Origin of the sequence: Marinisporobacter balticus, from assembly GCF_004345705.1 — a bacterium.
In the GTDB taxonomy this organism is placed as follows: domain Bacteria; phylum Bacillota; class Clostridia; order Peptostreptococcales; family Thermotaleaceae; genus Marinisporobacter; species Marinisporobacter balticus.
On sequence record NZ_SLWV01000002.1, the window covers coordinates 57,672 to 115,342 of the forward strand.

Genomic DNA, 57,671 nt, shown 5'->3' on the forward strand with positions numbered 1-57,671 from the left:
CTCAATTCCTTCTGGCAGAAGGTTTATTTTAGTCCTTATCAAATCAGGAATTTGAAATGCTTCTTCTCTTTTCAGTATATTTACTTTTACATTCCTTTTGTTTTCAACTTCCTGATTCACCTTTTCTTCTATTTCTTTGATTAAATCCTTTTCTAAGTTTTCAAATTCAAAGTCCATTCTGCCTTGGAGTGGTTCCATGTTTCCTCCTGTTACCTGTGCTTTATAGTCTCTCCATACAATGCCACATAGAATATGCATTGCCGTATGAGTTCTCATAAGTTTATATCGATATTCCCAGTCAATCTGGCCTTTACATCTAGTATTTAATTTGGGTAATGATCCTTCAATGCAATGATAAATTTTTTCTCCATTTTTCTTTACTTTTTCAACTGTATAAGTTTCACCCTCTACTATAAGAACCCCTTTATCACAAAGTTGTCCTCCACCACCTGGGTAAAATGCTGTTCTATCAAGAACTACAGCATTTTCACCCTCATCAATTTCAACAATGTTACAATCAAACTCCTTTTCATAACTATCCTTTTGAAATATTAATTCGCTCATTGTCATTCCTCCTCTATATTATTTAAACTTTTTAAATTCTTTTTCTGTAAAACCAAAATATTCTTTTCGAATATTGTCTAGACAATATTCATACGCTTTTCTTTCAGCCTTCTCTAATTGCTCTGAATATAGATTTACCATTAAATCATGGGCAATATAATCTTCACTCATTTCCACAAAGCCAGTATCCTTCGTCCATGTGACTTGACTTTCTTTACCTCTTGAGATGATTCCCGATACTACATGAATCCCATCAATGATAATGGTCATATATCGCTCACTTTTTTCAGATAAGTACCTTTCTATTCTTCTATGGGTAATGATCTCTTTATAAGGATTGTTTTTCCCCAAGTATATACCTCTTAACGCAACACCTCTACTTATGGCATTATTTAACCCCTTTGAAATATCTTCTATTTCTTCTTCCCATATGGAAACGGCAATTCTTTTTTTTGCATCCGAAATCAATGTGTTTACAAACTCGATAATTTGAGTTCTTCCTTTAATGACAATCAATTTATTATCGATTTGTTGCTCCTCATAGACTTTCTTTGTATACGCATCCACATGATTTAATATACTTTCGAAACTATTCTTGAGTTTATTGATTAACAATTTGGGATCAAGTGGATAATAAAAGGTATTTTTCTCTTCTATTTGCTCAAATACAATCTGCTTGTTTTTCAAGCTATCTAGCACCTCATAGATTCTTGATCTTGGAATGCCTGAGTTTTTACTCAAAGCATACCCATTCACAGGATATGCTTCTAAAAGTTTTAAATATGCCTTCACTTCATATTCACTTAATCCTAATTTTTTCATATCCTCAATAATCAATAACTGATTGTGCATATTATTTCACCTCTGATTTTCAAATTATAGAACAAATCCATTTTTCATCAAAAGCATCGTAAAAGTTACAAGTATTGCGCCTAATACAGGTATTATTATGCCACCCTTGTACCATCCATAAAGCCAACCTTAAAACCATATTCCCTTTTACAATCTTTATTCATTTGCACACCTCCCTAGTTGTTTAATATCATTTGTACAATTAGTAACTACTTAAATAACCACTATTTTTAGTGATTATTATAGTAGTTACTATCTAAAAAGTCAATAGATTTTTATATTTCTAAAAAATAAACAATAAAAAAAACCACCACAATCCCATTATTGAATGTAGCGGTTTTAATTTGTTATTGTATAGTACTATATTCTAACAATTTATAGATGCACTTTCCTTCAAAATCACGCCTTGACACAACAGCTTTTATCTGATGACCCATACTAATTTCATCTGGATATTTTTTTATTTCTTCTTTTAATTTTACTGGCGTAGTGTCATAACCTAATAACTCTGTATATACTTCATAAAAATAAACTGAATATGTATCATCTTTATTATCATACATTTCAGAAACCACTGCCATGGGAAGTATCTCTCCATCCGCTAATTGAATAATATAATTATTGCCATCAAAACCATATTGCTCTGTTTTTTCATGTTTTACAGATAAGTCAAAATATTTTTTCACACTTTTCTCTACATGCGATTTATCTAAATATCCATTATACTCTTTTTCTTTTATCTCTAGCGCCTTCTCTTTATCAGAATCATTACACCCAAATAAAGAGAATACCATCAATCCTATTAGTAAAAAAACTAATATTTTTTTCATCATCTCTACATACCTAATTTCTATAACTTTTTTAGAACGATTCATAATGTAACCTATCTATTGTCTAATTTTTTATTTATTTCATGCATAGTTTTTTCTATTCTATCTATTTTTTGTTCTTTTTCTTTCATGTGCTTTGGTAACTTCACCAATAAATAAAATACAAAAAAGATAATCCCAATAATAAGTGCTGTATTCATAATTTGAAATGTTATTGTCCAGCTTAATTCTAACACACCTACTTGCATCCCAAGCCCTTCTTTCTTCTATTTATTTAATTGTAACATATATTTCCAATTAAAGATACAATTAACCTGCTTCTGAGGTACATACTATATATTGTTTTTCACTTCTCCATTCATTAAAAATTTCGTATTCCATTCCTTTGATAATGTATTTAAAATATTTATAATCTCTTCTTTTTCTTTTCCTTGAGCAGGCGTAGGTTGCCCATTTCTTATAAAAATAGGGGTTACACGCGTCTTCACAATTCCCCTTTTATTCATCTCTATATGAAAAATCATTGTTTGATTACTTCTTTTTCCTCTCGCATTAAAAACGAAATTGCCTAAACTATATATAATGGGCTTGTTTTTATAAAATTCCACCCCTTGCAGTACATGTGGATGATGTCCCATAATACAATCTGCGCCACCATCTACTAGCTTTTTCGCAAATTTTATATCTTTCTCTTCTGGATAATCTTCTAATTCTTTTCCCCAATGAACCGATACTATAAGAAAGTCCACATCTTTCTTTGTTTCTTCAATTAATTTTAAAACATTATCTGTATAATAATCATATGCACTCAAAACCCCTGCTCTTTTATCCGTTACATACCAGTTTATATCAGGAATCACTCTTGAAAATGCTAAAAATCCAATTTTCATATCTTCCTTTTCCCATATGACAGGTTTTTGTGCATCTTTAATATTTCTTCCTCCACCAGAATATGGAATTTCCATTTTTTCAAGATTTTTTAAAGTTTCAATAAATCCTTCCTGTCCATAATCTAAAATATGATTATTGGCAATGCCTACACCCCTTATCCCTGCATTTATGACTCCTTTTAATGTTTCTGGCTTAGATTGGAAAGTATACGTTTTACCAGCAATCGGCTTCCCTCCAACGCCAATAGATGTCTCTAGGTTTATAAATGCGAAATCACTTTTGGTAAGTATAGGTGATACATGTTCCCACGGGTGTTCCACACCATTGATTTCAATTAGCTTTCCTATACTTCTATCTAGTAAAACATCTCCCATTAAGGATATTACTGTATTTTGATCTATTCCTTTATCTATAGCTGCTTCTTTATCTATATCTATTTCTTTATCTAGGTCTTTATTTATTTCTTCTTTCCCTATATTTATATCTTTATCCTCTTCTAAAAAAGCATACCGACTTCCTATGGACATCATAACCACTATCCATATCAACAATAATATTTTCTTTCTCATATTCTCAATTCTCCTATTTTGGATATTCTTATTTGAAAATCATCAAAATCAAAAAACTTTGTCCTATAAGATCATTGTTTTTTAGCCGTAATCTTAAAAAAAAGAATGGCATAGACACCATTCTTTTTGTTATTTGTAAACTATTTTAATACTTCAACCATGTGTCCATTCTTAAGACCTGCAGCATTTCCTTCTTCAATGTCTACATGCATTTCAAGAGCATATGTCGGATGCACTCTCACTAATACATTTTCAAATATTAATCCTCTTTTTCCTTCAATTTTTACCTTTACAAGATCTTTATCTACTACACCAAATGTCTCTGCATCTGAAGTATGCATATGAATATGTCTCGCAGCAGCAATAATCCCTTCTTCAATGGTTACTTCGCCTTTTGGTCCAACAATTTTTGCTCCCGGACTACCTGCTAAATCTCCAGAATCTTTTACAGGTGGTTTTACCCCTAATACAAATCCATCTGCAAAAGAAATTTCAATTTGCGTTTTCCCTCTTGCTGGACCTAAAACTCTTACCCCTTTTAGGGTTCCTTTTGGTCCAACGATATCCACTTTTTCCTCACATGCGAATTGTCCAGGTTGTCCTAATTCCTTCATGTTTGTTAAAACATGTCCCTCTCCAAATAGAATCTCAATATGTTCTTGGCTTAAGTGAAGATGCTTATTGGATAAACCAACAGGTACTAAATTATTTGACATAAAAAACACTCCTTAATTTATATAGTTATGGTAATTTTAGAAAGTATATTATGTATACAAAATACCCATACTTTATTATGATATAACTAGATCCAAAAAAAATCAATAAAAAATTAAGATTTTCACAAAATTTCATTAAAAATTTGTTAATGCACCTGCCATTTTTAATGCTCTTTCAAGAATATCTACTCGATTGCCCACAAATAGTTTATCTGTATGATCTACGAGAAGGTTATAATTATATTGCGTATTTATGGCCTTAAAAAACAAATCCATCACTCGCGTAGCACCTATAAAATTATTTTCTTTTTGATCTCCCCCTGCGGTGCAAATAAACATTCCATTTCTCTTTTTATATCGATCAATAGAGGGCTTATTTAAAACATATTTACTAGACCAAAACATTTGACATCTATCAATCATCGTCTTTGTAATACTCGTTACGGAGTTGAAATATAGCGGTGATGCTACAACAACAATATCCGCTTGATCAAATTTTCCATACATTTTATACATATCATCATTCATAAAGCAACTACCTTCTTTAGAACAAACATTACAGGCAATACAATGCGCAATATTGGCTTTGCTAAGTTCAATTTTTTCAACTTCTACTTGATTTTGTTCTAATCCTTGAATCACACTATTTAAAAGAATATCTGTATTCATTTTTTCCCTAGGACTTCCTAAAATAGCTAATGCTTTCAATCAAATGCCCTCCTCTAAAAACAAATATTCGCTATTCGTATATATTATATGGAAAAAGTAATGATAAAACAATACCTATAGCATAATTTAAATGTTGTTTTATTGTGTCTTTTGAATTTATTTCCATGTTTTAAAATATATTCTATTTTTTACTATAAATTATGTATTTTTGGGCAATAATACTGTTAAGTTTGTTTATAGAGGAGGTTTAACAGTGAAAATCTGTAGTTTACCAAATCATACAAGAATAGAATTGCAAAAACATTTGAAAAAAAATATAAGAAAATATTATAAAGGATTAAAAAACGGTTCCCTAAAATACGATTTTTTTGTTGAAACAATTCTCTCAAAAGATCCCAAACCCAACTGGCTAAAAGAAAATCTTTCCCTAATGCATGACTCAGAATTTAAAAATCATTTGATTACATATATTCAAACTGAGATTGTAAGATACACTCAATTAGAACATAAAAATGGTTATCACACCTCTATAAATACGAGTATTTCATCTGAAAATATCCAAAATAAAACCCCTGATATAATTCCTATGACTATAAAAGAAAGACAATGCTTCAAGAAAATGTTAGCTACTCAAGGTTATTCTTTGTGCATTCCAGCTAAATTTTTGACTTGTACTGAATCAAATTATTTGAAAGCGTATATTTTAAATGGCACCCCAATTCCATTTGAATGGGAAAAAGTACTCAATTATATACAAAAAAGTACTTGTTAATTATACTTTTTATAATGAATGGAAAAGAACCACTTATTCATTTTAGTGGTTCTTTTCCGTCAACTTAAGCCATTGCTCTTTCTAGCTTATCTAGATGTTGAATTGGAAACATCCTTAATAATTCTTTAAATTGGTCAACACTTAATCCTTGCGTATTTGTATATATTTTTATTTGTTCATCAAGACTTGCATTTTTGAATCTTTGTTTAATTTCTTGAAAGTTTGCCATTTGTTCCATGCTATCACTCCTATATAATATGACTAGACTTCTATATTAGTATAGGGAGTAAATTTTTTTTTATTCTTTCATACACTTTATTTTTCATAAACCGCTCTTTTTAAAGTTGCTACATATGGTAAATTTCTATATTTCTCAGCGTAATCAATGCCGTACCCTATTATAAATTCATCAGGTATATCATATCCTTTATAATCTACTTTTAATTCAACTTTTCTTCTCTCAGGCTTATCTAATAAAGTACAGATTTTTAGACTTTTAGGGTTTCTAGATAATAAATTTTCGCACAAATAATGTAATGTAAGTCCTGTATCTATAATATCCTCTATAATAATTACATGTTTATCTTCTATGCTATTGTCTAAATCTTTTAAAATTTTTACAACCCCTGAACTAGTTGTAGATGAACCATAGCTTGATACTGCCATGAAATCAATTGTAATAGGCATATCTATTTTTCGCATTAAATCACTCATGAAAATATTTGCGCCCTTAAGCACACCTATTAATACCAATTCTTTTCCTTTATATTCTTTCGTAATTTGATTTCCTAATGCAATTACTTTTTCTTCTATTTCTTTTTCAGAAAATAAAATTCGTGCTACGTCTTGCTTCAATTCCTTCACCCTTTCTTTTTTGATAAAGTTATTATAACATAATTCTCATAACCATATATTTTTTTTGAAATTTATACATTATCGTTCGTGTTTATGTGTAATCATTTTAGTTTATTCATCATCCATTTTGTATTTTATATCTTCAATAATTTTATCTTCTTCAAAGACAACTTGATCTTTTTTTATATATCGATCTAGTTCATCTGATATTTTCGAAACGATATATAATATCAATACAGCATCGTCTATAAAACCAAACCCTAAAACAATTTCAGGAACAAGGTCAATAGGACTAATAAAATAGATCAGCCCACTAATTACCATTATTTTCTTATAAAAAGCAACATTGGGATCTTTGATTAGTTTATGTATAACACTTATTCTTTTAAACAACTTTATAATCGTTTTTAAAAAATTCATATTTCTATGTACATTTCTAACCACATCCTTCATCCTCCCTCAGTTTTAAAATATTCGTCATCCTAATATTTTTATTATACTATACTTTTTACCCAAAAGAAAAAGACAAAGAAAAATTCTTTGTCTATTTACCATTTGCAGGTTCTGCTTTTACTTTTTTTCCTTTAATTCTAACTTTACTCATTCGCTCTATCAATTTTTCAGCACTATCTATTGGCACTTCAACAAAAGTATATTTGTCAAACATATCAATCGTTCCTACACTACTACCTGGGATCTTCCCTTCATTGGCAATGGCACCTAATATGTCTCCTGTTTTTGCGCGATCTCTTTTTCCTATATTTAAGAAAAGTCTTGCCATTCCTGATTCTGAAGCACCTGTATTTTCAAGAGAATCTTTCGCTGTTTCTTCCATATCTATGCGGTTTCTTTCTGTCACTATTTTCGCTAAAGCCGCTGCAATATCAATCGAACTATATTCCTCTGTTAAATGTTCAACCATTGAGATATAAGGTGCTAAATGCCCTTCTTCAATCGCTGTGATAATTCGATTTGAAAATAGTTCTCTTTGTCTCTCTGCTAAATCATTTAAAGTAGGTACTTTTTTTCTTTTTATTTTTGCTTTTGTAAATCTTTCAATGGTCTTTAATAAACCCAATTGCTTTCCTGTCACAAAAGTATACGCTACTCCTGTTTTTCCAGCTCTTCCTGTTCTTCCTATACGATGTACATAATATTCTAGGTCCTCTGGAATATCATAATTGATAACCATTTCTATATTTTCAACATCTATTCCTCTAGCAGCAACATCTGTAGCAATCAGTATTTCTATTGTTCCTTCTCTAAACTTTTTCATTACGCGATCTCTTTGCGTCTGCTTTAAGTCTCCATGAATTCCTTCAGCAAAGTAGCCTCTGCTTTGAAGACTTTCTACCAATTCATCCACACCTTTTTTTGTTCTGCAAAATATTACAGACAATTCTTCTTTTTCCATATCTAGTAATCTGCATAATACTTCTGACTTTTCACGTGCTTTCACTTCAAAATAATATTGTTCGATAAGTGGCACTGTGAGTTTTTCATGAACTACTTTTACCTTTTTAGGGTTTTTCTGATAATTTTTCGCTAATTTTTCAATTTCTCTGGGCATAGTAGCTGAAAAAAGTACAGTTTGTCTCTCATTTGGCGTTTCTTGTAATATACTTTCTATATCTTCTAAAAATCCCATATCTAACATTTGATCTGCTTCATCTAGCACAACTGTTTGGATATTTTCTAATTTTATGGTTCTTCTTCTTATATGATCTAGTAACCTTCCTGGTGTACCTGCAATAATTTGAACTCCAGACTTTAATGCCTTAATCTGACGCTCAATAGGTTGCCCTCCATAAACTGCTAGCGTTTTTACCCCTGATATGTACTTTGAAAATTTTGTTATTTCATCAGCTACCTGAATAGCGAGTTCTCTAGTAGGGGCAATAATTAATGCTTGCGGAGCCTTGCTATCTACTTTTATATTATGAATAATCGGCATGCCAAAAGCAGCTGTTTTACCCGTTCCTGTTTGTGCCTGTCCAATAATATCTTCGCCTTTTAGCATCTGTGGAATTGCTGATTTTTGAATAGGTGTTGGTTCTTCAAATCCCAAATCATCTATCGCTTTTATAATTTCTTTTCTTAAATTTAACTCTTTAAAAGATATATTCTCCATTATTGTTTTCATCTCTCCCTATTTTTTCATTCTTTTTCATTATAAAGGTATATGCTATCTTTTGCAAATCTTTTTATTTTAATTTTTAATAAAATACGTTCCTGTGTCTATATTTTGCTTGATCCTCAAACATTTTATACTACTTTATTGTACAAGCAGTAATAATTAAAAAAATCATTCATATACTTATTCTAGGAGGTTTATAGTTTATGATTTATTCGTATATTAAAAAAAATACAAGAAAAACAGTGCCTATTTATAAGAAAATAAATCCAATCAAATTCATGCATTTAACAAAAGTGTTTGGTAAAATTTCTAGTTTCTCATATACATGTCAACTACTCACTAGAAATTCTGAAAACACGTGGATTTTTAAATACCAAGCAAATCATGATCTCTCTATCACTATTCATTTTTGTGATAAAAGCACAGATCCCTATGCTTATATTATGATTGATGTTTTTAGATTTCCTGAAAAATATAGCTATCAGAATTTAGATGATAAAATTCTTAGGGTGATCATCAATCATATACAATCTTTAGATTTTGAGATGCTCATCTTTCAGTTGAAAGAAACGATTCATGTTGATCTTTGCAAGAGAAACGGTTTTAAGGAAAGTAATATTCACCAAATGATTATGTCCATAAAGCCAAAATTTATTCAGTATTAAACATTTTTTAGTCCTGGCATAATTACTTTAAACAAATTTTTCTTTTCTATATTTAGAAATTTTACTTGCTTAACCCCTTCAAACATATTATTTATTTTTTCAAGTCCAATGCCAGTTCTTAAAACTTGATTCTGATCATCTAATAATAGAAGTCTATGATAAAGCCAATTATTCCTTCTTGAAGGATTATTTTCTCTCATAATTGTATGAATATTACTTCCTTTTGGCAATGTTCCAGGATTACTAATCTCTACCTTATTCTCTCCAATTAGTACGATAATGTCTCTAGATATATCTGTATAGTCTCTATGTACTATTGCATTTACAATACATTCAAATATTGCTTTCTTTGGATAGTTTATATTTTTCAAGTATGTATGAATAAAGGTGTTACATTTATTCAGCATTTCAAGAATATTTCCGCCAATCATATGGATCTTTTTTTTGCTTCCTTCAAAGGTAATCATTTTTATTGCACAGTAAGACAAATACTGCTGTGGCTTATCGCAAAACAGAAGTAGTCCTCCCACCGTAGGATAAAATTTATTTGTTTCATTATCAAAATAAACAATTCCAAAATTATTCCATATATCAATTGCTATTTTATCCGTTTCAAAGATACCCATCTTTTTTAAATATTGATTGACCAACGCCTTATTGAGCACATCTATATTTAAATGATATAGGGGGATTAGTTCGTTATGAATAAGACCAACTTCTTGGAACATACTTGCTATTTCATGGCGTCTAGCAATATCCGTTGTTGATCCTCTTCGAATATAAAATGCTCCTGTTTGTCTCATCTGATGTGGTCTTTGAGAACTTTTAAAAATTGTAATCACACCAATATATTTTTCATTGTATGCTACACACTCTGCTCTTATACTTACGGGTGGATCACACCTATGGCTAATAATCTGTTGGAATCTCTCCTCATGAAAATCTTTAGGATCAATGCCAACAATTTCTTTTTCTTTATCCTTTACCCCTATAATTAAATATCCTCTACCCCCTATACTATTGGTAATTGCTATAACATCCTTCGCAAATTCCTTTTTCTCTGAATCTGTATGCAGATGTAAACTTTCCTTAAAATCTAATTTCATGCCTTCTTTATTTTTAATTAATAATTTTAGTTTTTGCAAATTCATTTAACCATTCCTTTCACAGATGGTAAGTTCATAATACTATATCTATGCTTTATTTTCTTATTTTATTTAATTTCTACAAAAGTATTTAAATTCCTATAATGTCTAATAATTATTTGATAAATCTTTTATCAAATGATACTATATTTATAGGAATTTATTTTTGGGGGTGGCTATATGGACTTCAGACAACTTGAAACATTCGTTACAATTGCAAGATTGAAAAGTTTTTCAAAAGCAGCAGATTCTCTTTTTTTAACTCAACCAACAATTAGCAACCATATCCAAAATCTTGAAAATGAATTGCATACAATTTTACTCAATCGTTCCAATAAAAAAGTGACTTTAACAAAGGGTGGAGAAATTCTATTTCGTCATGCAATAGAAATATTAAATAGAAGAGAACAAGCACTCTTTTCTTTAGAATCTTTCAAAGACAAAATAGAAGGCACTTTAGAAATTGCTTGTAGCACCATTCCTGAGCAATATATTCTACCACCACTTTTGAGTGCATTTAATAAAACATATCCAAACGTTCAATATAACCTACTCCATTATGACTCTCAACAAGTAGTAGATGGTATTTTAAATGGTACAATTGATTTTGGTTTTGTAGGTGCAAAAGAGGATATAAAACAACTCAATTATATTGATGTTATGAAAGATCACCTTATATTCATTGCTCCTTTTACAGATCAATACAAAACAATCGAAAAAATTTCTGTAGATTTTTTACGGAAAGAAAAAATGATTATAAGAGAAAAGGGTTCAGGTACTAGAAAATTTTTTGAGCAAGTTCTTCATTTCTATAACCTATCTTTAGAACAGCTAAATATTGTTGCCGTCATTGAAAATACAGAAGCCATTAAGCAGTGTGTGAAACAAGGTTTAGGTACTACAATGATTTCTGAATTAGCAGTAAAAGAGGAGCTTCACTATGACATGGTTAAGAAAATTGAGCTTAAAAATATGAATCCTTCTAGAAAATTTTCTTTTGTATATCATGAATCTAGAATTTTATCGCCTTTAGCAGAAACTTTTAAAAACTTCATGTTAGAAAATCAAAAGCTTCTATAAAAAATTTGCGTGCTACTACCAGAGTTACGCATTTCGCTAACAACATTTCAAATAAATCTATAATTCTCTATATAAGTAAAATAACCGGGTTATATAACCCGATTATTCTATTTGCTACGGAAATATATTTTTTTATGCCTCTAAAAAAGCTTTATACCCTTTATATGCCATATATATATCTATCTTACTCGCTATTTCCATAGGCGCATGCATATTCAATAAAGGCACCCCACAATCCACCACTTCAGCCCCGTAATTGGCTAATATATACGCGATGGTACCGCCACCACCTTGATCTACCTTTCCTAATTCACCAATTTGCCATAAGATATCATTTTCATTAAATATTTTTCGGATTTGAGCTAGATATTCAGCATTGGCATCATTTGAACCTGACTTTCCTCGGGAACCTGTATATTTTGATACCAATATCCCTTTACCTATGTACGCTGCATTTCTTTTATCTAAAACATCCGGAAAATTAGGATCAAACCCAGCCCCAACATCTGCTGATAAAACCTTTGAATTGGCTAGAGCTCTTCTAACTTTTAAGAAATTTAAATCTTCACTTTGCAGTGCCACCAATTCTGCTACTACATTTTCAAAAAATCTTGATTGCATACCTGTATTCCCCATACTCCCGATTTCCTCTTTATCAACCAATAATGCAACAGCTGTTTTTTTAGGTTTATCAATTTCAAATATAGCTTTCATAGCAGTATAAGAACATACACGATCATCTTGACCATAAGACCCTATCAAACTCTTATCAAAACCAACATCCTTCGCTTTTCCAGCAGGTACAATTTCAATTTCAGCTGTTAAAAAATCTTGTTCTTCTATTCCATATTTATCATTTAATAATTTTAGAATATTGTATTTTACCCTTTCTTTTGTTTCTTTATCTTCATAAGGCATACTGCCCACTAAAACATTTAATCCCTCTCCGGTAATCCCTTCACTCATCTTCTTTTCATTTTGATTTTTGGATAAATGTGGCAATAAATCGGTTATAAAAAATACTGGATCTGTATCCTCTTCTCCTACAACAATATTTATTTTTTCTCCATTTTTATTGATTAAAATGCCATGTATGGCAAGCGGTATCGCAGTCCACTGATACTTTTTGATCCCTCCATAATAATGGGTTTTTAAAAGGGCTAATCCGCCATCTTCGTATAAAGGATAGGGTTTTAAATCTAATCGAGGTGAATCTATATGTGCACCAATAATATGCATCCCTTGCTCTATTGGTTCTTCTCCTATGATAAACAATGCAACCCCTTTTCCTTTATTGTTTACATAGATTTTATCGCCCTCTTTTAACACTTCTTTGCCATTGATAAAATCTTCCATATCCTTATATCCGTTTGCCTGCGCTTGTATGATTATTTCTTTAACACAGGCTCTTTCTGTTTTCCCATTATTCAAAAAACACTTATAGCCTTCATTGAATTGAAATACTTCTTTGTTTTCCAATTCATTGATTTTTTCCCATCCATTCTTAAATTCAAAACCAAGTTCGTCATTTGACCTTTTTTCTTCTATTTTCCCAGACAAGTTTATCCCTCCTAATTTATTTATTATTCCTCCTATCCATTACAAGTATGCTATACATATGTTAAGCATTCCCATTATATCTTTTTAATATTGTGTTTATATGCATAAATTGCCGCTCGTGTTCTATCGTTTACATCAATCTTTTTGAATATATTTGAAACATGATTTTTCACTGTTTTTTCACTAATAAACAAAGTTTCACCAATTTCTCTATTATTTTTCCCCTCTGCAATCAACCCCAATACTTCATATTCTCTTCTTGTCAACTTTTCTTTTTTATATACATCCTCCAGTTTTCCTTTTTCAGGGTACTCTTTAACCAAAATACAAGCAAGAGAAGGATGTATATAAGAACGTCCCGCATATACATCTCGGATAGCTTTTATAAGACTCGCTGATTCTGCATCCTTTAAAACATATCCCGATGCACCAATATTAATCGTCTCAAAGAGATACTCTTGATCATCATGAATCGTTAACATAATAATCTTAGCATCCACATTCCTATCTTTTAATCTTCTTAATGCTTGTATTCCATTCATATTTGGCATGTTTATATCTAATAATATGACATCTGGCTTGAATGTCTGTGATTGCTTTATAGCATCTTCCCCATCCACAGCCAGTGCCACTACTTCGATATCCTCTTCTAACTCTATTATTTGCTTTAGTCCTTGTCTCATTAAAGCATGGTCATCCGCAATTACTACTTTGATTTTATATTCCATATCCTATTCTTCCTCCTTATTATTTAAAGGAATAGTAGCCCTAATTCTTGTTCCCATTCCTACATCACTTTGAATGTCAATCTTTCCTTTTAGTAATTCTACTCTTTCTTTCATAATAAACAACCCAAACCCATTTTCTTTGTTATTTGCACCTAATTTGCATTGCACATCAAACCCAACCCCATCATCAATAATTAATAGATTTATACGTTTATCAATCACCTCTAATTTTACCATTACCTTTGATGTCTTGGCATATTTTCTAATATTATTGAGTGCCTCTTGAACAATTCGAAATAGTGATAATTGAATAATTGCATCTCCAATCTCACTGTTTATATTCACTGAAAAATTCACACTTATTTTCGTTTCATCTTCAAAATTAATGAAAAGTCTTTGTAGCGTAGGTACTAAACCCAAATCATCTAATGACATGGGTCTTAGGTTATATATAATTCTTCTTACATCTTTTAGTGATCCCCGAACAATATTTTTTAGAAGCGTTAACTCATATTTTGCTTTTTCCATATCTCTATCGAACAATTTTTCACATATTTCTGCTTTAATCACCACATTTGCCATAGACTGGGCAGGTCCATCATGAATTTCTCTTGCAACTCTCTGACGTTCTTCCTCTTGGGCTTTAATAATCTCAATACCTACCATTTCTTTTTGCTGTATACCTTCTAATTGCTGAAACACCTCTTTTAAATCTCCACTAAGATACCCCATAGCAATTCCTACTTGCGAAACTAATTTTTCAGCTTTTTCCACAACCTCACAGGCAGCTTTTAATCGTTTTTCTAAATCAGATCTCTGTTTAATTAAATCCTTCTCCTCTTTTCTTTTTAATAGTATTTTAACTTTCAATATATTGGCTTCTTCATAAGCATCTCGAATATCCATTTCTGTAAACCGCTTAAAATCCTTACTTACAATAGCAAGTTTTTGCCTGCTTTTTTTTTCAATAATTTCAAGGGCATCTACTTCATCAATAATACAAATTGCTTTGCTTTTTATACTTTCTAATTCATCTTGGAGGTTTTTACACTCTTTTCTGGTTTGTTCAGCAATTTCAAATATATCATTTTGACCTTTTTGTATTGCATCAATTGTATTTTCAATAATTTCGTTCATTTTTTGCGCACTTAATACCGGTTTATCCATATTGCACCTCTAGTTCTTTGATTCTTTTTTGATCATACTTTGCTCTATCAGAATTAATTCTTCATAAATACGTATAATCCTTCTAATATTATTTAAAATCGACAAAAATAGTCATTTAATGCTGTTTCTACAGACTTTCAATATGTTCGCAAGTTATTTTTTCTTTATCCCTAAAAAAACAAACTATCTATTTTTATAGATAGTCATTCACAAATCGTATAATCGGCAATTTTCCATTGATTATTTTCTTCTTTTAAGACGACCCTATAATCAATTTCTTCCTCATATTTAGCTGTAAGTCCTTGCATAGTCCAACAAATCTTTGTTGTAGCTTCCATTACATTCCCATTATAGATTATATTCTCTATATCTATAATTTTTAAATCTAATACTTTATCCATATCTGTAGGATATTCACAAGCTTCTTCAAAGGCTTCAATATCAAAAGATAACAATGGCTCTCTAACAATATTTTTTAGTTGCTCCATCCATTGATCTTTTTCCATATTTTTATTATAAAGATTATTCCATAATTTTGATCGTTGCTTAAACAACACTTCTATCATTACTTTTTCTTTTTCTAATTTTACTTCTTCTACAATAGCTGGATTTGCATCTACAAAACTCCCTTTTCCATGTATGCAGATTGCAATCAAAATTAGAAAAAACAGCAAATTTTTTTTCATTTGTACCCCCCCTAGATATTGTGTATTTCGAATTAATTATACACTAGGTGTGGTTTGAAATTTGGCTTTTGCTGTTGTCAAACAGAAGTTTTTTATCTACATATATTTCTAATCTTTTATTTTTTCACTATAAATGTTCTAAAATAAAATTTATTGCTCATAATTATTCCTATTTTTGTCAGTAAACCTCCTTATTATGATATTTGTTGTATTTTCTCTTTTTCATCATCTGTAAGAATATATTCCAAATCTAATAATAAAACAATTCTATCTTCTAGCTTTCCAACCCCTGTAATATATTTTTTATCCACACCAGCAACAAGTTCTGGTGCGGGTTCAATATTTTCCTCACTTATTCTAAGGACTTGAGATGCTTCATCCACAATAAATCCAACTTGTCGATTTTTTATAGTAATCACAATCACTCTCGTATCAAAATTTATAGTTATATCTTTTAGATTGAATCGCTTTCTTAAGTTAATAATAGGTATAATATCCCCTCTAAGATTGATAATTCCATCTACAAATTTAGGCGTATTTGGCACCTTCACACTTTCTTTATGCTCCGTAATTTCTTTCACATTCATTATATCTACACCATATGCTTCATTCTCTAGTTTAAATATGACATACTGCCTTTCAGCCATAATGCATATCCCCCTTCTCTATAATAAATATGCTATACGTTTCATCTTATTATACTATTCTACAGAACTAACTTTTATCCTTTTTTGTAAACATTAGTCAACAATTTCAATATTATCTAATTGTCTTCTAAAATTCTGTCTGAACTTTTTTAGATATGCTTCTCTAAGGTTTTTTTGTTCTATTTTCTCTTCTTCACTCAATCCTTCTGTTTTAGCTTTTTTAGCTAGAAAATTTATACGTTCAAGATTTTCTTTTGGTAATACCATATCCTTCACCTCTCAAATTTTATCTTATGATAACATAATACAAAAAAGATAAATGTGCGTCAAATACTTCCTCATTTTCTTTTGGTATATTCATTCATCTTCTTGTTATCTTTTCTGTTGCCTCTTTTATATGCATCTTCTTTCGTTATATGCAACCTTCTTTTTTGATCATCCTTTTTATGTTTATTTTTACTTCTTTTATGCTCATTATCCTTATACTTTCCTTTTGTGATTTTATGCACATTCCCGTTTTGATTATTTTCTTCCCTAGGCTTAATCAAGCACTTAGGGCCATATCCAATTAAATCTTGTCTTCCTGCTAAAATTAAAGCTTTCTTTACTAAATCGTAATTTTTATAACTTTTATATTGAAGCAACGCTCTTTGCATCGCTTTTTCTTCTCTTGTTTTCGGAACATATACCATCTTCATATTTCTAGGATCAAGCCCTGTATAAAACATAGATGTAGATAATGTTCCTGGCGTCGGATAAAAATCCTGTACTTGTTCAGGATAATAATGAATATCTCTTAGATATTCTGCCATATCAATGGCAGCATTTAAATCACTCCCTGGATGACTCGACATAAGATAGGGTACTAAAAATTGTTTTTTACCAATTTTTTCATTAATCTTATAAAATTTTTCTACAAACTGGTCATACGTATCTCGCCTTGGTTTTCCCATCAAATCTAAAACTTTTGGCGATACATGCTCAGGGGCCACTTTTAATTGTCCACTTACATGATGGGTACATAATTCCTTCAAAAAATCGTCTTTTTTATCTGCCATAATATAGTCATATCTTAATCCTGAACGGACAAAAACTTTTTTAACCCCTTCAATTTTTCTAAGTTTTCTGAGAAGTTCCAAATATTCATTATGATCTACATAAAGATTTTTACAAGGTTTCGGATATAAGCATTGCTTGTTTTTACAAGCCCCATGTTTTTTCTGCTTTTCACAAGCAATATGTCTAAAATTAGCTGTTGGTCCCCCCACATCATGAATATAGCCTTTAAATTCTTTATCTTTTATAATATTTTGAGCTTCCTCTATGATGGATTTCTGACTCCTGCTTTGAATAACCCTTCCTTGATGAAATGTTAACGCACAAAAAGAGCAACTTCCAAAACAACCCCTTACACTCACAATACTATGTTTCACTTCTTTAATAGCTGGAATCCCACCCATTTTTTCATAGGTTGGGTGATAGTTCCTCATATAAGGAAGCGCATATACTCGATCTAATTCAATTTGACTTAGAGGCATAGCAGGTGGATTTTGTACAACATAAGTATCTTTATGTTTCTGTACTAACACTTTTCCCCTAATACTATCTTGTTCCTCATATTCAATCTTAAATGCTTTTGCATAAGCTATTTTATCTTGCGAAATTTCTTCAAAAGAAGGTATTTGCGTATAATCATAAACTTCTTCTAAATCATCCACTTTATAACAAGTCCCAGGAATATGTCGAATATACTCAATCTTCAATCCATTTTTCAGATTATCTGCAACTTCTACGACCTGTCTTTCGCCCATTCCAAAAATTAGTAAATCTGCTTCACTATCAAATAAAATCGATCTTCTTACCTTATCATTCCAATAATCATAGTGGGCAAATCGTCTTAAACTTGCTTCAATGCCCCCAATAATAATGGAGACTTTTTTATAAGCTTGTCGCACCATATTGGCATATACAATCGTTGCACGATCAGGTCTTAATCCTATTTTTCCTGCTGGGGCATATAAATCTTGCTTTCTTCTTTTTTTGCTAACTGTGTAATGATTTACCATTGAGTCTAAATTACCCGCATTGATTAGAAAACCCAATTTGGGTCTTCCTAATTTTTTAAAATCATCTACATCTTTCCAATCTGGTTGTGCAATAATTCCTACTTTATATCCAGCATCTTCTAAAACTCTCGAAATAATGGCTGTTCCAAAACTAGGATGATCTACGTATGCATCTCCTGTAACGATAATAAAATCTAATTGACTCCATCCTCGTTTTTTTACATCTTCATTACATATTGGTAAAAAATCATTTATTCTCATATTTTCACTCACTCTCATAATCTTCCTACAATACATTCTATTATAATCTTTTTTCTTTTAAATTACTACAATCGTTAACAAAAAAGACCTCAGAGAGGTCTTTTTTAGCTAAAACGATTCATTACTTGCTTATATACATCTTGTGGACTCATTCCCTTAGCATTAATTACAGTGGCCTTAGTACTTGTATCCTGCATCCCTAGTAAATTACTATTTTGTCCGGAAACAACAATTAAGTCAAATTTTTTTAAATTTGATTTCGTATTTTCAAGCGCCATAACATCACACCCTTGATTTTGTAAATAATTTCTAACATTCTCTAATGATTTTTCTACAGCAATTTTTGTCAAAATTAAGACCTCCTAATATAGGATTATTCAATCTTATTATGCCTATATAGGAAGTAAAATATTCTTTATTTTATCTTTTTACTGCTATCTCTTTCTACTAGTTCATGTGGCAAAATAACAACATTACTATCAAGTTCTTCTTTGTTAATCATTTTCACAATGATTCGAATTGAAACAGCACCAATATCATAAATAGGTTGATGAATGGTTGTTAAATTGGGTCTATAGATAGATGCTAGTTTTATATCATTAAACCCTACAACGGAAACATCTCCTGGCACTTCGTATCCATTGTCCAATAAGCAATTTATTGCACCTATTGCCATTACATCACTTGTTGCAAAAATTGCTGTAGGTAAAATGTCTTTCTGTATAAATTCTTTAACAATTTCATAGCTATTTTCCAACTTGAAATTTCCATATCTCACTAAATTGTCATCTATTTCTAATCCATTCTCCTCTAATGCTTTTTGGTACCCTCTAAATTGGTCAAATCCAAAAGCATCTTGATCTAAGCTATTACGAATTAAAGCAATTTTTTTATGGCCATTATCAAAAATATACTTTGTCATTTCATAAGCCGCTTGAAAATTATCAATGGATACAGAAGGAATCAATAATTTACTCGTATTTCTATTAATTAATACCACAGGTGTATCAATTTTTTCAATATATTCAACTAATTGATCCTGTAGTTTCCATGTCATAAATACAATTCCTTCAACTTGCTTTGCTTGTAGTAAATTCAAATATCTTAATTCCTGTTCTAATTGTCCATAAGTATTACATAATAAAATGTCATATCCATACATTTTACCAATTTCTTCTATACCATTTAGAATTTCTCCAATAAAGAAATTTGATATATCTGGAACCACTACACCTATTAATTGACTTTTTTTCATAACCAAACTTCTTGCTATTGGGTTTGGCTGATATCCAGTATCTTCAATGATCTTCAATACTTTTTGACGTATTTCACTACTTACAGGTTTAGAACTATTAATTACACGAGAAACTGTAGATATGGAAACACCTGCCTTTTTTGCTACATCTTTGATTGTTATACTCACAACGTTCACTCCAATTCCCATATATTTTCTTTTTACTAACTTTTCTACGTTTTTATAATATTTCCTTCTTTAATATTTATATTTTTCATATTTTATTATCCAGCAAAAGAGGATTTTTAAAAATTTTGTAGAATTCTTAAACAATAATGATTATTATTCAAACACATCTTAAGAAATTAAATATTATTTTTGTGTTCAACTTTAAAAAAAGAGGTATCTAATTATGGATTTTTATGAAAAATTTAAAAAACTTGCAGATGAATCCCTTCATATTATGATTGTACCACATTCAGGGCAAAGTATACGACAACTTAAATTCAAAAGAATTATTTTATATTTCTCTGCATGTTTTATGGTTATCCTTTGCATTACTTTAATTTTTTTAATCTTTTCAACCATACATCTTAACCAGCAACTAGCTGTGAAGACTCATGATTTATCTAGACTTCAAGAAATAAATACAAATCAATCAACTGAAATAAATAATTTGAAAAATAAAACCAATGAGGTATCCGAAAAATTATCTATACTAAACGAATTAGAATCCCAAGTAAGAAATCTAGTTGGCCTAAAAAATAAAACTACTTCTTCTGTATCTAAGCCTGTTTCTAGATCCGCTATTAGAAATCATTTTCTCTTAGCAAGTATGGACAATGCTCCTTCAAATGAAGAAACGAATGTACAATTAAAAATACTAGCTGCTGAAATGGATGTAGAAACAAAAAATCTTAATAACTTGATTCAAGACGTAACCAATCAATTAAAATTTTTAGATGCAAAACCCAATAAAAAACCCATTTCTGGAAAAATAACCTCCAACTTTGGATATCGAATTAATCCCATTACACATAGAAGTCAATTCCATAAGGGATTAGATATTGCCAATAAACAAGGAACAGACATTGTTGCTGCAGGCACTGGTATCGTTACTTTTTCTGGATGGCAATCTGGTTATGGAAACAGTATTGTTATTTCTCATGGATATGGTTATAGGAGTGTATATGCCCACAATAAGGAAAATATCGTAAACGTTGGTCAAAAAGTTAAAAAAGGCGATATTATTGCAAAACTGGGTAGCACGGGTAGGAGTACAGGGCCTCATGTGCATTTCGAGGTGCAGTATAAAGGAGAACAAATTGATCCACAAAAGGTTTTAACTAAATAATGATTTTAGAGGAGGAACCAAATGTTTAAAAAAAATGCTACTGTGTCTCACGAAAGAGTGGACACTTTAATTGGTAAGACTTCCAAATTTGAAGGAAAATTAGATGCGGATGGAACAGTTCGTATTGATGGTGAATTTGCAGGAAATATTTCTGTAAAAGGGGATGTAATCCTTGGTGAAGAAGGAAAAATGTTTGGGGATATATCTGCAAATAATGTAATTATATCAGGGACTGCTAAAGGAAATGTTACAACGTCTAATCAATTAAAATTAAATGCTACTGGTAAAATTCTAGGAGATATCTATGTATCTAGTCTTATTGTTGAAGACGGTGCAATCTTCGAAGGAAAATGCACGATGAAAAATGCTTCGCTGGAAGACAATGTTTCAACCTTAAATCCTAAAAAAGCAAAGGCGTAATTTAAAATCACGCCTTTGTTTTTTAAGGTACGATGATCTCCATCCCTTTTTTTATAACTTCAATGGTAGTCGGTAACTTCTCCCCCTGCTCTCCATCTATATCTAAATCTACATTCATATCGTTTTGACAATTTAGCATTATTTTAGAAGTCTGTATATATAATACCTTTGGATGATGAATATATTGCCCTTTCATGATTTTTAAAAATAATGAAATAAATTCTGCAATATCTGATTTTTTTATAATACATACATCCAATAATCCATCATCTACTTTTGCCATTGGTGCAATTTTTTTAAACCCTCCTACGCTTGGGGTATTTGTAATAATAAACATAAAAATATCTTCTTTTCCTTTAAATTCTTCTGAATCAATTTCTATATTGATACTTTTAAGCATTTGTTTTGGAATTTCTTTCATGCCTTCTACATAATATGCATACTTTCCTAAAATCGTTTTGAAATCTGATGAAACCTTATATCCTACATCTGTTAAAAGTCCACCTGCTAAAACATTAATAAAATACCGGTCTCCTACCTTCCCTACATCTACCTTTTTCTTTTGGTTTTTTTTAATCATGTTGCAAAAGCCTTGCACATCCGTAGGCAGATTCAAAAAATTTCCAAAATCGTTCACTGTGCCTGCTGGTAATATGGCAACAGGAATTTTATTCTCCCCTACCATTACGCCATTGATCACTTCATTCACTGTTCCATCTCCACCTACTGCTATCATACAATCATATTCATTTTCTTGGATATTCTTTACTTCTTCAAATGCATCAAATCGTTTTTCAGTTTTAAATACATCCACATATTTTACGACACCATCTAATATGAGTCTTCCAACAATTTTTTCTAAATTTTTTTGTATGATTTGCTTTCCTGATGAAGGATTCATAATGATTTTTACCTTCACTTTGTCTCACCTCTTGTTGTTTATTTATTTTTTCTAATGTTTATCATTTCAAGCCTACATTTTTCAAAAAGCTTTCTCAAAGGATGCATAAGGTATATCAAAATTTTGAGAAGCTTGTTTATGGATTAGATATCCATCATAGGTACATAGTGCTTTTCTCAACCCAATATCATTTAATATAGCTTTTTTAAATCCATCATCGGCAATTGTTATGATATAGGGTAATACAGCTTCTGCTAAGGAAAAAGTAGCCGTAACAGGTACAATCCCTGGTAAATTTGGTATCCCACAATGAACTACGCCATCTATTGTATACGTAGGTTGTGTATGACTTGTAAGTTTTGAAGTTTCAATCGTGCCTCCTTCATCACACGCAACATCTATTATGATGCTTCCCTTTTTCATCTGTCGAACCATCTGAGCCGTGACAATATGTTTTTGTTTATCTCCCATTTGGTCAATTGTATTGACCAATAAGTCTGCTTTGAGCATAGCATATGAAAGTGCTTCATCAGATAAGTTTATATAATTACCTTTTTTGTGTAGTTTATTTTTTAAATCTCTTAACTTATTCGTACTTCTATTTAGAATCGTGACATTACATCCTATACCCATAGCAATTTCTGCAGCTCCGTAAGCCACACTCCCCGCTCCTAATATTACCACTTCTGAAGGTGCTAATCCAGGTACAGCTCCTAGCATGACTCCTTTTCCACCATGCACTGTTTGCATCAGCTTTGAGCCCATAAACACTGCCATCTTACCCGCTATTTCGCTCATAGGAATCAATAATGGTTTTTTCCCTTGTTTGTCTATAACCATTTCATAGGCAATGCCGATGATTTTTTTCTCTAAAAGCATGCGTGTTAGGGCTTCATTCTTTTCTAGTAATATGAAACAGAATAAGAGCTGCCCTGTTTTTAAATAGTCAAACTCGATGGAAACAGGCGGTTTTACTTTTACAATACAATCTGACTGTTTATACACATCTTTTATCTCATCTAAAAGAATAGCCCCTGATTTTTTATACATTTCATCTGTTATGCCACTGGCTTCTCCTGCACCCTTACTAACAAAAACTTCATGCCCTAATTGGGTGAGTTTTTCAACTCCTTTATGCGTTATGCTAACTCTCGATTCTCCATTCCCTAATTCACTTGGTAATCCAATTTTCATGTACTAACCCCCCCTATTCACCTCTTTTTATCCATTATTGATGAAAGTATCTCATAGAACCATTTTTTATTTTATTATCAATTTATGCATTTCATACACATATTATGACCTATAAAAGTGGTGTATATGGATCTGCCCCTTTTCTTTTATCCGTATCTTTTTTTATAAATTTTTCAATCACTTGAGATAATTTTCTTATGCCGATCTCAATATCTTTAGGATAAACAGAAGCAATACTAAGTCGAAAGCATCTACTTTCATTTTGACAGGTAAAAAATATAGATCCAGGTAATATAAGAATATTATTTTTTGCAGCCTCTACATAAAGCTTATTTGCATCATATCCTTCTGGCAAGGAAAACCAAAAATTCAATCCCCCTTGTGGAAAGCTATAATCTATTCCCGTTTGCGTAAAATATTTTTCTATACATTTTTTCATAATATCGAATCGTTCTTTATATATTTTTTCCATATACTGAATATGATTTTTCCATATTCCTTTTTTAAGATAAAGGTCAAAGACTCTTTGATTTAATCCAGAAGTTGAAATATCTGATGTATGCTTAGCAGCAAGAATTTTATGATGGATTTTTTTTGGTAATACTAAAAACCCCAATCTTAATCCTGGCATAAAAATCTTAGAAAAGCTTTTAATATAGATCACTGATCCTATCTCATCTATACTTTTTAAAGTTGCATGGTCATCCCTATAAAAACTTAAATCACTCAAATAGTCATCTTCAACAATCAGTAGATTATATTTTTTTGCTAATTCAATGATTTTCATTTTCTTTTCTCTACTATAAGAGTATCCCGTAGGATTCTGGAAATTTGGCATAAGATAAACGAGTTTTGGTTTATATAATTTTATACTTTCTTCTAATAGCTCTATATCTATCCCGTCCTTTAAAATAGGCACACTGACAATCTTAGCCCCTCTAGATTTAAAGGTTCCTATAGCCCCTGTATAAGTAGGACTCTCTACAATAATCGTATCATTGTAATCTACAAATGCTTTGGAAATTACATCTATCCCTTGTTGTGCACCCGAAATAATCTGAATATTTTCTGTCTTCGTTTGAATATTACTTTGCGCTAAATAATTCACTAATGCTTCTCTAAGGGGAAAATATCCTTGGCTTTCTTGATATCCAAAGGCATCTCCTTTATCTCTATCTAAAACTTCATTTAAAAGAATTTTAAAATCCTCTACAGGAAATAAATCTGTTGTTGGTGTAGCACTTGCAAAGCTAATCATATTCTCTTTTATTTGGATCTGTCCTCGATCCATTAATCTTATATCCTCATCTAAAGGATATTTTTGGAGTAGTATATCAGAAAGATCATTATCATGTCTCTCTGAAACAAAAGTGCCACTACCAATTTTTTTATATACAAATCCTTCTTTCTCTAAAAGCCCATAAGCATTTACAATAGTACTTGTATTCACACCAAGCATGTTTGCAAGCTGTCTAATCGGAGGAAGTTTATCCTTTTCTTTGAGTTTTCCATCCATAATCAATTGGCGTATCTTCTGAAATAGTTGCATATATAAATGTTGAGGTGAATTTTTATCTAATTGAATTCCTATATATTTTTCCATTTCAACCTCCTTCATCTTGCTGTTTATCTTCTTTTATAATCTTATTTATTATAAATTTCAACTACTACCATTTATTATACAAAATATCAGACAATTTTACCACAAATAGAATAAAGTGCGGAAATCCGCACTCTATTTTCATCTGTCATATTTATCTATCAGCCCTTGTAATTTTCTTGCTTGCATTCCTGTTTCTTCAGCAAATTGTTTAAATGTATCTGCTACTTCTTTATCCTCAACTTTCTTTGAAAACGTCTCATAATCACGTACATTTTCTTGGGCATCTAATAATTTCTTCATAATTGTATCACGTGTATTCATATCCATAAAATACAACACCTCCTCCCACTTTGATTTTTCTTTTACAATATTTATTATGTGCATTTTTTCATAAAATATATTTGTATCCTTATTTATTAAACATAAAACAATCAGTAACCGATAATATCTGTATTTTATGATTCATTTTAAAAAACAAGCAGATGCAAATTTTCATCTACTTGTTCTCTTATTTAATGTATTTTATACGCGATTGCCTTTATTAATTCTTTTTCATCGATACCATATGTTTTTGCAGCGTATCCAACACTTTTATAAAGTACGCCGCCTCAACCGAAGCATCTTATTCCAAATTCCTTAAATACTTCTTCTACTTGTGGATGTTTTATTAAAATGTCATTTATGACTGTATCTCTATCCATCATAAAAGCACCTCCTTTTATATAGGATTTGTTTCTATGATTTTTTCATCCTCAAAAAAAATATTATTTTTTTACTTATTATACCTATTCCACAATTCTTCTTTGATCTCATCCATGGTAATTTTCTTCTCTATCAAAAGTACTAAAAGATGGTATATTAAATCAGAAACTTCATAAATCATTTCATCTTTGTTGTCATTCTTAGCACCAATAATAACTTCACTCGCTTCTTCTCCAACCTTTTTCAGAATTTTATCAATGCCCTTTTCAAATAAATAATTGGTATAGGAACCTTCTAAAGGATTTTCTTTACGCTTTTGTATACGGTTATATAATTTTTTGATGATTTCATTCTTACTATTTTCTTTATTCTCCTCTTCAAATACTTTATTAAAGAAACAAGTTTCAGATCCTGTATGACAGGCGTTTCCTAGAGGAATAACTTCTATCAACAATGTATCTTGATCACAATCATAGCTGATTTTTTTGACAATCTGATAGTTTCCAGAAGTTTCCCCTTTGTTCCATAGTTTTTTTCTACTTCTGCTATAAAACCATGTTTTTTTAGTTTCTAAAGTCTTCTCTAAAGATACTTCATTCATATAAGCAAGCATTAGCACTTTCTTTGTATTCACATCTTGTACAATTGCTGGTATTAGTCCTTTTTCATCGAATTTAAGATCCCATTCTTTCGACATTATTTGATCCTCCTAATTGCAACATCATTCTCATAAAGATATTCTTTTAATGCTTTTATTTTTATCTCTCCATAATGAAAAACAGATGCAGCTAATGCACCATCAATGGATCCATCCTTTAGCACTTTCAAAAAATCTTCTTTTTTCCCAGCTCCACCCGAAGCGATGACAGGAATATTTACGCATTTAGCAATTTCTTTTGTGATAAAAAGATCATAGCCGTCCTTTACCCCATCTGTATCAATGCTATTAATAACAATTTCTCCAGCACCTAGTCTTTCTCCTTCTTTCGCCCATTTTAAAACATCCATTTTTGTGTCAACTCTACCACCATTTATATAAACTGACCAAAAACCTTCTTCATTTTTCTTTGCATCTATAGACAATACTACACATTGTCTTCCAAATTTAAGTGCTGATTCTTGAATGATTTTTGGATTTTTCACCGCTGCTGAATTAACAGATACTTTGTCTGCTCCTGCTCTTAAGACTTTTGTAAAATCGTCTATCGTTCTGATGCCCCCACCTATTGTAAATGGAATATACACTTCTTGTGCCGTTTTTTCCACAACATTTAAAAATATATCTCTATTTTCATTCGATGCAGTGATATCATAAAACACTAACTCATCTGCCCCTTCATCACTATAAAATTTGGCAAGTTTTACTGGATCTTCTACATCTACAAGGTTTTTAAACTTTTTTCCCTTCACAACTCTTCCCTTATTCACATCTAAACAGGGAATAATCCTTTTTGTAAGCATACAAACACCCCCTATAAAAATCAAACTTCAGACCCTTCTGATTCTTCTCTTAACGCCTTTATCCAATATAATTAGATAATGCTTCTAGTTTTATATCTTCTGTATATAAAGCTTTTCCAATAATTGCACCATACAACTTTAAATCAATTAATTTCTTAATATTTTCATAATTACTGATCCCACCAGATGCAATAATCTGCATATTCACATTTTCTTTCATTTCTTTTAGTTCTAAAAAATTCGGGCCACTCATCATACCATCCTTTGCAATATCTGTGTATATTAAAGTTTTCAAACCTATTTTCTCAAGTTTTTTAGCAAAGACAATTGCTTTCATATCACTTGTCTTTGTCCATCCATCAATGGCAACATAACCATTTTTAGCATCAATAGATACAGCAATTTTCTCTTGAAAATCTTCTAAAGCATTCTCTACAAATCCATCTTCCTTTACAGCGGATGTCCCTAAAATAACACGACTAACGCCCAAATGTAACATATTTTTGACATCTTCTATTTTTCTAATGCCACCTCCTAGTTGTACAGGAACATTCACAGATTGAATAATTTTTTTAATCACATCACCATTCACAGACTTTCCATATAAAGCGCCATCTAAATCTACTAAATGAATATATTTCGCACCTTGTTGCTCCCAGTTGATGGCTATTTCCACTGGATTTTCTCCATATATATCCTCTTTATCAAATTTACCTTGTATAAGCCTTACACATTTCCCCCCACGAATATCGATAGCTGGAAAAATAATCATTTTATCAACTCCCCAAAATTTTTCAGTAGTCGCATTCCTGTTTCTCCACTCTTTTCGGGATGAAACTGCATACCAAATATATTATCTTTTCTTATAACTGCTGGGACCTCTATCCCATAATTTGTCCAAAAAAGAACTTCTTCTTTTCTTTTCGGCTTTACATAATAGGAATGTACAAAGTATACATACTCTCCGTTTATATCTTTTCCAATTTCATCCTTTACTCCCTCTATTAAATCATTCCATCCCATATGTGGTACCTTTAATTGATCCTCAAATCTTACTACTTCTCCTTCTAATAATCCTAATCCATTCCATGCTCCATCTTCATAGCTTTTTTCATAAAACAGTTGCATCCCTAAGCATATACCTAAAATAGGTTTTCCTTCTTTTACATTCTTCTTTAAACAATCAATCAATCCACTCTCTATCAAATGATCCATCGCATCTTTAAAAGCACCCACCCCTGGTAAAATAATGGCTTTACTTTGATTGATCTCTTCTTCCTTTGAAGTAATTATTGCCTCAAATCCTAATTTTTCTAGTGCCTTATAAACACTTTTTAAATTCCCTACACCATAATCAACAATAGCAATCATATGCATATCCTCCTTATTACAAAGAACCTTTTGTAGATAATACGCCTTCAATTCTATCCTGAATCCTAACAGCTTGGTCAATACCTCTTCCGAACCCTTTAAAAATAGATTCAACCATATGATGCGTATTCGTCCCATAATTTAATTGAATGTGAAGTGTAATCTCAGCTTGGTTTGTAAACGCTCTAAAAAATTCTTCAATTAACTCTGTTTCAAGCTTTCCAACATATTCTCTTTCAAAAGTTACATCAAAGTGTAAGTAAGCACGACCACTTATATCTATAGATATTTGAGATAACGATTCATCCATCGGTGTAAATACAGTTGCATATCTTGTAATTCCTTTTTTGTCCCCAATTGCTTTTTTAAATGCTTTTCCGAGTGTAATGCCTACATCCTCAACCGTATGATGATTGTCTACATAAATATCTCCAATACACTTTAAGTCAAGATCTAAAAAACCATGCTTACACATTAATATTAACATATGATCAAAGAATCCTATTCCTGTATCCACTTTTGTATTTCCTTTTCCATCTATGTTCAACAAAAGCACAATATCTGTTTCATAGGTCTTTCTATTCATTTCTGCTTTTCTCATCTATTACACCACGTCCTTGAGTAAATTTATCACTTTATTGTTTTCTTCCCTTGTCCCTACAGTGATACGAATACAATCTTTTAGTAATCCATCTTCTCCAAAATTTCTTAATGATATGCCTTCTTTTCTACATGTCGCAAGTATTTCTCTTGCCTTTGCGCTTTTTATCAAAATAAAATTGCTTCCCGTTGGAAATGTCTTCATATCATCCATCTTCTTTAATGCTTCTAATAAATATTCTCTTTCTTCTATAATCTTTTTTAGATAAACATTTATCAAATCGATGTTTTCAACAAATAATTCTGCTGCAATTTGCGAAAATATATTTAAGTTATAAGGCGCCTTCACCCTATACAATACATCCATCATCTTTTCGCTGGCAATCGCATAACCTACTCTTGCCCCGGCTAACGCAAAAGCTTTAGAAAGTGTTCTAAGCACAATCAAACGGTCATAATCATTGATTAAACCTACTACAGATTGACCTAAAAATTCATAATAGGCTTCATCTACCACCACAATCGCCTTAGTTTCCTCTATTACTCTTATAATATCCTCTCTTGGTATCACTGTACCTGTTGGGTTATTTGGGTTACATAGAAAAACAACTTTTGCTTTTTTTGTATTTGCTTCTTTAATTATTTCTTCTACATCTATTTCCAAAGAAAGTTCACTTGACACTTCCATTACTTTTCCACCCACAATAGTTGTAAATATTTTGTACATAGAAAAGGTTGGGCTATGAGTAATTACATATTCATCTTTATCCACAAATGCATTAATAATCATTTGAATAATCTCATCTGAGCCATTTGCGCATAAAATATTTTCTTCCTGTACATCCACATGTTTTGCAAAAGCCATTCTCAACCTCTCACTGTCTGTATCAGGATATCGGTTCATATCTAAATTACTTATTTTTTTTATGAATTTTTCTTTTAAAAACTCAAATATATTAAATGGGTTTTCATTCGCATCTAACTTTATATCTATCTCTTCCTTAAGTACATTGTATGGTTTTATCAAACATACACTCTCTTTAATAAGTTCAATCATATTCAAACCACCTTCTATATTCTTATTTGTCCTTATATCTTTTTATTTTTACTCAATACATTCCTTTAATCCTCTTATAATCTGATGGACTTTATTTGTTTTTGTTTTAAAGCTTGCTTTATTTACGATTAATCTTGCACTCACCGAACATATATCTTCTATTACTTCTAACCCATTTTCTTTTAACGTTGTTCCTGTCTCTACAATATCTACAATCACATCCGATAATCCTATAATCGGTGCTAACTCTACAGAACCATTTAACTTAATAATCTCTATAGGATTACCCTTTTTCCGGAAAAATTTTTTTGACACATTTGGGTATTTTGTCGCAACTTTTAATTTTCTATCTGATTTTATCGTGAAATTTTTTGGCGCTGCCACAGCAAATTTGCATTTACCAAACCCTAAATCCATAATCTCATAAACACTCGCCTGTGCTTCTAAAAGCGTATCTTTTCCTACCACACCCATGTCGGCTGCTCCCTGTTCTACATATATTGCTACATCACTTGCTTTCACAAAAATAATGCGTATTTTTTCTTCTTTATTCAAAAATATTAATTTTCTACTTTTAGTATGATCATCTTCAAAGTTTATCCCTATTTGTTCTAATAATGCAAATGTCCTATCTGCTAATCTTCCTTTTCCTAATGCAATATTTAAATAATCCATCCTATACCCTCCCTAGTGAATAGACGCAAATATTTCTACAGTGTCTGCTTGTTTTAAAAATTGTGCGAAGGTATTGGTAAAAACTTTATTACTTCTAATATCAATTCGCTTTAATCTTTCCCCACTAATTTGTACAATTTCCTTGATATTTCTATCATTGGCATTCTGAATATGTGGCTTTATATTTTGTTCATATAGATCTGTTTCTACGATAAAACCTTTATCCCTTAATTGTAATGCGAGCTTCAATCCTTTTTTCCGATTTGCTTCTTCATATAATATTAAATAATCTGTACTGCACACAAACTCTTTATTAATTTTATACATATTTAGCACCTCCAAAAGTGAATCAATATTTAATCCAAAACCTGTAGCTGGCATGAAACATCCATATTGCTTTGTTAGATTGTCGTATCTTCCCCCACTTATAACTGCTTTTCCATAGTGATTTACATATCCCTTAAATATAACGCCCGTATAATAATCTATATGATGAATCATTCCTAAATCTACAGAAATATACTTTTCATAATTATATTCTTTTAAAATATGATATACACACTTTAGGTTCTCTAGAGATCTTTCCATCTCTTCATTGCATATAAACTTTTGTGCTTCTTTTATGATCCTTTCAGGTTCCCCATACAAATAGGGGATTTCTAAAATAGCGTTTTTAAAAAATTCATCTATGTTTAATGGATCTAATTTAGCTTTTAGTTCTGCAAAATTTTTTTCTTCTATCAATCTACGAATTTGTTCTTGTTGATTCCTTTGTATCCCACTTGCTTCCATTAATCCTCTAAAATATCCTGCTTGCCCTAGGTCAATCTGAAAATCATTGATACCCAAACTAATCAAACTTTTAATAGCTAATGCCACAACTTCTGCATCTGAGTCTGGCTTTTCATTTCCTAAATATTCAATTCCCGTCTGTGTAAACTCTCTTTTTTTTCCATTTTGTTCATCATTAATTCTAAAAATATTTGTTGCATAAGAAAATTTTAGATAACCAAAGCTTTCTTTATAGTTTGTAGCAACCATCCTTGCAATAGGTGTTGTTACATCTGGTCGTAGCACTAGAATTTTCCCACTACTATCTATAAACTTAAACATTTCATCTTTATGAATTGTTCCTTCAACCGCTGAAAATAAATCATAGTATTCAAACGTGGGTGTTAAAATCTGTCTATAGCCAAAACTTTTGAATATATTTTTAATCTTTGTGATTGTATTTTCTTTGATTTCATATTCATTGCAATGTGTATCTTCTACACCTTGAGGAATAAAATGATTTAACCTCACCATATTATCACCGCCTTATGCTTTATCGCTTTATCGTGCTAAAGCTTTAATAGCATTTTAATACACCCAACTTATAAAGTCAAGAATTTTATATATTTTTTTTATAATCCAATCCATTGACCAAATAATTTTTGTGGATTAAAATAAGGGATAAGCAAAAAAATAATTTTTTTCATCAGAAAGGAGTATTTTTATGTACGACTATCATGTACACAGTCACTTTTCCGCTGACTGTAACATACCTATGCAAGAAATGATTCAAAAAGGCATTTCACTAGGTCTAAAAGAAATCTGTTTTACAGACCATATAGATTATGGTTATCAAGACCCATCTATAAGTTTTGAATTTGATCCTACTTTATATACACAAGAAATAAATCAGTTGACTGAAAAATATAAAAATCAAATAAAAATAAGAAAAGGATTAGAGATTGGTATTCAACCCCACATCATAGAAGAATGTACTACATTAGTTGAAAATGGAAAGTTTGATTTTGTTATTTCTTCGATTCACACTGCAGATAAAAAGGATATTCATATAGGAGATTTTTTCTTAGGAAAGACCCCTCATGAAGCTTATGAAAAGTATTTTGAAGAACTCCTTATATGCACCCAAAACTTTAAAAATTTTAATGTCTTAGGCCATATGAATTTGCTAAAGAGATATCAACATCATGTCCAAGTTCAAGATATCAAAAACTATTTTGATATCATCAAAGAAATTTTCAGCACACTCATTTACGCTGGAAAAGGCATTGAGGTAAATACTTCTGGATTCCGATACCATTTAGAAGAACCTATTCCTGACAAAGAGCTTTTATCTTTTTATAAATCTTTAGGTGGTGAAGTCGTTACCATAGGATCTGATTCCCATCAGCCGGATCATTTAGTTTATAAATTTGATTATGTCTATCATTTATTAAAAGAAATAGGGTTTAAATATATTGCTATATTTGAAAATATGAAACCTTCTTTCATAAAGATATAGGATACCTTAAGGCATCCTATATCTTTACTCTTTGAACCGATATTCTTTTATCATAATTACAATTTTCACAATAAAATAGATGTATACATTTATCATATGCTGCACCATCTACACGTTCTGTAATATTCAAATCTAGGTATGCGCTATAGTCATCTAAAAATTCTGTAATTGTACCTTTATTTTCCATTTGTTTGCCACAATGGGCGCATCTTAAGAGATATACAACCATGCCATTACAAATTGGACAGACTAATTCCATAGGTACTTCCTCCATTCATTTTCCCTTCTTTTTATATTCTTTGTCCCCCATGAAAATTCATACATATTATTTTCCTTATATTCATTTCATTTTTCCTATATCTTCTAACTTCATTCTTGAAATGAACCTTGCGTTTGGATCAATTTCTGGGTACCATAACTCAAGTTCGTCAATAAAAGCTCTTTCTTTTAATTTAAAATCTCTCATTTTATTCCAAGCATGCAAATTCTCTTCTTCACTCCATTCTCTTCCATGTGTTCCTGCTAAACTTATATGAAATACAATTTCTTCAGGGCTAAAAGCTCTTACTCTAAATCCTCTTTCCTGCATAGCATTATGAATTAAATGATAAGCATTTTTTAATTCTTCTGTTTTCACAATATGAAGAGTAATACAATTATGTGGATGCGGTATATATCCAAATCCATTAGATGTAACTTCAAAGGGTGCGATTTTGTGTGTTATTTCATGAAGTGCAGTTTTTATTTTTTCTACTTCTTCTAAATCTCTATAATAAAATGCATCTATAGTTAAGTGTATCTCTGGTAATACATCCTTTCCTAAATTATATTCCTTCCAAAGAGATTGTTGTATTTTTCTACAGCAGTAGTACAGCGTTCCATTGGGCACAGTTACTAAAAATATCATATTTTCCATATACACCCTCCAAGTATGTCTTAATCTTTCTTATATTAATAATACTACAAAACAAACTCCTTAAACATTTTTGTTATCAGCTAATTTATTTTTTTCTCATCTGTTAACGCAAATTTAACATACTTATAACTTTCCAATAATATATCTTTCAGCTAAAAAAATTATAATAGAATTGGCCAAAATTTCTTTTCAGGAGGTATTTACATGCTTAAAAAATTTAAAGTAAAATCTAAACAAAAATCAATCTATCCTTCTATAAAGAATCTATTTAAAAAAATACCCATTCCTTCTTCTATTAAGCTTTTTTTTAAACACAGACAAACATCTTTACCTATTCACAAACAGATTTCTCATGCATTTGTTTATTTAATTACATTAATTCTATTTGTATCAATTATTACAAATTTTTCGTTGCATCTATCAAGCAACAACTTAAAGAAAGTAGAAACGATTATCAATGAGCAACTTATATTGTCTTCAAAAATTCAATTTTATAGTCTTCAAACAAATATCACTTTTCAAAGATATCTTGCAGGAAATAATTCCATCCATGATGTTAAAAAAAATCTTACAGTAATGGATGAAACAACGAAATCTTTTTTACAGTCTTTTCATGAACAAGATAACTATTCAGAGAAAAAAGATTTTTTGAAAGAAATTCAATCATTTCAAACTATTTATAAAAGACTTCAAGAACATATTGAGCATCTTCCCACTACTTTTTTAGATCGAACAAAGGCCACAAAGGATACACTTGTCCTTCTATCTCTTGATCGAGTAGAAAAAATGAATACATCATCTAATAAAATTAATACCTATACTGTCAACCATACAAAACCTATTATTAAAAAGATTCATAAGCAAAATAATATTTATTCCCTTTTGTCCATCATAATAGGGGTTCTATCTGTAGCTATATCCTTATATTTTGTATTTGCTATCACTTCTAAAGTAACAGCTTTTAGAGATCATATTCATCTATTAACAAAAAAATTATTGCATGAAACAAACGATATGATGGAAATATCGTCTACTGTAAAAGATGATGCCACAAGTTCAAATGAAAATCTTTTTTCTATATCAAGGAATGTTGCCTTTTTCCACTCAGGAGCAGATGAAATCGGGACAAATATAGATCAAGTAAGTGATGGGATCTCTCATGTAAGTCGTCTAAACCAAGAACTAACCCATTCTTCTACAAAAACCATTGATTTTGTTCATCAAACGCAAAATAGGATCTACTCCTTTAGCGGTGAATTAAAAGAAAATATAACAGCTATTTATCATATCGTTGAGAGCCTTCATGAAAACTTACTTCAAATTACAGAAGCTTCAGATGAAGTACGCATTCTATCGGATAAAGTCAATAATATCCAAAGCATATTAACAAGCATAACAAATATTTCAAAAAAAACAAATTTATTGGCTTTAAATGCATCCATTGAAGCTGCACATGCTGGTGAATATGGTCGAGGCTTTACAATTGTTGCAGAAGAAATAAGAAGTTTAGCCAATCAATCTTCTCAAAATGCACAAGAAATTGAATGTATTATAAAAGAATTGACACAATTTAGTACTGCTACTATAAAAATGCTCAATGAAAGTACAAAAGGTGCTGTGACTTCAATAGATAAAACAAAAAAAATCATAACCATATTCGATGAAGTAGACAACCTATTTTCAGCTGTAGTTCATGATATTGAAAACATTAAAAATTTGACAGCCCTCGTGTCTCAAAGTTCTTCTAAAACCACCCATGAATCAGAGCAAATGAAAGATTATTCTCAAAATATTACAGCAAAAACACAAACTTTTTTATCATCTATTCAAGAGTTTGGTAGTACCTTAACTACAATTATAAATGCAACACAAACCTCTTTAAATGGTATCCATCATCAATTTAAACTTTTAGGTGATCAGAAAAAAAATATTGAAAACATCTATCAAGCTGTTAAAAACTTGTAAAGTCTAAGAATCTTCTTAGACTTTTCATTGTTTTCTTCACATTTTTCTTAAAAGTATGTAATATAAATATTTCTATAAGAATATTTATTTAAAGTATGGGATCATCAAAAATAAATTCCCTAAGTAACTTATTTTTTAATTTTTCTTTATTTCATCTATAAAGAGGGGCTGTTTATGAAAAAAAACTCGTTTTTATATGGAACCTTTATACTTATTATTGTAAATTTTATTGTGCGTTTTTTGGGCTTTGCTTATAAAATTCTACTATCAAGAATGATTGGTGCCGAAGGAATTGGCCTCTTTCATTTGGTATTTCCAATTTTAATGATTTTGATCACCTTTACAACGGCTGGTATTCCTATTGCCGTATCAAAACTTGTAGCGCACAATTTATCTTTAAATAACCAAAGAGGGTGCAACAGAACTCTAGGTTACGCCTCCATTTTAGGATTATTGATCAGTTCCATTTTATCTATACTTCTTTTTTATCATGCAAAATATATAAGCATCCATGTTATAAAAAACAAAGATACGTATCTTAGCCTTATCGCCTTAACACCAGCAATTCCATTAATTACATTATCATCAATATTTAGAGGCTATTACTACGGAATCAAAGATGTAGGACCTCCTGGACTCTCTCAAGTTTTAGAACAGACTTTTAGAATTGCCTTTGTACTAGGATGTTTATATATGTTTGGAGCATCTAATACAAAACAATCTTCTATGATCGCAGTAATAGGCATTTCTGTAGGAGAATGCATCGGTCTATTATGTCTTCTTTTTAAATTTAAAATTCGCGAAGCATTTCATTTGAGAAGAACTTATCAACTTTTAAGAAATGCAAGAAATGGAATTTTATCTAAAATTATATACATCTCAATCCCTATTACCATTACAAGACTCGTTGCTGTAGTCATGCAGTCTATCAATGCCGTATTGATTCCTCAACGGTTACAAATAGCAGGTTTTACATCACAAGAATCCATATCAACCTTTGGAAGGCTTGCAGGAATGGCCATGCCCCTTCTTTTTTTGCCGTTTATTGTGACTTCTGCTTTGGTTGTAAATATCATTCCTACAGTATCACAAGAAATGGCATTAAAAAATTGGAAAGATATTCGTCTAAAATCAAATCTTGCAATTCGCATGACACTACTTGTAGCAATACCGACTACTTCCATTTTTATATTTTTTCCAAGACCCATATGTTCTTTTATATACGAACAACCAAGTGTTGGTGCATATCTTTCATTACTAGCTTTCTCAACTACTTTTTTATGCCTACACCATACAGTATCTGGCATATTGCATGGAATGGGTAAACAAGTCATTACAACCATTCATCATCTAATTGGAATGACAATCCAATTATTTTGTACTTACTATTTGGTTTCCAATCCTGACTTTGCTGAAAAAGGATATATTTTAGGATTTGTATTGTCCATATTTGTAATATGCATCCTAAATGTTAGCAGTCTTAATCATTATGTAAAATTAAATATAAATCTTAAGGATGCAGTAATCAAGCCTATTATTGCAACCATTATTATGACTTTGTTTATTTTAAATGTTTATAATTTATGTGTTCGTATAAACTTAAATACCTTTCTTTGTATTTTCTGTAGCATGAGTACTGGTTTTTTAAGCTATAGCCTCATCATCATACTTTCAGGCAGTATCAGTTTTAAAACATTAAAATATATTTTTACAAAAAAATAAAAAAGTCTTTTTTTACAAAGACTTTTTTCAGTATTGTCCAGAATGCCGTCTGCCCTCAAATTCACACCCGCCACTTAACTTACGTGGGTGATCTATCCTTTATTTTTGAATTCCACACAAAAGAGGCATTTCATACATAAAGGAACACGAACTCCCGGATGTCTTTTGTAGGTTGAATTTTCAGGCTTTAACGCACACCCCAGAAACTATTATGATTCTATTATACACCATTATTTCATAATTTAAAAGTCTAGAATGTTGCACTACATTCTGTTATAATTGTTTATTATCCCTTTTGTTTACAAAACAAGCCAATTGCTTAAATATAATGGTTGACCTCTTTTATTTTTCATTTTTCTATAGGGCTTCTTTTATGGATTTATTTATTAGTTTATCAATATCCTCTTCATTTAAGCTTTCTCTTATCAATAATTGCTTTGCTATGCACCCTAGAAGCTCTCTATTTTCAGCAAGAATAGTTTTTGTTTCTTTGTATAATTCTTCCATAATTCGTCTACATTCATTTACGATTTCATCATCTACGCTGCCTTGACTATGTCCATGAAGTATATCATAATTTAGCATACCTATTTTCTTATTCATACCAAATTGTTTGATCATAGACACAATAGTTTGTGTTGCTTTCTCAATGTCGTTACTTGCACCCGTTGTGATGTTTTCTTCTCCAAAAATAAGTTCTTCTGCAACACGTCCTGCTAATGCAATTTTAACACTATGGATCATATCCTTCTTTGTTCGATACATTTTGTCTGGTGGTATATTCATGCTAAAACCTCCAGCACCTTTTGTACTTGGAATAATTGTAACCTTACTTACCTTATTCAAAGGCGCTATTACTTTCGTAACAAGGGCATGTCCAGCCTCGTGATATGCAGTAATTTCTCTATCTTTTTGTGATATTGTGCTTCTATCTTTCTTCTCTTCTCCAGCGATTACTGTGTAATAAGCTTTGTCTATATGCTTTAAGTCGATAAATTCAGTATTATCTTTCGCTGCAAGTATGGCCGATTCATTTAATAAATTTTCAAGCTTCGCGCCACTAAAATATACTGTCTCATGTGCCAATTTTTTTAGATCTATATCTTTTGCTAAAGGTTTTGTTTTACTATACAGTTTTAGAATCTGCTGCCTTGCATTTACATCTGGTAATCCAATCTCTATTTGTCTATCGAATCTACCTGGACGAAGTAATGCATCATCAAGGGTATCTAATCTATTTGTTGCTGCCACTACGATGATGCCATCATTTTCATTAAATCCTGACATTTCTGTAAGTAATGCATTAAGTGTTCGGTCTGTCTCATCACTTCCATTGAATCCATCTCGCTTCTTTCCTAATGCATCAATTTCATCTATAAAAATAACACTTTTACCCTTTTCTCTTGCTTTTTTAAACAAACTTCTTATTCTTCCAGCTCCTAACCCTGCATAAATTTGAACAAAATCTGAACCTGATACAGCGAAAAAAGGAACATTTGCTTCTCCTGCCAAAGCTTTTGCAAGAAGTGTTTTGCCCGTTCCTGGAGGTCCGTATAGCATCACACCTCTAGGTATTCTTGCACCATATTTTGCATATTTTTCTGGATTTTTCAAAAAATCAACTAAGTCCATTATGCTTATCTTTGCTTCTTCATTGCCTGCTACATTTGCAAAATTAATTTTTATATCGCCTTGGTCAATTGCTTCCATATTTGACATTTTAGAAAACTCTCGCGATGTCTGTTTAGATGATTGTCTTGACAAAAATATACCCGTAGCTCCAAGTACTATGATAAAGCCAACAAAACTTATGATATTTGTAACCATTAAATTTCCTTTATTCTCATCCACCTGAACATTATTTACCAGTAGCATTTCTTTGAAATTTTCTGTTCTTGGATTGTCTGTTTCAAAGCTTGTACTATCCTTTAATATTCCTTGTATCTTAGGCGCATCTACAAGATAAACCGTTTTTATCTTACCTTTATTCATTTTACCTACAAATTCATTATATGATAAATGAGCGACTTCTTTTTTGTCATATAATGTGAAATACGCGACACTCGAAAATAAGCCTATTATTAATACAATCATAACAGTTATTATTATTTTTTTATTCAACCTCATAAAAATACCCCCTTTATCTGTTATGTACAAGTAGAGGTGGTTTACATAATACATTATATCATATTTTTCTCTTGAAATAAACCTATTTATGAAATCATTTTTATTACAATTTTTCATTATTTTTACAAAAATCATTTTCTAAATCGAAGAAATTCAGTTGTCTTACATCAGCCTTTGAAAGATTAGATACGCTAAGACCTATCAGCCTTATATCTCTATCCAAATCTATTTCATTTAAAATGTTTACTCCCACCATACATATTTCTTCAAAAGAATTTATATATTCATTGATCGTCTTACTTTTCGTGTGGCTTTCAAAATTTGAAAGTTTAATTTTTATGGTAATGGTTTTCCCATACAAATGCTTTCTTTTCAGTGATGTTGAAATATCTTTTGCAAATTTAAAAATCAATTCTTCTAGATAGGTTTTATCATGAGTATCTTCTTCAAGTGTTGTTTCTCTTCCGATCGATTTTGATACCCTAGTATTTTTGACAACTCTAGTATCATTTCCTCTAATCCTATCATATACCTCTATCCCATATTTTCCTAAAAAGTTTACAAGATACTCACTAGGCATCTTTAATAAATCTTCTACTATAAAGATGCCTATTTTATTTAACTTCTCACATGACGTATTTCCTAATCCATGTACCTTTTTTATAGGCAATGGTTTTAATATCTCTGGAATCATATCTTCTGTTATAACCTTAAGTCCATTAGGTTTATTCCAATCTGAACCAAGCTTTGCTAAAAATTTATTATACGATATGCCTATAGATACTGTAAGCCCTGTTTTTTTCTTAACTTGCTCTTTTATATAATAGGCTACATTCCTCGGATTTCGATTTAATTTCGTTATATCCAAATATGCCTCATCTATAGATATAGGTTCTACCAAATCTGTTATACTATAAAACAGTTTGAAAATTTCCTCAGATACCTCTTTATAGCGACTATGCCTTGTTGGTAAAAATATACCATAGGGACATTGTTTCTTCGCTTTAAATATTGGCATTGCAGAATGTATCCCATATCTTCTTGCTTCATATGAACATGTAGCAACCACCCCTCGATCGCTTGTTCCTCCTACAATAACTGGTTTTCCTTTCAATTTTGGATTGTCCCTCTGCTCAACAGAAGCAAAAAATGCATCTACATCTACATGTATAATCTTTCTATCCATAAAATACACCCCCATACATATCTCATTATACCAAACATACGTTCTCATGAGTAGGGTTTTTTTCATTATTCTTACTTCATCCTTTTCTAAATCTAATCTATATACTTTTGGAAAACCATTTAAATGAAAGGAACAACATAAAAAAGAGATTTTTGGGAAATCCCTTTTTCGAAAATTCAGTAGCTAATTTACACCATAAACATTTACTTTTTACCTATTATTTAGATTTATTCTTAAAATGTTATTCCTGGATTTTTTGTTATATCATCTGCTATTCCATCTATTTTTCCTCCATAAATCCCTACCGTTTGGAAGAAAGGTACAAACTGTTGTCCATTCCATTTAAGAGAGGTTTGCACATATCCTAACCCATCTGCATTATATCTTCCAGCAATGCGCTGCTCGGCATATAATTCATAAGTACCATCCCTTTGAAAATCAATAGGATATAGTCCTCCTAATGGATTTACCCATCCCTCAATAGGCTCTTTTAATTTACCATTTTCATCATAAATTTCGGATAAGTAATCCTCTCCCTTGTAGGTAATATCTAATATATACTTCGTATTCGTATTTTTACTAATGACCTCTACTTTATAATTATCTTTGTAATTTACTTCATATACGTATGCTGCATTAAATTTTTCAAAATCAAAAATCATATTCGGCTGGTTATTTAGAAATGAATAAATATAATAAAAGGTATATCCACCGCTTCCTCCTGAGAATATGTTGATTAAAATATCATCTACCTTATCTCCTGAAAAATCCCCTAGAAATAAAGCGGGTCCATAACCTGCATTTTCTTTTAGTGGAATAATCATCTCTTGCTGGGTTTTTCCATCTATAATCTTTAATCTTATATGGTCTCTAAAGGGACTTTCTTCTCCGTAAGGTTTATCTCCTATTAAATACACATAGTCAATAATCCCATCCCCATTGACATCCCCTTGTTTAAAATCTAATACATGACCATTCTTATTATTCAACCCCATAGTTCTTGGAACATACATAGGATAATAATACATATTCTATCTCCTTTCGATCGTCAAAGTTACTGATATAATATGCTAAGCCTATGCATTTGTTCACTTTTATATTTTCTTGTATCATTCCTTGTCACGTTTTATTCATCAAGATTCTATTTCTTCTATTGCTTCTGATAAATTACTTTCTTTTGCTGTCATTGCAATAATACTTCTATCATAATAATCAAAGCCTAAATTTTTTGCCAATTTCTGTGCAATTTGTCTTCCACCACTTCCTCTTCTTCTGTTACACTTGCATTTTCTATCAGGAAGTTCTCAACAAATCCTAATTTTTTCTTTAAGAACCTTGCTATCATCCCTACAAGTAGCGCTGCAATAACAGTTCCCTCACCTACACCTGCAAGTTTGCGAAATATAACGAGTCCAATAACACCAGCAATAATTGTCATAGACGAATCAAATACAACCTTCGTCTTACCAAAATCTTTATGGAAACTCACAGACACTGCTTTCACAAATGATTCCCCTGGTAGCATTACAACGTCTGCTACCATCTCCATATAAACACCTCCTCCTAATATTATGCATCCCACAATCAGAGAGATAAACTTCAGCAAATAAGTATCCGGATCCATAAAAGATAACAGCTCCATAGTTACATCAATAAACCACGAAAATGCAATAGACACTGGTATCTGTAAAAAATACTGTTTAGGAAAATTCTTACGAAGTAACATCATTTGGATAATAATCAGCAAAATACTCATGTAAAGAGTAAACATACCAAGTGTCGGCTTAAAACCAAGACTTAATGTATATGGAATACTTGAAATTGGTGATGTACCAAGACTTGCTTTCGTTATGAAACTTACGCCAAACGAGTTTACAAATAATCCTATGATAAATAAAATGTATCGTTTTAATACTTCTTTCTTGCTCATTGTAATCCCTCCGTATCGGTCATATTACAGCATATTTTATAAAACACGTTCATAAACTGCTCTCTTTCTTCCTTGCCGATCCCTTTAAATACTTCTTCTTCTATCTCAAGGAATATCTCTGCTACCTTTTTTTCCTTTTCTCTTCCATTCTCTGTTAAGTAAACATAATTGGAACGCCGGTTTCCGTCCATCATACGTCGTTCCACCAAACCCTTTCCTTCCATACGTGCCAAAATTCCTGTAAGTGTAGCAGGATCTATCTGACATCCATATGCAATATCCTTTTGCATACTTCCATCATGCCTTACGAGATAATCTAATACTTTCGGCTGTCCAGGTGTTAATCCTATCTCCATTAGACCGCTTAATGCTTTTTTCTGGAACAATGCCTGATTAATCATAATCAGGTAATGAAAACTCTGATCCATACATCCTCCTTCTGCTAGTTTCCTAATTATTAGCTTCCTAATTATTTGTAACCGCATTAAATTATAGAGTTATTTAATTGATATGTCAATCTAATTCCTAAAAAATAAAAGAGTACCACTCGGCACCCTTTCAATTCAAACCACCTATTCAATACCACCATCATCTGGTTCTGCTATTTCCGTATAAATAAATTGATCAATCACAATCTCCCTCACATCAGGGTTGTTCTTTTTTAATACACCATAAGTAAAATCATACAATTCATGGGAAATATCCTTATACTTTTCATGTATATTTAAAATTACATGAATAACGGGTTCACAGATATTCTCAAAAAAATCTTTTTTCATTTCTTCATTTGGCAACTCCACTTCTAAATATCCTCTCCACAAGGGTTGTTCCATCATCATCTTTTTATTGTTTTGTGCTGATATATAGTGGATTGATGCCTCACATATGCCTTCTTCTTCCTTTGGATGACTAAAAATCCAAGACTCCGAAGTATCCGTTATAAAATGAGCGTTTATATTTACGGGTATCTCTTTTATAACCGTAAGATTTTGTTTTGAAATATTTAAAAAATTCAACATTTTTTCCTCCTTAGCGTTCATGAAAGTTTCTTACATTTTTAATAATAATATTTACAGTTCCCCCACCATTTCTTATGATTTCAAACTTCATTTTGTCTTCAATATCTTCGTATTCCCCTTTTATTTCTATGCCTGTATCTGTTTTTATGACCCTCTTCTTCATTTTCTTCTCAACCCAGGCTTTATCAATATCAAAAGATTCTAATTGTAATCCTTCTTGGTCTAATTGTTGAATAAAATGTTGCTGCATCTCCGCATCATTGCCAAAAACATTTTGGCTAAACTTTTCCACATCAATTTCTGCACAATTTTTTAAAGATGCTAGGGCTTCCTCTCTTACCTCCTGTGCTTTTTCAATATCTTCTTTCAAATTTTTTCTTGTCCACTTTTCTGTCGCTCTTTTAAAAAGTTTTGTCTTATCTCTATTATCTACTAAAATATTACAATTTAAAAAGTCGTGTATAAAGAATTGCGCAATGTCTCCATCTTCATCATTGCCATATACTTGTTTATCTAAAACAATCATATCATATTCATCTTCTTCATCTATTTCTTTTATGAAAGCACATTTTTGTAACCGCTGACTAAGCCCTGGAAGACTAATCGTTTGGGGAATAATAGAAATTTTTAATTTGTCATCAATAAATTCTACATTATGTATAAAAGATTTTTTGTAATCTAATTTTAATACCCCTATACAGTTTTCATCACCCACTGCATATAAACATACTACCAGGTCCGCAGAGGAAATGTTATTGTTGCGCTTCATGGCTTTAAAAAGCTGCTCAGCAATCACTTTTGAACCTTCAACAAATTTTTCTTCATCTTCAAATACTTCTTGGCACGCATTCTTTACGACACCTATTCCACCTCTAAATTTAGCTTTCCTATTTTCTTCATCTTGTAAAGATTTAATAATATGCTTTTCTAAAAACTCATGGATGTCTTCTTGTATTTCCTGTTCATAATCTGTAAGTATGGGTTCATCCCCATTTCGATCTAATACATGAACAATCGCCTTTTTAACCATCACCGATTCTATATTCCTCATACTTTCCCTCTCTCACTATATTTTATAGACATAAAATATTTAAATTTCATTATTCTTCTTATCCCTAAATTATACTATAGTTCCCCTATGCTTAAAAGTAATTCCCCTAAAAAAAATCGTATACGATTTCTTTTCCATAATGTTTTGCTTTCATTTTCGTAACCCCAACAATTTTTCTTTATAGTTTCTATTGTATACACTTCATAGTTGTTACAAAATTCCTGTATTTGCGTTATAATAATTATAATAAGAATTTGAGGTCTTTATTAGAGTAATTCTTGAATTAAGGAATAATCAAAAATAAATCGCCTAATACTATTATTTTATACTCACTTTAAGGAGGCTTTCATGGAAAATTTGATTGTTATAGAATTATACAATAAGATTTATAATACATTTTTAAATCCAAACTGGCTAGAAAAATTATCTTTGAATGAAACATTTATTAAAAAGCATATTGAAGGTTTATCTTTTCTAAATGGTATAGAAGATATCCTTACAAGAAACGATTATAGTTGCCATGCTACACTTCATTTATGTGAAAACATTCTCAATACATTGGCAAAAGAAAATGTGCCAAAAGATTGGCTTTATTATCTCTATCAGTTTACCCTGCAAAAATCTTTTCCACATGCTGTAGAGATTTCTTTAGATCCTAACCTTGACAGTGCTTGTTATTTATATTTGGATCTTCTAAGGATTCTATCCGAATTTCAAAAATCTTCTAAGGACAATACTTGGCAAAGTCAGTATCCTTTAGCCTTTTTATCACAAGAAGAAATAAAAGATCTTGAAAATCCTATTGAATATAAACAGTTTTTAACTGCCTTTTACAGTGATTATGTTTATGAAATGATGAAACTTAATCATGAAGTTGCAGGATATAATACGATTGATCATATCTGTGGTGTCCACTATCTTTCTCTTTTTATTGCAAGGCAACTAAAAAATTGTGGCCTTCCCATAGATTTAGGAAGGGTATCTGGCGCAACAGCTGGACATGATATTGGAAAATATGGCTGTACCAATGAAGAACAACATCGCGTTCCTTATCTTCATTACTATTATACAGATTTATGGTTTAGCAATCATAAAATCGTTTACATTCGCCATATTGCATTAAACCATTCTGTATGGGATTTAGAATTAGAAAATTTATCATTAGAATCTCTCATACTTATTTATTCAGATTTTCGTGTTAAAAATTTCATGGACAATTCTGGCCATATAAAAATGCATATATATAATCTATCAGATTCCTTTGCTGTAATTTTAGAAAAACTAGATAATGTAGATCAAACGAAAAAAAATAGATATGCCCGTGTATATGAAAAATTAAAAGATTTCGAAAATTATATGCTCCATTTAGGTGTATATGTAGATGTATCCATTCCATTAAATGCTCATTTTGTAGAAAAAAAAGCCCATAAACCCCATTATGCCCTCATTCAAGGAAAAGAGATCGTGAACCATATCAAACATCTTTCCTTTCATCATAATGTGCATCTTATGTATCTACTGCGTGACGAATATGCCCTTGAAAACATATTGCAATTAGCACGTAGTGAAAAAGACTGGACCAATTTCCGAGAATATTTGCGTATTTTCGAGGAATATTCTACCTATATGACTCAAAAACAAAAGCGCATTACAATCAATTTCTTGTATGAAAATTTAATTCATCCAGAAGATGATATCCGAAAACATTGTGCAGCACTTATGGGTGCTTTGATTGCTTTGTTTGATGAGGTTTACAGAAAAGAACTTCCTAAAAATGCAATATTATCTCCCACAAGTATCACAAGTAGAGACTTATTCGAAAAATATTTAAAGCTTTTCATCTTTTCAGACCCTAAAATCATTCCTAAGCATCGTAAATGGATTGGTTATAGCCTAAGTACAATGATTACATCTCTATTTAATCATTGTACACTTACAGAAAATAATCAATTGAAAAATCAAGCACACGAATATATCACTCTACTTTTAAAGTATTATGATCAAAATATTTACGGAAAAAATGATATTGCTTTTTATCTTCTTGAAACATTAAAACATATTCCTATTTCTATCTGTGACGCCCGCATTGACATTTTGTTTAACTTTTTATTTGAAATGTTAAAAGAAAAAAAACATGATTTAAGGATTGCCGCACTAGAAGCTACTTACATATTGCTCCCGCATATGGGTGCCCATAAGAAATTCATTAAAAAAATTACTTCCAGCCTTACAAGTGAAAATACACCTTGTAAATCTGCATCAGAAAATTTTCTAAAGCTTAAGATCATAAAAGAATTAAATCTAGATCCTTCTATTGTTACAAAATACACAGATTTCTTTAAAATCGATAAAAACATTGTATCTTCCATGTTTTTAAGCAATTTAAAAGTAGCTACAAAACCTGTTATAAAGAAAGTGCAAATAGAAATTTTGCTTAATCATGCACGTAATAATCCAGAAATTAGTGGACTTCAAACAGCACTACATTTTTGCAATTTATTAAAAGTCAGTGCTTCGGATAGAACAAGAACACGTGCTGGCGAAGGAGTTTTGGAAATTATTTCATTTTTATCTTTTGAACAGAGAAATGAAGTAGCCGTTGAATTACTCAGTGCCCTCGAATTAGATGGTTACCAATTTACAGAATATATACCGCCTTTTCTTGGTCAATTGATTCTAACGCTTCAGCCCATAGAATTAGATGAAATCATTGACGACTTTATTGAAAAATTAAATCAATCTAATGCTATTCTTAGTGGTTTAATTCTCAAAACCATAGGTGTGGCTATCGCAAATTATTCAAAATACTTAACCATCTTCCATGAGGGTGAAAATAAATATGATGTACGCCTCATCAAAATGCTTGGTGTTTTGTTAAAAGGTTTAGTCCATGCACATGTTCGCGTAAAACAAGTAGCCTTTACAGTCATCGGTAAGGGCATATTCGGAGAGACGAATCTACAGATTGAAGAAAAAAACAAGATTTTTAAATTGATTGCTAAAAAAATGCTCACATTATTAACAGACCATCAAGATGAAACTTTGTTATTTTTAGGAAATGCCGCTGCACTTCATCATCTATATAGATTTATTGCTAATAATCTATTTTTACAAGGAGATCCTGGCTCTATTCCTAAAAAAGTAGCCTTTTTTCCAGGTACCTTTGACCCATTTTCATTGATTCATAAACAAATTGCAAAATCTGTAAGAGATCGCGGTTTTGAGGTTTATCTTGCCATTGATGAATTTTCATGGTCAAAGCACACCCTTCCTCATCTCCTTAGAAAAGATATTGCAAATATGTCCATTGCTGATTCGTTGAATATTTATTTATATCCTGAAGATTTTCCAATAAACATTGGGAATCAAAGGGATTTAGATACACTTAAGAACATGTTTCCTCATTCACAGGTTCATATGGTTATGGGGAGTGACGTTATTTTAAATGCCACAAGCTATCAAGCAGAAAAAAACAAAGGGTCTATACATACCTTTCCCCATATTATTTTTGAAAAAAGTGATCTTTTACCTGTTATGAAAAATAATAGTGCACTCTCTTCTGCTATTAGACAAATTGATGGTCAGGTTACTATTTTATCACTTCCTTCACCCTATGATGAAATTAGTGCTACACAAATTCGAAACTATATTGACGAAAACAGAGATCTTTCTAGCTTGATTGATCCATTAGCACAAAAATATATTTATGGAAATGGATTTTATAAAAGAGAATCACAACATAAGACCCTAATGGAAGGCATATCACTAAAAATTGAAACAATCAAAAACTTTGATATAAACATGATTCGTGATCTATGTACAAGCTTTTATCACGACTCTTCAGAAGCACAAAAAAAAATCGTTGGATTTTTCCATAAGCCTTCTGCAAGATTATTAATTGTACGAGATATGACACAAAATGGAAAAATCATAGGCTTTTCAGCCCATCACTGGGTTAGATTGAACACCTTATTTTATGATTTAAAAGAAAGTACTGTTTCAGAATATATTCGTGATCATTCTATTGGTAGGATTGCTATGATTGATGGTATTTTTGTGCATCCCTCATCAAATCATACGAACCTAGAACAAATACTCCTTACTGAAACCTTAGCATTTGCTTTGTCTAAAGATTATGAGTATGCAGTTTTTCATAATATGATTGGGGAATATAGTTCTTCCTCTTTAGCAGAAACACTAACAGTTCAAGGTTTTGAGCAATTGCCTTTTGGCGATCAAAAAAATCCTATATTCACCGTAAAAATGAATGCCCCTTGTACACTAAATCTAGATATGAAAGGAATTATTAAAGAACCTTTTAGAAGTAATCCAAAGATAGTAAAAGCAATCCTCGCTTCTAGGAAAAAACTTCAAAAGGCACTCACAAACTTATATCCAGGTAATTTGATTTTATCCTTTGACAGAAATGTCCTTTATGAGACATTGGTTCAAAAAATTTGTGCAGTAAATAGTGTGCCTACAACCCCATTAACGCCAAGAAAACTAGGTTCTGCCATGTGTGTTCCTTTTGGTAAGATATTAAAGCAATCCATTATCCCCAATACAGTTACTAAATCACTGCATACAGAAAAATTGTTTCTACCACATATGAAAGGTTTTATGATTGGTGCATTTCCTCACTATACAGATCTTGAATTTCAAATAAAAATGCTTCGTTCCTTTAATATGCCGATCATACTCGTCGATGATATTTTACATAAAGGCTATAGAAATAATGTCCTTAGCCCTCTTTTAAATAAAGAAAATATCAAAGTAGAAAAAACCATTGTGGGGATACTATCTGCTAGAGGAAAGGAACTTATGCATCGACAAAATAGAAAAGTTGATTGTGCCTATTATATACCTAAGCTTAAAGCTTGGTTTAATGAAAATATGCTCTATCCATTTTTCGGAGGAGATACGATATGGAGAGGTACTACCCCTCAAAGAAACTTAGTACCATCCATAAATGTAATACTGCCCTTTACATCTCCTACATTTATTAAGGATGCTTCTAAAGCTTCCCAATATAATTTTTCAAAAGTTTGCATTCAAAATGCACTTGATATATTAAAAGTGATTGAAACTGAATACCATTATATCCACAAAAGAAACTTAACCCTAGCATCCTTAGGGGAAGTATTTATATCCCCAAGATGTCCAGATCATGGGAAAAATATGCATTATGATTTAAACTATAGTCCATCTTATTATTTAGAAAATGATTTAGATTTACTAAACCGTTTAGAAACAACCCTATTAGATTAGCCATATACACTTATTCCTATCAAAGGAGGAAAAAAATGTACTATTACACCTTAAACAATAAAATACTGATTTCAACACTAAAATATGCTCATTTAAAAGAAGTGTCGGAAGACTATGCAAAAACATCCCAGGATACGGTCTATCTATTACATAGATTAGATCTTGAAAATTCTAGAAGAAATTTTTGTGTAAGTGATCCATCTCTTGCCTTTTTAGAAGAAGAGAACATCGATCTTCTAAAAAAACAAGAAAAACATACCATGATGCCAAATTGGCTAATTATCAAAATGAATGAACGAAAAGTTACATCGATTAATACATCCTATCCCAACTGGCAAGATGTGTTAGATTTGAATATGCCTAATAAATGGAAAATTCACGTAGTAGGTATGGGTGATGTAGGTGGAACCCTTATAACAGGGCTTCGGTTATTAGGTGCCAATCATATTTCAGAAATCGGTATTTATGATAGAAACGAAAATCATCTAAAACGTTGGGAACACGAAGTCAATCAAGTATTACCACCTTGTTGTGAGGAAAGTATTCCAAATGTATCTATCCTTCATGAAGAAGATATTTTTGATTGTGATATGTTTGTTTTCTGCATCTCTGTAGGTGTTCCACCTGTAGGTGATGAGAAGAAAGATGTTCGCATTGTACAATTTGAAGGAAATGCAAAAATATTAAAAGCTTACGCAAAAATGGCACGGAATAAAAATTTCAGAGGCATATTTTCAGTTGTATCAGATCCTGTAGATTTACTATGTAAGTCTGCCTTTTTAGAAAGTAATAAAGACGATCATGGTCATTTAGATTTTAAAGGATTAGGTGCAGAGCAAATCAGAGGCTATGGTCTAGGCGTTATGCATGCACGTGCCGCTTATTATGCTAAGCGAAATCCGCAAACTCATCATTATTTAACACATGGAAGGGCTTTTGGTCCTCATGGGGAAGGGTTGATTATTGCTGATAACATTCACAACTATAATGAAAATCTCTCTTTTGAACTAACAGAAAAGGCAAAAAAAGCAAATTTACAAGTTCGTGCTGCTGGTTTTAAACCTTTTATTGCTCCTGCCCTATCTTCAGGTAGCTATTCCATACTTGCTACAATAAAGGGGCAATGGCATTATAGTGCTACTTATATGGGCGGTGTATTTATGGGTGCAAAAAACAGATTACATCCTACGGGAATAGAAATTGAAAGATTAGATTTACCAAAGCCATTATTTACTAAATTAGAAAATACTTTTGAACGCTTAAGAAATATCCTATGAGCTTAAATATTATTATTCCCGGGAAAATATCTAAGTCTCTATCACAGATGGTTAAAGCTGCAACAAATCATGTACCTACGGTCATCATTAAACACCCTAATTCACTTCCTGATTTAACAAATAAAAAAATACTTTTTGCTGTGCAACTAGATCCATTGGGCTTTAATCCCTCATTTTTCCAAATCCTTTCAGCATTATATGCAAAAGGTCATGATGCCCTTTCTGGTTCTTCTGCAGGCATTATCGTTCATAGTCCTAATGATCTTTATACAAAAAGTATATCTAAAAATATTATTTTTTTAGCCAATCAATTAGGCTGTCGCTTTATAGGTCATCCGATGGTTGAAGCAACAAAAAATTTCAATAATTTTCGTGCCTGGCAAAAAATTTATGATTTATCATTAGAAGAAATTTGTTATGACCGTTGCAAAAATCTTGTAGATCGACTAATGAAAGATGATCCTATGTTGATTACTAACCCAAAGATCCTTGCACTACATTCTAGTTCCTATAAAACATCGAATACACTTATGCTTTGGGAAATGATCAAAAAACATCTGAATCATTGCCATATAAAAGAACTACATGTTGAAAATGGAACCGTTAAAGATTGTATTGGCTGTTCTTTTAAAACATGTGTCCATTATAGTAAGCAAAGCAGCTGTTTTTATGGCGGTTTTATGGTGGAAGAAATTTTGCCAGCTATTGAAGCATCAGATGCTATTTTTTGGCTATGTCCAAATTATAATGATGCTGTATCTGCGAATCTTATGGCTGTAATTAATCGATTAACCTCTTTGTATAGAAAAACACCTTTTTATGATAAAACACTCTTTTCAGTAATTGTATCAGGTAGTTCAGGTAGTGACTCTGTTGCAAAACAGCTCATTGATGCCTTAAACATGAATAAAGGATTCAGACTGCCTCCTTATTTTGCACAAATGGCCACAGCAAATGATCCTAAGACCGTAAAATACATATCACACATTGAAGAACACGCAAAAAGCTTTGCAAAAAATATAATAATGGAAATCAAAGCATAGTTGTATTTTATTAATAAAGGATTCAGATGAGTAATTCTAATCTCATCTGAATCCAGCTCTTCCTTAAAAAGTTTATCTCTTATCCCTAAACTCCCCAAAAAGTTTTGATAATCTCCTTCGATGGTTTTTCTGTACTTAAACTCACAATAAAAAATACGATAAATGATAAAATTAAAGGCAATCCAATTGTATGCATGCCTAATGGTCTTGGCCACATTTTACTAAACAAGATATAGCTACCAACCCCTGTAATAATAGATGCAAAAGCACCTGGTGTATTTGCTCTTTTCCAGTAAAGCCCCAATATGATAGGCCAAATAAAAGTTGAAATCAGTCCTGCATTTGCATAAAGATTTAGCCACACCATAATAGTTGGTGGATTAAATGCAGTCATAAACACTAAAATACCAACAATAATGGCACTTACAAAACTTACTTTTGCCATGCCTTTTGCATTATTCTTAATTCTAGGATTTATGTAATTGGCATATAGATCATTGACAATAGCCCCTACAACAATTAATAATTGAGAATCTACTGTAGACATAACCGCTGCCAATGGTCCAGCCAAAATGATTCCTGCAACCCAAGGTGGAAATAATTTTGTTGCAATGGTCGGAACAACTAAATCGCCAGAACCAATCCCAGGTACTACAACAATTCCAAATGCTCCAATCATATGCATTCCTAATATTAAAACCATAGAAACAACCGTTCCATAAATAATTCCATTTTTAAGACTCTTACTATCTTTATAACTCATAGCACGCATCCCTACACTCGGGAGCCCTACAACAGAAAAACCTACTAAAATCCAAAAGGATGTAACCCATGCCTTTGTAGCAAAACCTTCCTTTATACTATAGGGAGTAATTAACCCTGGATTGATTGCATGCATTTTTTGAATAATATTTGAAATTCCTCCTCCAGCATGGATGGTTGCAACAAAAAGTGCGATGGTCCCCATAGTCATAATCACGCCTTGTAATGTATCCGTTAGGGCAACGGCTCTAAATCCGCCAATCGTTGTATACATCAAAACAGTTATTGCAAAAAACACAAGCGCTATCTTATAAGGTATACCAACAGATCCTTCAATCAGTCTTGCAGCTCCAATCCATTGTGCACCCATTGCTGCTATAAAAAATGCTACAATAGAAATGGAACATAGTATAACTAACGCATCATTTTTATAGCGCGCCCTAATAAAATCTGTAATGGTTACTGCATTGATTTTTCTAGCCACAATTGCAAATTTTTTCCCTAAAACTGCCAAAGTAAAATATCCCGTAGGCATTTGTGTCATGGCAAGAAAAACCCACGCCATACCAAAAGTATAAGCAGCCCCTGGGCCCCCTATGAAACTTCCTGCACTCAGATATGTTGTGACAAGAGTCATTGCTAAAACAAATCCACCTAGATCTCTTCCTCCAGCTAAATATTCTGAAAGAAATCCATTTTCTTCCCCTTCATGTATGCTCGCTTTTGATACAAATTTCATACTATAAAATCCTATTACAAATACCCCTATAAAATAAAAAATTAATGGCATTAAAACATTCCAATTCGTATTTGTCATCTGTCAAAACACCTCTCTCATATGTTGTTGTCATCTTCTAAATCAATTTTCCCTAAGGGCATATCCTTAAAAAATTTACTTACCATAAGAATTGCCAAAGCTGAAAATAATATAGCCCCTACAATGCAACTCATGAAAAACCACATAGGTAATCCCATTACATAAGTATATTCGTCTGTATTTTTTGTTCCGAGTCCATAACCCCAACCAAACCACCATATTAAGTTCAAAATACCTAGTCCTATACCTATTAATGCTTCTTTATTACATTGTTTATACCGTGGATCCTCTATAAATTCTTCATTTTTATTGTTTTCTCCCATCATCTAACCTCCTTAATTTTTTCTTATTTCTTTATGTGATTCTTAAAAGCCCCTTACTACTTTAAGTGGTTTATCTATAGCACCTTTCTATAATATAAGGACTACTCTATCCTGTCAAATATTTTTTAAAATAAAAAAAAAGCGCATCGTATACTCTCGTTATACTTTAATGCACTCCAAACATATACCATTATTTCCATTATAATCTAATATTATTCATTTTTGATTTTTCTTCTATATTTTATCTCCTTCAATTTCTTCTCTTTTCTTCTTTGTTTCAGCAATAATCCAATTTATTGACTAAATTATATTTAATCATATGTATTGGTCTTTTTTCTATTCATTAAAGAGATATAGTTCTTAATATGTAACACATATCATAGCTCCCGCATACTTTATATTAATGAACATATCACATATTTAAATTTTACTTAAAAATTTGCTAAAGGAGGTGGCATTTTATGGCTGATAAACAATGCGGTGGTATCGGTAGCATTTTTGGCGGGTGTGACGATAACTTATTGTTTTTCTTCTTATTATTAGTAATACTATTTTATTTCTGTGGGGGATTCGATAGTTTTTTCGGCAAATGTTAATTTCAAAATAGAATTGGGTAATCTACCCAATTCTATTTACATAAAAGATTTTATTATGAAAGATTTTTGCAATAAAAAACTATTCCGTCAATGAATTTTTTAAGATTCACTTTGCCTCTTTTTTTACTTTTTCCACGAATATAGTCCATTTCTCGTTTAATTTGTTCAAAATTGTAAAGACTATTAGAGTACTCCACAAATATTTCATGCATATAATCTTCAATCCCTAAATTTGCAATATTCACCATGCCCGTATAAGCTGTTCTTCTAATTCTCTGTTCCATTGATTTTGGATTATCTGTAAAGTGTCTACATAATTCTTCCATGGTATAATCCAATATATTTGTATCTGTTTCAATTAAATAGTGAATCATTTCTATAATATCCTTATTTCCACTTTCTCCAATAATTCCTATTTTTTGCATCACAAATTTTATTTCATGCTCATAATCTCTTACTTTCTCTTTTTGAACACCTTCTTTGCTATGAAACAAATTTTGTATTTGATTTAAAGTGCGATTCATATTCAAACGTTCTATCACCTTTTGAATAACACTTTCCACTTCTAATGCATTCACTGGTTTATTTACATAATATTCGACTCCATTTCTATAGGCTTTTCCAATCATATCCTTCGAAGATACCTGGGATATCATAATAAACTGTATTTGAGGATTTATTGTTTTCACCTCTTGCACTAAAGACAATCCATCTTTCCTTGGCATCAGAAGATCAACTAATACAATATCTGGTTTTAAAGCTTTAATATCAGCTAATCCCTTTATTCCGTCCATAGAATGCCCTAGTAATTTTCCTAATTTTCTTTCTTCAATAATCCTCTCTAAGATCTTTATAACATGAATATCATCTTCAATAATAAGTATTTTCATTTTTCACTCACCTCTAGCAATTCTTTAGAAATATATATTTCAAATTCTGAACCCCTACCTTCAATAGAGCAGACTTTGATCTTTCCATTGAACTGTTTTTCAACAATATCTTTCACAAGACTTAATCCTAATCCTCTATTAATATATCCTGTTGTATAATCTATTTTTGTGGAAAAACCCGGAGAAAATATATATTTTAAGTCTTCATCCTTTATACCACATCCTGTATCTGCTATACGAAAGATATGTTCCTTTTCGTTTTCATCATGCCTAAAAGATATTTGGGCTTTTCTTTCTGATGCATCGATCGCATCCATTGCATTCATAATCATATTTCTTAGAACAGACATAAGGTAATAATGTTTTTCTGTATAAAAATTTTTACCTATTTGATAGCTAAAATCAATTTCTTTTCTACGATATTTCATTTCGTTAAACATGCTTTCTCTTAATATGATAATAATATCCTGAAAATACATCCCTTCATCTTTGAGTTTGTTCTCTATAATCTCCTCTACCCCGCAAAAAAACAAGTGATATTCTTTCTTAATCTCATGAACATCTTTAGCAATTGTAACAGATAAATCTGCCCACGAATCCCTATCTTTTTCGAGTGATATTTTTTCAAACAATGCATATGCATTTGACATAACCTTTTCAATATGATCCATACTTTTTTCCATCCAATACATCTCTGTCTTCAATCGAGATGTTAACCATAAAAGCTTTCTATATCTTTTTTCATGTTCTTTCTTTAAGATAAACATTTTATAATAGTTCATACCATTAAACACCATCCATACAATACTTGCGCGAACGATAGCTACTAATAACAAAATACTTGCAATTTTCATGAAAGATATAAATAACGCATCTTTCATTCTCATATATATTTCTATCATATTTGATAAATAATCGCAAATAACCATAATAAAGAATAACTTATTCTCATTAAAAATAGAATTCTTCTTACTCAAAATACTGTAAAATATTCCATAAAATCCATAGAAAAAAACGTCTGGAAAATAAATCAAAATAGCTTCACTATAAACACCAT

Annotated in this window: 59 protein-coding genes and 1 other RNA gene (2 of these 60 cut by a window edge); 12 read left to right on the forward strand and 48 right to left on the reverse strand. The window is 31.2% G+C overall.

The genetic code is table 11. The annotated features are described in order from the left end of the window. The 7 genes from EV214_RS01905 to EV214_RS01935 form a co-directional block, all read right to left on the reverse strand. Positions 1 to 564: the 5' portion of an alanyl-tRNA editing protein gene (locus EV214_RS01905; protein WP_132242148.1), read on the reverse strand. Its footprint begins 153 nt before the window's first position; 564 of the gene's 717 nt are visible here — the first part of the coding sequence; the start codon lies at positions 562 to 564; its stop codon lies off the left edge, out of view. Positions 565 to 582: 18 nt separating this feature from the next. Next, positions 583 to 1,416: a TrmB family transcriptional regulator gene (locus EV214_RS01910; RefSeq protein ID WP_132242150.1), complete on the reverse strand. Its 834-nt coding sequence runs from the start codon at positions 1,414 to 1,416 to the stop codon at positions 583 to 585. A gap of 347 nt (positions 1,417 to 1,763) precedes the next feature. After that, on the reverse strand, positions 1,764 to 2,291 hold the full coding sequence (locus EV214_RS01915; RefSeq protein ID WP_132242152.1) for a hypothetical protein: 528 nt from the start codon (positions 2,289 to 2,291) through the stop codon (positions 1,764 to 1,766). Positions 2,292 to 2,299: 8 nt separating this feature from the next. Continuing rightward, complete coding sequence (locus tag EV214_RS01920; RefSeq protein WP_132242154.1) at positions 2,300 to 2,494, reverse strand: hypothetical protein; 195 nt, start codon at positions 2,492 to 2,494, stop codon at positions 2,300 to 2,302. Between the two features lie 84 nt (positions 2,495 to 2,578). Continuing rightward, complete coding sequence (locus EV214_RS01925; RefSeq protein ID WP_132242156.1) at positions 2,579 to 3,706, reverse strand: CapA family protein; 1,128 nt, start codon at positions 3,704 to 3,706, stop codon at positions 2,579 to 2,581. 140 nt (positions 3,707 to 3,846) lie between these two features. Then, positions 3,847 to 4,422 (reverse strand): phosphate propanoyltransferase, encoded by a 576-nt coding sequence (gene pduL, locus EV214_RS01930; RefSeq protein WP_132242158.1) that lies wholly within the window; start codon positions 4,420 to 4,422, stop codon positions 3,847 to 3,849. A 135-nt stretch (positions 4,423 to 4,557) separates the two neighbouring features. After that, a complete protein-coding gene (locus tag EV214_RS01935) occupies positions 4,558 to 5,130 on the reverse strand; it encodes a flavodoxin family protein (RefSeq protein WP_132242160.1) in 573 nt (190 codons plus the stop codon). Positions 5,131 to 5,344: 214 nt separating this feature from the next. On the opposite strand from EV214_RS01935, the gene EV214_RS01940 reads away from it, so the two are divergent. After that, the gene (locus tag EV214_RS01940; RefSeq protein ID WP_165916178.1) at positions 5,345 to 5,863 is read left to right on the forward strand and encodes a hypothetical protein; all 519 of its coding nucleotides are present in this window, start codon (positions 5,345 to 5,347) and stop codon (positions 5,861 to 5,863) included. A gap of 64 nt (positions 5,864 to 5,927) precedes the next feature. On the opposite strand, the gene EV214_RS18580 is transcribed toward EV214_RS01940, so the two are convergent. The 4 genes from EV214_RS18580 to EV214_RS01955 form a co-directional block, all read right to left on the reverse strand. Further along, a complete protein-coding gene (locus tag EV214_RS18580) occupies positions 5,928 to 6,101 on the reverse strand; it encodes a hypothetical protein (RefSeq protein ID WP_165916175.1) in 174 nt (57 codons plus the stop codon). Between the two features lie 77 nt (positions 6,102 to 6,178). Further along, positions 6,179 to 6,718 carry a hypoxanthine phosphoribosyltransferase gene (gene hpt / locus EV214_RS01945; protein ID WP_132242164.1) on the reverse strand — a complete coding sequence of 180 codons (540 nt, stop codon included), beginning with the start codon at positions 6,716 to 6,718 and terminating at the stop codon, positions 6,179 to 6,181. Between the two features lie 111 nt (positions 6,719 to 6,829). Next, on the reverse strand, positions 6,830 to 7,162 hold the full coding sequence (locus tag EV214_RS01950) for a YkvA family protein (protein WP_165916180.1): 333 nt from the start codon (positions 7,160 to 7,162) through the stop codon (positions 6,830 to 6,832). A gap of 100 nt (positions 7,163 to 7,262) precedes the next feature. Next, on the reverse strand, positions 7,263 to 8,849 hold the full coding sequence (locus tag EV214_RS01955) for a DEAD/DEAH box helicase (protein ID WP_132242520.1): 1,587 nt from the start codon (positions 8,847 to 8,849) through the stop codon (positions 7,263 to 7,265). A 209-nt stretch (positions 8,850 to 9,058) separates the two neighbouring features. On the opposite strand from EV214_RS01955, the gene EV214_RS01960 reads away from it, so the two are divergent. Next, positions 9,059 to 9,520, forward strand: a complete 462-nt coding sequence (locus tag EV214_RS01960; RefSeq protein ID WP_132242168.1) for a hypothetical protein — start codon at positions 9,059 to 9,061, stop codon at positions 9,518 to 9,520. On the opposite strand, the gene EV214_RS01965 is transcribed toward EV214_RS01960, so the two are convergent. Continuing rightward, entirely contained in the window at positions 9,517 to 10,671 is a 1,155-nt protein-coding gene (locus EV214_RS01965; RefSeq protein WP_132242170.1) for an RNA-binding domain-containing protein, read from the reverse strand. The genes EV214_RS01960 and EV214_RS01965 overlap by 4 nt on opposite strands. A 174-nt stretch (positions 10,672 to 10,845) precedes the next feature. On the opposite strand from EV214_RS01965, the gene EV214_RS01970 reads away from it, so the two are divergent. Beyond that, the gene (locus tag EV214_RS01970) at positions 10,846 to 11,745 is read left to right on the forward strand and encodes a selenium metabolism-associated LysR family transcriptional regulator (RefSeq protein ID WP_132242172.1); all 900 of its coding nucleotides are present in this window, start codon (positions 10,846 to 10,848) and stop codon (positions 11,743 to 11,745) included. Positions 11,746 to 11,877: 132 nt separating this feature from the next. Here the strand turns inward: EV214_RS01970 and EV214_RS01975 are convergent, their stop codons facing one another. From EV214_RS01975 to EV214_RS02015, 9 genes are all read right to left on the reverse strand, one after another. Further along, positions 11,878 to 13,305 carry an aminopeptidase gene (locus EV214_RS01975; protein ID WP_132242174.1) on the reverse strand — a complete coding sequence of 476 codons (1,428 nt, stop codon included), beginning with the start codon at positions 13,303 to 13,305 and terminating at the stop codon, positions 11,878 to 11,880. 74 nt (positions 13,306 to 13,379) lie between these two features. Continuing rightward, the gene (locus EV214_RS01980) at positions 13,380 to 14,033 is read right to left on the reverse strand and encodes a response regulator (RefSeq protein ID WP_132242176.1); all 654 of its coding nucleotides are present in this window, start codon (positions 14,031 to 14,033) and stop codon (positions 13,380 to 13,382) included. A 3-nt stretch (positions 14,034 to 14,036) separates the two neighbouring features. Continuing rightward, on the reverse strand, positions 14,037 to 15,200 hold the full coding sequence (locus EV214_RS01985; protein ID WP_132242178.1) for a sensor histidine kinase: 1,164 nt from the start codon (positions 15,198 to 15,200) through the stop codon (positions 14,037 to 14,039). A 203-nt stretch (positions 15,201 to 15,403) separates the two neighbouring features. Continuing rightward, on the reverse strand, positions 15,404 to 15,886 hold the full coding sequence (locus EV214_RS01990; RefSeq protein WP_132242180.1) for a hypothetical protein: 483 nt from the start codon (positions 15,884 to 15,886) through the stop codon (positions 15,404 to 15,406). Positions 15,887 to 16,080: 194 nt separating this feature from the next. After that, positions 16,081 to 16,533, reverse strand: a complete 453-nt coding sequence (locus tag EV214_RS01995; RefSeq protein WP_132242182.1) for a chemotaxis protein CheW — start codon at positions 16,531 to 16,533, stop codon at positions 16,081 to 16,083. 93 nt (positions 16,534 to 16,626) lie between these two features. Beyond that, on the reverse strand, positions 16,627 to 16,800 hold the full coding sequence (locus tag EV214_RS02000; protein ID WP_132242184.1) for a DUF896 domain-containing protein: 174 nt from the start codon (positions 16,798 to 16,800) through the stop codon (positions 16,627 to 16,629). 71 nt (positions 16,801 to 16,871) lie between these two features. After that, the gene (locus tag EV214_RS02005; RefSeq protein WP_330571237.1) at positions 16,872 to 18,872 is read right to left on the reverse strand and encodes a YgiQ family radical SAM protein; all 2,001 of its coding nucleotides are present in this window, start codon (positions 18,870 to 18,872) and stop codon (positions 16,872 to 16,874) included. Positions 18,873 to 18,964: 92 nt separating this feature from the next. Beyond that, positions 18,965 to 19,210, reverse strand: a complete 246-nt coding sequence (locus EV214_RS02010; protein ID WP_165916181.1) for a YkuS family protein — start codon at positions 19,208 to 19,210, stop codon at positions 18,965 to 18,967. 65 nt (positions 19,211 to 19,275) lie between these two features. Then, complete coding sequence (locus EV214_RS02015) at positions 19,276 to 20,283, reverse strand: LacI family DNA-binding transcriptional regulator (RefSeq protein ID WP_243116525.1); 1,008 nt, start codon at positions 20,281 to 20,283, stop codon at positions 19,276 to 19,278. 223 nt (positions 20,284 to 20,506) lie between these two features. On the opposite strand from EV214_RS02015, the gene EV214_RS02020 reads away from it, so the two are divergent. Then, entirely contained in the window at positions 20,507 to 21,448 is a 942-nt protein-coding gene (locus tag EV214_RS02020; RefSeq protein WP_132242190.1) for a M23 family metallopeptidase, read from the forward strand. Between the two features lie 21 nt (positions 21,449 to 21,469). Further along, positions 21,470 to 21,868: a bactofilin family protein gene (locus EV214_RS02025; protein ID WP_132242192.1), complete on the forward strand. Its 399-nt coding sequence runs from the start codon at positions 21,470 to 21,472 to the stop codon at positions 21,866 to 21,868. 22 nt (positions 21,869 to 21,890) lie between these two features. Here the strand turns inward: EV214_RS02025 and EV214_RS02030 are convergent, their stop codons facing one another. From EV214_RS02030 to hisZ, 12 genes are all read right to left on the reverse strand, one after another. Next, complete coding sequence (locus tag EV214_RS02030) at positions 21,891 to 22,787, reverse strand: diacylglycerol/lipid kinase family protein (RefSeq protein ID WP_207669603.1); 897 nt, start codon at positions 22,785 to 22,787, stop codon at positions 21,891 to 21,893. A 63-nt stretch (positions 22,788 to 22,850) separates the two neighbouring features. After that, positions 22,851 to 23,963 carry an alanine dehydrogenase gene (locus EV214_RS02035; RefSeq protein WP_132242194.1) on the reverse strand — a complete coding sequence of 371 codons (1,113 nt, stop codon included), beginning with the start codon at positions 23,961 to 23,963 and terminating at the stop codon, positions 22,851 to 22,853. A 109-nt stretch (positions 23,964 to 24,072) separates the two neighbouring features. After that, complete coding sequence (gene pdxR / locus EV214_RS02040; RefSeq protein WP_132242196.1) at positions 24,073 to 25,566, reverse strand: MocR-like pyridoxine biosynthesis transcription factor PdxR; 1,494 nt, start codon at positions 25,564 to 25,566, stop codon at positions 24,073 to 24,075. Positions 25,567 to 25,704: 138 nt separating this feature from the next. Next, positions 25,705 to 25,893 carry a hypothetical protein gene (locus EV214_RS02045; protein WP_132242198.1) on the reverse strand — a complete coding sequence of 63 codons (189 nt, stop codon included), beginning with the start codon at positions 25,891 to 25,893 and terminating at the stop codon, positions 25,705 to 25,707. A gap of 445 nt (positions 25,894 to 26,338) precedes the next feature. Next, a complete protein-coding gene (hisIE, locus tag EV214_RS02050; RefSeq protein WP_132242200.1) occupies positions 26,339 to 26,965 on the reverse strand; it encodes a bifunctional phosphoribosyl-AMP cyclohydrolase/phosphoribosyl-ATP diphosphatase HisIE in 627 nt (208 codons plus the stop codon). Further along, entirely contained in the window at positions 26,965 to 27,729 is a 765-nt protein-coding gene (hisF, locus tag EV214_RS02055; RefSeq protein WP_132242202.1) for an imidazole glycerol phosphate synthase subunit HisF, read from the reverse strand. The genes hisIE and hisF overlap by 1 nt, the downstream gene beginning before the upstream one ends. Positions 27,730 to 27,787: 58 nt before the next feature. Then, complete coding sequence (hisA, locus tag EV214_RS02060) at positions 27,788 to 28,501, reverse strand: 1-(5-phosphoribosyl)-5-[(5-phosphoribosylamino)methylideneamino]imidazole-4-carboxamide isomerase (RefSeq protein ID WP_132242204.1); 714 nt, start codon at positions 28,499 to 28,501, stop codon at positions 27,788 to 27,790. Continuing rightward, entirely contained in the window at positions 28,498 to 29,100 is a 603-nt protein-coding gene (hisH, locus tag EV214_RS02065) for an imidazole glycerol phosphate synthase subunit HisH (RefSeq protein ID WP_132242206.1), read from the reverse strand. Before hisH ends, hisA begins: the two co-directional genes overlap by 4 nt. A gap of 16 nt (positions 29,101 to 29,116) precedes the next feature. Beyond that, positions 29,117 to 29,701: an imidazoleglycerol-phosphate dehydratase HisB gene (gene hisB, locus EV214_RS02070; RefSeq protein ID WP_132242208.1), complete on the reverse strand. Its 585-nt coding sequence runs from the start codon at positions 29,699 to 29,701 to the stop codon at positions 29,117 to 29,119. Between the two features lie 3 nt (positions 29,702 to 29,704). Continuing rightward, entirely contained in the window at positions 29,705 to 30,757 is a 1,053-nt protein-coding gene (gene hisC, locus EV214_RS02075) for a histidinol-phosphate transaminase (RefSeq protein WP_132242210.1), read from the reverse strand. A gap of 48 nt (positions 30,758 to 30,805) precedes the next feature. Continuing rightward, complete coding sequence (hisG, locus tag EV214_RS02080) at positions 30,806 to 31,432, reverse strand: ATP phosphoribosyltransferase (RefSeq protein ID WP_132242212.1); 627 nt, start codon at positions 31,430 to 31,432, stop codon at positions 30,806 to 30,808. Positions 31,433 to 31,444: 12 nt separating this feature from the next. Continuing rightward, complete coding sequence (hisZ, locus tag EV214_RS02085) at positions 31,445 to 32,737, reverse strand: ATP phosphoribosyltransferase regulatory subunit (protein WP_132242214.1); 1,293 nt, start codon at positions 32,735 to 32,737, stop codon at positions 31,445 to 31,447. A gap of 190 nt (positions 32,738 to 32,927) precedes the next feature. Between hisZ and EV214_RS02090 the strand changes: the two genes are divergently transcribed. Continuing rightward, complete coding sequence (locus EV214_RS02090) at positions 32,928 to 33,722, forward strand: histidinol-phosphatase HisJ family protein (RefSeq protein ID WP_132242216.1); 795 nt, start codon at positions 32,928 to 32,930, stop codon at positions 33,720 to 33,722. A 16-nt stretch (positions 33,723 to 33,738) separates the two neighbouring features. Here EV214_RS02090 and EV214_RS02095 read toward each other — a convergent pair whose 3' ends face one another. Together EV214_RS02095 and EV214_RS02100 are read right to left on the reverse strand one after the other, a co-directional pair. Continuing rightward, the gene (locus EV214_RS02095; RefSeq protein ID WP_243116526.1) at positions 33,739 to 33,981 is read right to left on the reverse strand and encodes a hypothetical protein; all 243 of its coding nucleotides are present in this window, start codon (positions 33,979 to 33,981) and stop codon (positions 33,739 to 33,741) included. A gap of 81 nt (positions 33,982 to 34,062) precedes the next feature. Continuing rightward, the gene (locus EV214_RS02100) at positions 34,063 to 34,638 is read right to left on the reverse strand and encodes a 2'-5' RNA ligase family protein (protein ID WP_132242220.1); all 576 of its coding nucleotides are present in this window, start codon (positions 34,636 to 34,638) and stop codon (positions 34,063 to 34,065) included. 204 nt (positions 34,639 to 34,842) lie between these two features. On the opposite strand from EV214_RS02100, the gene EV214_RS02105 reads away from it, so the two are divergent. Together EV214_RS02105 and spoVB are read left to right on the forward strand one after the other, a co-directional pair. Next, positions 34,843 to 36,603: a methyl-accepting chemotaxis protein gene (locus EV214_RS02105; RefSeq protein ID WP_132242222.1), complete on the forward strand. Its 1,761-nt coding sequence runs from the start codon at positions 34,843 to 34,845 to the stop codon at positions 36,601 to 36,603. Between the two features lie 174 nt (positions 36,604 to 36,777). Further along, positions 36,778 to 38,325 (forward strand): stage V sporulation protein B, encoded by a 1,548-nt coding sequence (gene spoVB / locus EV214_RS02110; RefSeq protein ID WP_132242224.1) that lies wholly within the window; start codon positions 36,778 to 36,780, stop codon positions 38,323 to 38,325. Positions 38,326 to 38,355: 30 nt separating this feature from the next. On the opposite strand, the gene ssrS is transcribed toward spoVB, so the two are convergent. From ssrS to EV214_RS02150, 9 genes are all read right to left on the reverse strand, one after another. Beyond that, a non-coding RNA gene (gene ssrS, locus EV214_RS02115) (6S RNA) lies at positions 38,356 to 38,534 on the reverse strand. Between the two features lie 148 nt (positions 38,535 to 38,682). Next, complete coding sequence (locus tag EV214_RS02120) at positions 38,683 to 40,452, reverse strand: ATP-dependent metallopeptidase FtsH/Yme1/Tma family protein (protein WP_132242226.1); 1,770 nt, start codon at positions 40,450 to 40,452, stop codon at positions 38,683 to 38,685. 103 nt (positions 40,453 to 40,555) lie between these two features. After that, positions 40,556 to 41,638: a DNA polymerase IV gene (locus tag EV214_RS02125; RefSeq protein ID WP_132242228.1), complete on the reverse strand. Its 1,083-nt coding sequence runs from the start codon at positions 41,636 to 41,638 to the stop codon at positions 40,556 to 40,558. 233 nt (positions 41,639 to 41,871) lie between these two features. Beyond that, complete coding sequence (locus EV214_RS02130; protein WP_132242230.1) at positions 41,872 to 42,666, reverse strand: VCBS repeat-containing protein; 795 nt, start codon at positions 42,664 to 42,666, stop codon at positions 41,872 to 41,874. Positions 42,667 to 42,771: 105 nt separating this feature from the next. Then, positions 42,772 to 42,873, reverse strand: coding sequence for a cytidylate kinase-like family protein (locus EV214_RS19030; RefSeq protein WP_243116527.1), 102 nt, complete (start codon positions 42,871 to 42,873; stop codon positions 42,772 to 42,774). Next, complete coding sequence (locus EV214_RS02135) at positions 42,858 to 43,568, reverse strand: YczE/YyaS/YitT family protein (RefSeq protein ID WP_243116528.1); 711 nt, start codon at positions 43,566 to 43,568, stop codon at positions 42,858 to 42,860. Before EV214_RS02135 ends, EV214_RS19030 begins: the two co-directional genes overlap by 16 nt. After that, positions 43,565 to 43,996: a MarR family winged helix-turn-helix transcriptional regulator gene (locus EV214_RS02140; protein WP_132242232.1), complete on the reverse strand. Its 432-nt coding sequence runs from the start codon at positions 43,994 to 43,996 to the stop codon at positions 43,565 to 43,567. Before EV214_RS02140 ends, EV214_RS02135 begins: the two co-directional genes overlap by 4 nt. A gap of 144 nt (positions 43,997 to 44,140) precedes the next feature. Next, positions 44,141 to 44,584, reverse strand: a complete 444-nt coding sequence (locus EV214_RS02145; protein ID WP_132242234.1) for a hypothetical protein — start codon at positions 44,582 to 44,584, stop codon at positions 44,141 to 44,143. A 13-nt stretch (positions 44,585 to 44,597) separates the two neighbouring features. After that, positions 44,598 to 45,638, reverse strand: coding sequence for a nucleoid-associated protein (locus EV214_RS02150; protein ID WP_132242236.1), 1,041 nt, complete (start codon positions 45,636 to 45,638; stop codon positions 44,598 to 44,600). A 348-nt stretch (positions 45,639 to 45,986) separates the two neighbouring features. On the opposite strand from EV214_RS02150, the gene EV214_RS02155 reads away from it, so the two are divergent. The 3 genes from EV214_RS02155 to EV214_RS02165 are packed head-to-tail and all read left to right on the forward strand — an operon-like array spanning position 45,987 to position 53,226. Next, on the forward strand, positions 45,987 to 50,906 hold the full coding sequence (locus EV214_RS02155; RefSeq protein WP_132242238.1) for a nucleotidyl transferase family protein: 4,920 nt from the start codon (positions 45,987 to 45,989) through the stop codon (positions 50,904 to 50,906). A gap of 35 nt (positions 50,907 to 50,941) precedes the next feature. Beyond that, positions 50,942 to 52,183 carry a lactate/malate family dehydrogenase gene (locus EV214_RS02160; RefSeq protein ID WP_132242240.1) on the forward strand — a complete coding sequence of 414 codons (1,242 nt, stop codon included), beginning with the start codon at positions 50,942 to 50,944 and terminating at the stop codon, positions 52,181 to 52,183. Further along, on the forward strand, positions 52,180 to 53,226 hold the full coding sequence (locus EV214_RS02165) for a flavodoxin family protein (RefSeq protein ID WP_132242242.1): 1,047 nt from the start codon (positions 52,180 to 52,182) through the stop codon (positions 53,224 to 53,226). The genes EV214_RS02160 and EV214_RS02165 overlap by 4 nt, the downstream gene beginning before the upstream one ends. An 85-nt stretch (positions 53,227 to 53,311) precedes the next feature. Here EV214_RS02165 and panF read toward each other — a convergent pair whose 3' ends face one another. Together panF and EV214_RS02175 are read right to left on the reverse strand one after the other, a co-directional pair. After that, a complete protein-coding gene (gene panF, locus EV214_RS02170; protein ID WP_132242244.1) occupies positions 53,312 to 54,805 on the reverse strand; it encodes a sodium/pantothenate symporter in 1,494 nt (497 codons plus the stop codon). A gap of 17 nt (positions 54,806 to 54,822) precedes the next feature. Further along, positions 54,823 to 55,128, reverse strand: a complete 306-nt coding sequence (locus EV214_RS02175) for a YhdT family protein (RefSeq protein ID WP_132242246.1) — start codon at positions 55,126 to 55,128, stop codon at positions 54,823 to 54,825. Between the two features lie 461 nt (positions 55,129 to 55,589). Here EV214_RS02175 and EV214_RS19290 point away from each other — a divergent pair, with 461 nt between their 5' ends. Beyond that, on the forward strand, positions 55,590 to 55,724 hold the full coding sequence (locus EV214_RS19290; RefSeq protein ID WP_279233094.1) for a hypothetical protein: 135 nt from the start codon (positions 55,590 to 55,592) through the stop codon (positions 55,722 to 55,724). Between the two features lie 53 nt (positions 55,725 to 55,777). Here the strand turns inward: EV214_RS19290 and EV214_RS02180 are convergent, their stop codons facing one another. Together EV214_RS02180 and EV214_RS02185 are read right to left on the reverse strand one after the other, a co-directional pair. Further along, positions 55,778 to 56,614 carry a response regulator gene (locus EV214_RS02180; RefSeq protein WP_132242248.1) on the reverse strand — a complete coding sequence of 279 codons (837 nt, stop codon included), beginning with the start codon at positions 56,612 to 56,614 and terminating at the stop codon, positions 55,778 to 55,780. Then, on the reverse strand, positions 56,611 to 57,671 hold the 3' portion of the coding sequence (locus EV214_RS02185; protein ID WP_132242250.1) for an ATP-binding protein. The gene runs 217 nt beyond the window's last position; the window shows 1,061 of its 1,278 coding nt (coding positions 218–1,278); its start codon lies beyond the right edge, outside the window; it ends in the stop codon at positions 56,611 to 56,613. Before EV214_RS02185 ends, EV214_RS02180 begins: the two co-directional genes overlap by 4 nt.

What these genes read in the sequence shown, in the direction of transcription:
- pduL (WP_132242158.1), bottom strand. Translation starts at nt 4,422, where the DNA reads ATGTCAAATAATTTAGTACCTGTTGGTTTATCCAATAAGCATCTTCAC.
- panF (WP_132242244.1), bottom strand. Translation starts at nt 54,805, where the DNA reads ATGACAAATACGAATTGGAATGTTTTAATGCCATTAATTTTTTATTTT.
- hisC (WP_132242210.1), bottom strand. Translation starts at nt 30,757, where the DNA reads ATGATTGAACTTATTAAAGAGAGTGTATGTTTGATAAAACCATACAAT.
- EV214_RS02180 (WP_132242248.1), bottom strand. Translation starts at nt 56,614, where the DNA reads ATGAAAATACTTATTATTGAAGATGATATTCATGTTATAAAGATCTTA.
- hisH (WP_132242206.1), bottom strand. Translation starts at nt 29,100, where the DNA reads ATGATTGCTATTGTTGATTATGGTGTAGGGAATTTAAAAAGTGTTTAT.
- EV214_RS01960 (WP_132242168.1), top strand. Translation starts at nt 9,059, where the DNA reads ATGATTTATTCGTATATTAAAAAAAATACAAGAAAAACAGTGCCTATT.
- EV214_RS02130 (WP_132242230.1), bottom strand. Translation starts at nt 42,666, where the DNA reads ATGTATTATTATCCTATGTATGTTCCAAGAACTATGGGGTTGAATAAT.
- EV214_RS02090 (WP_132242216.1), top strand. Translation starts at nt 32,928, where the DNA reads ATGTACGACTATCATGTACACAGTCACTTTTCCGCTGACTGTAACATA.
- hisIE (WP_132242200.1), bottom strand. Translation starts at nt 26,965, where the DNA reads ATGTCGAAAGAATGGGATCTTAAATTCGATGAAAAAGGACTAATACCA.
- spoVB (WP_132242224.1), top strand. Translation starts at nt 36,778, where the DNA reads ATGAAAAAAAACTCGTTTTTATATGGAACCTTTATACTTATTATTGTA.
- EV214_RS02035 (WP_132242194.1), bottom strand. Translation starts at nt 23,963, where the DNA reads ATGAAAATTGGATTACCAAGTGAATTAGGGAATGGAGAATCGAGAGTT.
- EV214_RS01985 (WP_132242178.1), bottom strand. Translation starts at nt 15,200, where the DNA reads ATGGATAAACCGGTATTAAGTGCGCAAAAAATGAACGAAATTATTGAA.
- EV214_RS02155 (WP_132242238.1), top strand. Translation starts at nt 45,987, where the DNA reads ATGGAAAATTTGATTGTTATAGAATTATACAATAAGATTTATAATACA.
- EV214_RS18580 (WP_165916175.1), bottom strand. Translation starts at nt 6,101, where the DNA reads ATGGAACAAATGGCAAACTTTCAAGAAATTAAACAAAGATTCAAAAAT.
- EV214_RS01970 (WP_132242172.1), top strand. Translation starts at nt 10,846, where the DNA reads ATGGACTTCAGACAACTTGAAACATTCGTTACAATTGCAAGATTGAAA.
- EV214_RS02120 (WP_132242226.1), bottom strand. Translation starts at nt 40,452, where the DNA reads ATGAGGTTGAATAAAAAAATAATAATAACTGTTATGATTGTATTAATA.
- hisF (WP_132242202.1), bottom strand. Translation starts at nt 27,729, where the DNA reads ATGCTTACAAAAAGGATTATTCCCTGTTTAGATGTGAATAAGGGAAGA.
- EV214_RS01955 (WP_132242520.1), bottom strand. Translation starts at nt 8,849, where the DNA reads ATGGAGAATATATCTTTTAAAGAGTTAAATTTAAGAAAAGAAATTATA.
- EV214_RS02000 (WP_132242184.1), bottom strand. Translation starts at nt 16,800, where the DNA reads ATGGTATTACCAAAAGAAAATCTTGAACGTATAAATTTTCTAGCTAAA.
- EV214_RS01925 (WP_132242156.1), bottom strand. Translation starts at nt 3,706, where the DNA reads ATGAGAAAGAAAATATTATTGTTGATATGGATAGTGGTTATGATGTCC.
- EV214_RS01920 (WP_132242154.1), bottom strand. Translation starts at nt 2,494, where the DNA reads ATGCAAGTAGGTGTGTTAGAATTAAGCTGGACAATAACATTTCAAATT.
- EV214_RS02160 (WP_132242240.1), top strand. Translation starts at nt 50,942, where the DNA reads ATGTACTATTACACCTTAAACAATAAAATACTGATTTCAACACTAAAA.
- EV214_RS02095 (WP_243116526.1), bottom strand. Translation starts at nt 33,981, where the DNA reads ATGGAATTAGTCTGTCCAATTTGTAATGGCATGGTTGTATATCTCTTA.
- EV214_RS01910 (WP_132242150.1), bottom strand. Translation starts at nt 1,416, where the DNA reads ATGCACAATCAGTTATTGATTATTGAGGATATGAAAAAATTAGGATTA.
- hisB (WP_132242208.1), bottom strand. Translation starts at nt 29,701, where the DNA reads ATGAGAAAAGCAGAAATGAATAGAAAGACCTATGAAACAGATATTGTG.
- EV214_RS01995 (WP_132242182.1), bottom strand. Translation starts at nt 16,533, where the DNA reads ATGGCTGAAAGGCAGTATGTCATATTTAAACTAGAGAATGAAGCATAT.
- EV214_RS01990 (WP_132242180.1), bottom strand. Translation starts at nt 15,886, where the DNA reads ATGAAAAAAAATTTGCTGTTTTTTCTAATTTTGATTGCAATCTGCATA.
- EV214_RS02135 (WP_243116528.1), bottom strand. Translation starts at nt 43,568, where the DNA reads ATGAGCAAGAAAGAAGTATTAAAACGATACATTTTATTTATCATAGGA.
- pdxR (WP_132242196.1), bottom strand. Translation starts at nt 25,566, where the DNA reads ATGGAAAAATATATAGGAATTCAATTAGATAAAAATTCACCTCAACAT.
- EV214_RS19290 (WP_279233094.1), top strand. Translation starts at nt 55,590, where the DNA reads ATGGCTGATAAACAATGCGGTGGTATCGGTAGCATTTTTGGCGGGTGT.
- EV214_RS02175 (WP_132242246.1), bottom strand. Translation starts at nt 55,128, where the DNA reads ATGGGAGAAAACAATAAAAATGAAGAATTTATAGAGGATCCACGGTAT.
- EV214_RS02125 (WP_132242228.1), bottom strand. Translation starts at nt 41,638, where the DNA reads ATGGATAGAAAGATTATACATGTAGATGTAGATGCATTTTTTGCTTCT.
- hisZ (WP_132242214.1), bottom strand. Translation starts at nt 32,737, where the DNA reads ATGGTGAGGTTAAATCATTTTATTCCTCAAGGTGTAGAAGATACACAT.
- hisG (WP_132242212.1), bottom strand. Translation starts at nt 31,432, where the DNA reads ATGGATTATTTAAATATTGCATTAGGAAAAGGAAGATTAGCAGATAGG.
- EV214_RS02140 (WP_132242232.1), bottom strand. Translation starts at nt 43,996, where the DNA reads ATGGATCAGAGTTTTCATTACCTGATTATGATTAATCAGGCATTGTTC.
- EV214_RS02100 (WP_132242220.1), bottom strand. Translation starts at nt 34,638, where the DNA reads ATGGAAAATATGATATTTTTAGTAACTGTGCCCAATGGAACGCTGTAC.
- EV214_RS02150 (WP_132242236.1), bottom strand. Translation starts at nt 45,638, where the DNA reads ATGAGGAATATAGAATCGGTGATGGTTAAAAAGGCGATTGTTCATGTA.
- EV214_RS02045 (WP_132242198.1), bottom strand. Translation starts at nt 25,893, where the DNA reads ATGGATATGAATACACGTGATACAATTATGAAGAAATTATTAGATGCC.
- EV214_RS01980 (WP_132242176.1), bottom strand. Translation starts at nt 14,033, where the DNA reads ATGGAATATAAAATCAAAGTAGTAATTGCGGATGACCATGCTTTAATG.
- EV214_RS02105 (WP_132242222.1), top strand. Translation starts at nt 34,843, where the DNA reads ATGCTTAAAAAATTTAAAGTAAAATCTAAACAAAAATCAATCTATCCT.
- hisA (WP_132242204.1), bottom strand. Translation starts at nt 28,501, where the DNA reads ATGATTATTTTTCCAGCTATCGATATTCGTGGGGGGAAATGTGTAAGG.
- EV214_RS01965 (WP_132242170.1), bottom strand. Translation starts at nt 10,671, where the DNA reads ATGAATTTGCAAAAACTAAAATTATTAATTAAAAATAAAGAAGGCATG.
- EV214_RS02020 (WP_132242190.1), top strand. Translation starts at nt 20,507, where the DNA reads ATGGATTTTTATGAAAAATTTAAAAAACTTGCAGATGAATCCCTTCAT.
- EV214_RS02165 (WP_132242242.1), top strand. Translation starts at nt 52,180, where the DNA reads ATGAGCTTAAATATTATTATTCCCGGGAAAATATCTAAGTCTCTATCA.
- EV214_RS01915 (WP_132242152.1), bottom strand. Translation starts at nt 2,291, where the DNA reads ATGAATCGTTCTAAAAAAGTTATAGAAATTAGGTATGTAGAGATGATG.
- EV214_RS02025 (WP_132242192.1), top strand. Translation starts at nt 21,470, where the DNA reads ATGTTTAAAAAAAATGCTACTGTGTCTCACGAAAGAGTGGACACTTTA.